The organism is Chthonomonas sp. (assembly GCF_035294505.1).
Taxonomy (GTDB): Bacteria; Armatimonadota; Chthonomonadetes; order Chthonomonadales; family Chthonomonadaceae; genus Chthonomonas.
The window spans coordinates 57,672-106,228 of the sequence record NZ_DATGKU010000038.1; the positions used below are offsets into that span (position 1 = coordinate 57,672).

The 48,557-nt window shown below is 55.3% G+C and carries 42 protein-coding genes, 2 pseudogenes and 1 CRISPR repeat array (1 of these 45 only partly in view); of the genes and pseudogenes, 25 read left to right on the forward strand and 19 right to left on the reverse strand.

The window, feature by feature from the left end; all coding sequences use genetic code 11:
- On the forward strand, positions 1 to 1,205 hold the 3' portion of the coding sequence (locus VKV18_RS01605; RefSeq protein WP_324202478.1) for a hypothetical protein. It extends 691 nt beyond the left edge of the window; the window shows 1,205 of its 1,896 coding nt (coding positions 692-1,896); its start codon lies off the left edge, out of view; the stop codon is at positions 1,203 to 1,205.
- 10 nt (positions 1,206 to 1,215) lie between these two features.
- Here the strand turns inward: VKV18_RS01605 and VKV18_RS01610 are convergent, their stop codons facing one another.
- The 4 genes and pseudogenes from VKV18_RS01610 to VKV18_RS01625 all read right to left on the reverse strand — a co-directional run bounded on the left by VKV18_RS01610 (position 1,216) and on the right by VKV18_RS01625 (position 4,974).
- Positions 1,216 to 1,743: a TlpA disulfide reductase family protein gene (locus VKV18_RS01610; protein WP_324202522.1), complete on the reverse strand. Its 528-nt coding sequence runs from the start codon at positions 1,741 to 1,743 to the stop codon at positions 1,216 to 1,218.
- Positions 1,741 to 2,529, reverse strand: a pseudogene (locus VKV18_RS01615) (LolA family protein); the annotation flags it as partial. The gene VKV18_RS01610 and the pseudogene VKV18_RS01615, both read right to left, overlap by 3 nt.
- A 94-nt stretch (positions 2,530 to 2,623) precedes the next feature.
- Positions 2,624 to 3,298, reverse strand: coding sequence for a hypothetical protein (locus VKV18_RS01620; RefSeq protein WP_324202479.1), 675 nt, complete (start codon positions 3,296 to 3,298; stop codon positions 2,624 to 2,626).
- 278 nt (positions 3,299 to 3,576) lie between these two features.
- A complete protein-coding gene (locus VKV18_RS01625; RefSeq protein ID WP_324202480.1) occupies positions 3,577 to 4,974 on the reverse strand; it encodes a selenium-binding family protein in 1,398 nt (465 codons plus the stop codon).
- Positions 4,975 to 5,140: 166 nt separating this feature from the next.
- On the opposite strand from VKV18_RS01625, the gene queF reads away from it, so the two are divergent.
- Positions 5,141 to 5,563 carry a preQ(1) synthase gene (queF, locus tag VKV18_RS01630; protein WP_324202481.1) on the forward strand — a complete coding sequence of 141 codons (423 nt, stop codon included), beginning with the start codon at positions 5,141 to 5,143 and terminating at the stop codon, positions 5,561 to 5,563.
- Between the two features lie 477 nt (positions 5,564 to 6,040).
- On the opposite strand, the gene VKV18_RS01635 is transcribed toward queF, so the two are convergent.
- Entirely contained in the window at positions 6,041 to 7,498 is a 1,458-nt protein-coding gene (locus VKV18_RS01635; RefSeq protein ID WP_324202482.1) for a DUF3592 domain-containing protein, read from the reverse strand.
- Between the two features lie 266 nt (positions 7,499 to 7,764).
- Between VKV18_RS01635 and cas6 the strand changes: the two genes are divergently transcribed.
- The 13 genes from cas6 to VKV18_RS01700 all read left to right on the forward strand — a co-directional run bounded on the left by cas6 (position 7,765) and on the right by VKV18_RS01700 (position 23,672).
- Positions 7,765 to 8,751 (forward strand): CRISPR system precrRNA processing endoribonuclease RAMP protein Cas6, encoded by a 987-nt coding sequence (gene cas6 / locus VKV18_RS01640; protein ID WP_324202483.1) that lies wholly within the window; start codon positions 7,765 to 7,767, stop codon positions 8,749 to 8,751.
- Between the two features lie 63 nt (positions 8,752 to 8,814).
- Positions 8,815 to 9,798, forward strand: coding sequence for a WYL domain-containing transcriptional regulator (locus tag VKV18_RS01645; protein ID WP_324202484.1), 984 nt, complete (start codon positions 8,815 to 8,817; stop codon positions 9,796 to 9,798).
- A gap of 11 nt (positions 9,799 to 9,809) precedes the next feature.
- Entirely contained in the window at positions 9,810 to 12,314 is a 2,505-nt protein-coding gene (gene cas3 / locus VKV18_RS01650; protein WP_324202485.1) for a CRISPR-associated helicase Cas3', read from the forward strand.
- 54 nt (positions 12,315 to 12,368) lie between these two features.
- Positions 12,369 to 14,063, forward strand: coding sequence for a hypothetical protein (locus VKV18_RS01655; protein ID WP_324202486.1), 1,695 nt, complete (start codon positions 12,369 to 12,371; stop codon positions 14,061 to 14,063).
- 36 nt (positions 14,064 to 14,099) lie between these two features.
- Positions 14,100 to 15,071: a DevR family CRISPR-associated autoregulator gene (locus tag VKV18_RS01660; RefSeq protein ID WP_324202487.1), complete on the forward strand. Its 972-nt coding sequence runs from the start codon at positions 14,100 to 14,102 to the stop codon at positions 15,069 to 15,071.
- Positions 15,072 to 15,081: 10 nt separating this feature from the next.
- On the forward strand, positions 15,082 to 15,921 hold the full coding sequence (locus VKV18_RS01665) for a hypothetical protein (protein WP_324202488.1): 840 nt from the start codon (positions 15,082 to 15,084) through the stop codon (positions 15,919 to 15,921).
- A gap of 213 nt (positions 15,922 to 16,134) precedes the next feature.
- Complete coding sequence (locus tag VKV18_RS01670; protein WP_324202489.1) at positions 16,135 to 16,533, forward strand: hypothetical protein; 399 nt, start codon at positions 16,135 to 16,137, stop codon at positions 16,531 to 16,533.
- A gap of 108 nt (positions 16,534 to 16,641) precedes the next feature.
- Positions 16,642 to 17,826 carry a CRISPR-associated endonuclease Cas1 gene (gene cas1 / locus VKV18_RS01675; protein ID WP_324202490.1) on the forward strand — a complete coding sequence of 395 codons (1,185 nt, stop codon included), beginning with the start codon at positions 16,642 to 16,644 and terminating at the stop codon, positions 17,824 to 17,826.
- Positions 17,827 to 17,850: 24 nt separating this feature from the next.
- Positions 17,851 to 18,108, forward strand: coding sequence for a CRISPR-associated endonuclease Cas2 (gene cas2, locus VKV18_RS01680; RefSeq protein WP_324202491.1), 258 nt, complete (start codon positions 17,851 to 17,853; stop codon positions 18,106 to 18,108).
- Positions 18,109 to 18,119: 11 nt separating this feature from the next.
- Positions 18,120 to 18,728 (forward strand): CRISPR-associated protein Cas4, encoded by a 609-nt coding sequence (gene cas4 / locus VKV18_RS01685; protein ID WP_324202492.1) that lies wholly within the window; start codon positions 18,120 to 18,122, stop codon positions 18,726 to 18,728.
- A gap of 320 nt (positions 18,729 to 19,048) precedes the next feature.
- Positions 19,049 to 19,969: direct repeats of the CRISPR family, unit length 37 nt; unit sequence GTTGCAACCTAATCCTGGCGGAGAACAGGACTGAAAC.
- A 315-nt stretch (positions 19,970 to 20,284) separates the two neighbouring features.
- Positions 20,285 to 20,773 carry a GNAT family N-acetyltransferase gene (locus VKV18_RS01690; protein WP_324202493.1) on the forward strand — a complete coding sequence of 163 codons (489 nt, stop codon included), beginning with the start codon at positions 20,285 to 20,287 and terminating at the stop codon, positions 20,771 to 20,773.
- A gap of 18 nt (positions 20,774 to 20,791) precedes the next feature.
- Complete coding sequence (locus VKV18_RS01695) at positions 20,792 to 21,697, forward strand: alpha/beta hydrolase (RefSeq protein WP_324202494.1); 906 nt, start codon at positions 20,792 to 20,794, stop codon at positions 21,695 to 21,697.
- 1 nt (position 21,698) lies between these two features.
- The gene (locus tag VKV18_RS01700) at positions 21,699 to 23,672 is read left to right on the forward strand and encodes a DUF6785 family protein (protein ID WP_324202495.1); all 1,974 of its coding nucleotides are present in this window, start codon (positions 21,699 to 21,701) and stop codon (positions 23,670 to 23,672) included.
- On the opposite strand, the gene VKV18_RS01705 is transcribed toward VKV18_RS01700, so the two are convergent.
- Both VKV18_RS01705 and VKV18_RS01710 read right to left on the reverse strand, forming a co-directional pair.
- Positions 23,673 to 23,966, reverse strand: coding sequence for a hypothetical protein (locus tag VKV18_RS01705; protein ID WP_324202496.1), 294 nt, complete (start codon positions 23,964 to 23,966; stop codon positions 23,673 to 23,675).
- A gap of 3 nt (positions 23,967 to 23,969) precedes the next feature.
- Entirely contained in the window at positions 23,970 to 24,824 is an 855-nt protein-coding gene (locus VKV18_RS01710) for a hypothetical protein (RefSeq protein ID WP_324202497.1), read from the reverse strand.
- 170 nt (positions 24,825 to 24,994) lie between these two features.
- On the opposite strand from VKV18_RS01710, the gene VKV18_RS01715 reads away from it, so the two are divergent.
- On the forward strand, positions 24,995 to 25,612 hold the full coding sequence (locus tag VKV18_RS01715; protein WP_324202498.1) for a DUF1992 domain-containing protein: 618 nt from the start codon (positions 24,995 to 24,997) through the stop codon (positions 25,610 to 25,612).
- Positions 25,613 to 26,070: 458 nt separating this feature from the next.
- On the opposite strand, the gene VKV18_RS01720 is transcribed toward VKV18_RS01715, so the two are convergent.
- The 7 genes from VKV18_RS01720 to VKV18_RS01750 all read right to left on the reverse strand — a co-directional run bounded on the left by VKV18_RS01720 (position 26,071) and on the right by VKV18_RS01750 (position 34,784).
- A complete protein-coding gene (locus VKV18_RS01720; protein WP_324202499.1) occupies positions 26,071 to 28,227 on the reverse strand; it encodes a S9 family peptidase in 2,157 nt (718 codons plus the stop codon).
- Between the two features lie 631 nt (positions 28,228 to 28,858).
- The gene (locus tag VKV18_RS01725) at positions 28,859 to 30,046 is read right to left on the reverse strand and encodes a hypothetical protein (RefSeq protein WP_324202500.1); all 1,188 of its coding nucleotides are present in this window, start codon (positions 30,044 to 30,046) and stop codon (positions 28,859 to 28,861) included.
- A gap of 5 nt (positions 30,047 to 30,051) precedes the next feature.
- A complete protein-coding gene (locus VKV18_RS01730) occupies positions 30,052 to 30,624 on the reverse strand; it encodes a zf-HC2 domain-containing protein (protein ID WP_324202501.1) in 573 nt (190 codons plus the stop codon).
- A 45-nt stretch (positions 30,625 to 30,669) separates the two neighbouring features.
- On the reverse strand, positions 30,670 to 31,254 hold the full coding sequence (locus tag VKV18_RS01735; protein WP_324202502.1) for a sigma-70 family RNA polymerase sigma factor: 585 nt from the start codon (positions 31,252 to 31,254) through the stop codon (positions 30,670 to 30,672).
- A 93-nt stretch (positions 31,255 to 31,347) separates the two neighbouring features.
- On the reverse strand, positions 31,348 to 32,277 hold the full coding sequence (hpnK, locus tag VKV18_RS01740) for a hopanoid biosynthesis-associated protein HpnK (RefSeq protein ID WP_324202503.1): 930 nt from the start codon (positions 32,275 to 32,277) through the stop codon (positions 31,348 to 31,350).
- Between the two features lie 23 nt (positions 32,278 to 32,300).
- On the reverse strand, positions 32,301 to 33,773 hold the full coding sequence (hpnJ, locus tag VKV18_RS01745) for a hopanoid biosynthesis associated radical SAM protein HpnJ (RefSeq protein ID WP_324202504.1): 1,473 nt from the start codon (positions 33,771 to 33,773) through the stop codon (positions 32,301 to 32,303).
- A gap of 273 nt (positions 33,774 to 34,046) precedes the next feature.
- Complete coding sequence (locus VKV18_RS01750; protein ID WP_324202505.1) at positions 34,047 to 34,784, reverse strand: hypothetical protein; 738 nt, start codon at positions 34,782 to 34,784, stop codon at positions 34,047 to 34,049.
- Positions 34,785 to 34,995: 211 nt separating this feature from the next.
- On the opposite strand from VKV18_RS01750, the gene VKV18_RS01755 reads away from it, so the two are divergent.
- The 8 genes from VKV18_RS01755 (at position 34,996) to VKV18_RS01790 (ending at position 43,364) form a co-directional block, all read left to right on the forward strand.
- Entirely contained in the window at positions 34,996 to 36,201 is a 1,206-nt protein-coding gene (locus tag VKV18_RS01755; RefSeq protein WP_324202506.1) for a dihydrolipoamide acetyltransferase family protein, read from the forward strand.
- Entirely contained in the window at positions 36,198 to 37,562 is a 1,365-nt protein-coding gene (locus VKV18_RS01760) for an MmgE/PrpD family protein (RefSeq protein WP_324202507.1), read from the forward strand. Before VKV18_RS01755 ends, VKV18_RS01760 begins: the two co-directional genes overlap by 4 nt.
- Positions 37,559 to 38,431: a methylisocitrate lyase gene (prpB, locus tag VKV18_RS01765; RefSeq protein ID WP_324202508.1), complete on the forward strand. Its 873-nt coding sequence runs from the start codon at positions 37,559 to 37,561 to the stop codon at positions 38,429 to 38,431. Before VKV18_RS01760 ends, prpB begins: the two co-directional genes overlap by 4 nt.
- A gap of 168 nt (positions 38,432 to 38,599) precedes the next feature.
- Complete coding sequence (locus tag VKV18_RS01770) at positions 38,600 to 39,571, forward strand: cation diffusion facilitator family transporter (RefSeq protein ID WP_324202509.1); 972 nt, start codon at positions 38,600 to 38,602, stop codon at positions 39,569 to 39,571.
- A gap of 5 nt (positions 39,572 to 39,576) precedes the next feature.
- Positions 39,577 to 40,794 carry a glycosyltransferase gene (locus VKV18_RS01775; RefSeq protein WP_324202510.1) on the forward strand — a complete coding sequence of 406 codons (1,218 nt, stop codon included), beginning with the start codon at positions 39,577 to 39,579 and terminating at the stop codon, positions 40,792 to 40,794.
- A gap of 23 nt (positions 40,795 to 40,817) precedes the next feature.
- Positions 40,818 to 41,714, forward strand: coding sequence for an N-acetylmuramic acid 6-phosphate etherase (murQ, locus tag VKV18_RS01780; protein WP_324202511.1), 897 nt, complete (start codon positions 40,818 to 40,820; stop codon positions 41,712 to 41,714).
- A gap of 130 nt (positions 41,715 to 41,844) precedes the next feature.
- A complete protein-coding gene (locus VKV18_RS01785) occupies positions 41,845 to 42,513 on the forward strand; it encodes a DNA-3-methyladenine glycosylase (protein ID WP_324202512.1) in 669 nt (222 codons plus the stop codon).
- Entirely contained in the window at positions 42,507 to 43,364 is an 858-nt protein-coding gene (locus VKV18_RS01790) for a DUF92 domain-containing protein (RefSeq protein ID WP_324202513.1), read from the forward strand. The genes VKV18_RS01785 and VKV18_RS01790 overlap by 7 nt, the downstream gene beginning before the upstream one ends.
- Positions 43,365 to 43,620: 256 nt before the next feature.
- On the opposite strand, the gene VKV18_RS01795 is transcribed toward VKV18_RS01790, so the two are convergent.
- The 5 genes from VKV18_RS01795 to VKV18_RS01815 form a co-directional block, all read right to left on the reverse strand.
- Complete coding sequence (locus tag VKV18_RS01795) at positions 43,621 to 44,151, reverse strand: HNH endonuclease (RefSeq protein ID WP_324202514.1); 531 nt, start codon at positions 44,149 to 44,151, stop codon at positions 43,621 to 43,623.
- Positions 44,152 to 44,264: 113 nt separating this feature from the next.
- The gene (locus VKV18_RS01800) at positions 44,265 to 44,417 is read right to left on the reverse strand and encodes a hypothetical protein (protein ID WP_324202515.1); all 153 of its coding nucleotides are present in this window, start codon (positions 44,415 to 44,417) and stop codon (positions 44,265 to 44,267) included.
- 337 nt (positions 44,418 to 44,754) lie between these two features.
- Positions 44,755 to 45,897, reverse strand: coding sequence for a hypothetical protein (locus VKV18_RS01805; RefSeq protein WP_324202516.1), 1,143 nt, complete (start codon positions 45,895 to 45,897; stop codon positions 44,755 to 44,757).
- A 15-nt stretch (positions 45,898 to 45,912) separates the two neighbouring features.
- A complete protein-coding gene (locus VKV18_RS01810; RefSeq protein WP_324202517.1) occupies positions 45,913 to 46,899 on the reverse strand; it encodes a sugar phosphate isomerase/epimerase in 987 nt (328 codons plus the stop codon).
- A 108-nt stretch (positions 46,900 to 47,007) separates the two neighbouring features.
- Positions 47,008 to 47,760 (reverse strand): sugar transferase, encoded by a 753-nt coding sequence (locus tag VKV18_RS01815; RefSeq protein ID WP_324202518.1) that lies wholly within the window; start codon positions 47,758 to 47,760, stop codon positions 47,008 to 47,010.
- Positions 47,761 to 48,296: 536 nt separating this feature from the next.
- Between VKV18_RS01815 and VKV18_RS01820 the strand changes: the two are divergent.
- A pseudogene (locus VKV18_RS01820) lies at positions 48,297 to 48,557 on the forward strand (RNA-guided endonuclease TnpB family protein); the annotation flags it as partial.

A 48,557-nucleotide genomic window follows, 5' to 3' on the forward strand; every position in this document is an offset into this window, starting at 1 on the left:
CGCGAACGGCCGACTGCCAAAACGGCGTGGAATTTACCCTATTTGGCCTACACGAAACCCCCAACATCGTGCGCTCGGATAGCGCCTTTTGGGCGCTGAACGATCAGACTCTGCGCTTTCCCAACAGGGTTACGGGCACTTGGCAGGGCATTCAATTTGCATCGCGAAATATAGCGGTAGATATCAAACACCAACTGCTAACGGGGCTTAACGGCGGAACGATAAATGCCGATCTGCAAACCCTGCTTTCCAACGCCGCCTCTCCGCTTTCCAAAACAAAAACAGATATTGAGAGAGTCGGCCTTGAGGTAAAACCGATGCCTATTCAAATACTGCGCCCTAGCCCTGGCAAAACGGCCATTGCTCTGCTCGCTCTGGCCTCTACGGCTGCAGCCCCTCCAACGGCCAAGCCCTCGCAAAACACCACCAAAGTTCCCTTCACGCTGACCTGGACAGGCCCCTGGAGCGATTCGGCAAAAACCTCCACGCGCATCGTGCATAACTTTGTCTATAAAGAGAAGGACTTCACTCTCTCCGGAGACGACCTTGTCTGGAACTACAAAACCGATCAGATTGATGCCACAGGGCACCTTACCTATGACAGCCCTCAGTACTTCGGCTCGTGCAATCGAGCGCACCTCGATGATAAAGCCCATCAAGATGTCTTTGAAGGCAACGTGGTGCTAAAGCTGAAGCCGAAGCCAAGCGCATCAACCACCAAAAAGAGCGTAACCGGCGCGAGCCACACACCGGAAAACACCGCTCAAGCTTCCGATACCTCCGCAAACGACATTCGTTCGCATGGGGTTACCCTCTATTGTGATCGGGTAGTAGAAGATACCCAGACCAAGATATTCACCCTTACCGGTAACCTGCACGCCGTCCAAAGCTTCACCGACACCGAGGGCAAGCCGATAGAGCGCAACCTTACCGCTGCCTACGCCAAGTACAACGACACCACACAGCAGCTCACCCTCTATCCGCCCATAGATTATAAGGACAACCAGGGCACAACAGCGCACTTCGATAGCCCCATTGTCATCGGAACGAAAGAAGGAGAAGAGACCATAAGCGGCGTTGGAGGGACCATTGAGGGGACCCGCGAAGAGGAGGCGACCTCTACGTCTTCGCAATCTGGCTCTTCTCCCTCAAACCCAATGCCCCCTTCCCCCACGCAGGGGGGCAACAAACCGCAGACCAAATAGAGGCTTGTGGCTATTTCAGTTCGATCCCGAGCTGCTTAAGAGCTTGCTTAAGCGCGTCGGGGTTAAAGCCTTCGGCCCAGTAACGCACAATGCCCTCTTTGTCAATCACAACGTTGGTGGGAATGGCTTCGATCAGGTAGGCGTCATCCACTTTGTTGTTTGCATCGTTGAGGATAGGGAACGTGATTTTGTGTCTCTTTTTAAAGTCTCGAATGGGTTGCAATTTCTCACCTCCGTCAATAAGAAGAAGCACGGCGCCCTGCTGCTTTAGTTGAGGCCAAATCTCGTTTTGTAAATGCGGAGCCTCCGCATTACAGGCGGGTCACCAAGAGGTTGAGAAGTCGAGCAAGATGATCTTGCCGCGCAGGTCATGCAGAGAGACGGTCTTACCGTCTATCGTTTTTAGGGTAAAGTCTGGGGCGGGTTTGCCGATCAGTTTGGCTGCACGTTTCTGAGCGGAGTCGTTGGTGGCCACTTGGGGGGTACTGCCTTGGGCTGGAAGATTGAACAGCTCCGCAATGGTTTCCACCTTCTGCACATCTTTTGGAGGCTGATAGGTAAACAGCGAAGGGGGCAGAGGGGTATTTATGGCGGTCGGCCGGATATCCTCCGCCATCTGCATGGTGGTGCCTTGAAGACTTGTATGGGTGACTATGCGCCGAATGAGGTGTGTGGCGGCATCCACCCAAATTTGAACGATCATCTTTGTGCCGGCAGGTCTGGAAGGGGGCACCGGAAGGAGTTCCGTGTACTGAAGGACGTAGGCCGGTTTTCCGTTGAGCGGCTTGTAGGCGACGAGACGGATATCTTTGGGCACTTGGCCTGCCGCGATATTAGAGGCGATAAACTGAAGAGGAGAGTTGATCTGGTCGGGTTGTGCTGTAAGGCTATTTGGTAACCCCATGGTCAGAAGCCCTGAATTTACCTCGCCGATAGGTTTCTGCAGGTACTTCTTCCCCATCACGATCCACACCTGTTTGCCATCGCAGATCGTCTTCATGTCCTCTAGTAGGAATCTGTTGGGACCAAACAACTGCATGTGCACCGCGAACTGGTTTGGGCGGTTGAAGGCAAACTGCCCATTCATGACGACGTGGACCGTCTGCTGTTGAAACTTCGTGGCGGTGTCATGCGTGACGCGTGCCTGAAACGTTTTTAATTGGGCGTAGGCCTCTTGCACCTTCTGCACGACGTCCGCCGCTTCGGCCTTCTGTTTGGCCACTGCGGTGTGCGCTGTTTTCGGTTGGTTTGGCAGGGCGGCCCCGCGCACGGCCAGGCCGAGCCATGCAGAACCGAGCAGTAGGAAGTTGACTATTCGGGACATTTTGATCCTCCGGGAGGGTCGCTAACACGCTTTCTGCCGGCCCTCGTTGGCAATTGTATCATGCAATGCTTGCCATGTCAAGCGACAGAAACTTTTACCAAAAGAGCGTAAGCACGCCGATGGCTATAAGCATCCAGCCCCACAGATAGTCGAAGTTCAGCCAAGCGCGTCGCAAAATGGCCAGCCCTACTTTATGATAGACCACCAGGGCCAGAGCGCTTGTTACGATCAGATAGCCAAGAGTGTGGAAGCCGACGCCGAGCCAGCCCTCAAGAGGGTGGAAAGAGGGGGGTGGCTGTGGCATGGCATGATGCATATGGGGCATCGGGGGCATTGGCTTGGGATGGCCTTGTGGCAGGAGAAAAGGAACGAGCATAAGCCCGGCCCCATGCGCCGAGGCCATAATAAAAGACCAAAGGGTGAGGTCTCGGAAATTGACTTTCATTCCTACCCAGCGCGGATGCCGAACGCGTAGGAGGCGATAAAGCCCAAAGCCGATGAGCACGACGGCGCTTGCCCCACGCAAAATGGGTAATGGCAGGCTGAAGCTAAGCAACTGCAAAAGCCCTACAACGATGCCAATCGAAAGCAGATGTCCTAACCCTAAAGGAACAAGAGCACGCCACACCGCTCGGGCGTTTTGCTCTTGCAACCCAAGCGCCACCGCAAAAAGCCACCCCATGCCGGGGTTTAGGCCGTGGTAAGCTCCCATAAGAAACAGAGTAAGCCAAATAGAAAAAGGACTCATGGCAGGGTTGGCGCGCGGCAACCGCTCCCTCTACAGAGGCGGTTTGACGACGTTTTTCTTTTTTCCTCTTCTTAGCACTTCAAACAAAACGTAGGTAGTCTTTCTGAATCAGGAGCCTGCCTATACGGCGAACCTCGATGTCGCCGGTCGGTCGCATGGAGCATGGCCGATGCCCACCGCAAAAGCGCTGTCGGCGCATCCCATGCGGCCTCACTCTCTGTAAAGGGTTGTATGCGACTCGGATACCGACGGTTTGGTGGCGCCGGAGCGAAGCCGCTGTACGCCAGGCTGGCAGTCGTTCACGGAAAGCAGTAGGAGTCGGAGGAGGCATCACCGCCTTCGAGACGAATTTGATGGGCACGCAGCGTTTCATCGAACTCGAGGAAAAAGTTGGGATCGAGCCTCATGCCGCCTCCTGGCAACACATCCACTTTAGCCATCCAGCTGCGAACCCCATCGGGGTAAAACTGCTCGTCCCAGGTGCGATAGAGCGAGTTCGTAAAGTAGACCCGTTGTCCGTCACGACTCGCCTCCACCATTTGAGGGCCGCCGTTCAGAGGCTTGTCGGGGTTTTGGGGGTGTGCCGCTCGGCGCACGATCCCACCTAAGTGGATGGAGCCGGTGAGTTTTGGGTGTAGGGGGTCTGAAACATCGTATTGGCGCAACTCGCCGGTTCCCCAGCAGGAGGCATAGAGGAAGCGATCGTCCAGCGAGAGAACGATGTCGGTAAGAAGGGGCGGTACCGCTTTAAAGCCCTGCAGCAGCGGTGGCAGCAGACCGGCATCCTCCACCGGCTCGGCCGGAATCTCAATGACTTTCTGTACCGTCCAGCCCTCTTTTGTGAGTTGCCAAAGCCAGATGGAGGCCGAGAGGTCTTTTAAGGAGACCACCACACCGGCAAAACCGTAGGGCTTGGTGGGGTCGTGGGCGGGGCGTAGTTCTAGCACCATTTGATGTTCCTTGCCGAGGTCGAGTGCCTGCTGATGCCGACGTTTTCTCAAATCCCAGAGATGCAACGAATGGCCGTATTGCGCGTTAAGAAGTAGCTCTGGGTTTACACCGTCCTCGATCATTTTGGGCGTGCCCCACTCGCTGGTGATCATGGTGTCGTAGCCAAGATGCCACCAGAAGTCATAGGCCAGATACTGAGGGCCTCTATCCACCTCCCAACGCCCCAGCACGTCAAACGTTTCATGATCCAACACAAAAACACCGCCAGGGCCTTCCCCATCGGGGTTGCCCAACGCGCTCACATAGAGGCCATCCGGCCCGCAGTGCACGGTATGGGGACGCGAGTAGCCTGCCCGTTGAAACACCTCTTGTGGCTCGATGGTCTTGACGATTTGCGGGTTACGGGGGTCGGGCTTCGTGTCGAGAATATAGATGCGCGAAGAGCGCAGTCCTGGCACCACCAGGTAGCGGCGCTCCACATGGGGGTGAGGGGCGTAGGGGCAAAGGGCGGAGCTGCAGGCATTCCAGCCGAAATGGTGCAACTCATCGCCCTTGTTGGGCATAGTTACTTGCCCTACAATGCGCCCGTAGGAGGTGGATTGGGGGTCTACATCCACCACGAAGAGGGCGTCTGGGTGTTCGTTTGGGTGTACACTCAACCCCGCAACGAAGGCCACACGCTCTTTGGGAGCTTGCATGGCCATGCGAGGTGAGGGATAGAACGTCGGATCGGGCTGTAAGCGCATTCTGGCACCTCTTAGACGAGACTTAGGCAGCAGATTAAGTGACAAACTAGATTGATCTCATTGTACCTCGAGTTTTGGACGTAGTGCGAAATCTAGGATACAGAGTTCTACAGGGTAAAATTTTTTCTTTGTCAGTGAAGCGTAAAGAAAAAGAGGGGAAGTAGGAATGGATTTAACACGGCTATTGCGTGGAGAGTTAAGCCGGGAGGAGCAGGTGGCTCTTTTAGAGACCTTCGAGAACCCGCGTCCGGAAAGAGACTATCTTATCGTGCACACCTGTCCGGAGTTCACTTCGGTATGTCCTAAGACAGGCCAACCCGACTTTGCTACCATCACCATCGAGTATGTGCCGGATCGGAAATGCTTGGAGTTGAAAGCGCTAAAGCTCTACTTTTTCTCCTACCGTAATCAAGGCATCTACTACGAGGCGGTAGTGAATCGCATTTTAGACGATCTGGTTTCGGTGTGCCATCCGCGCCGCATGACGGTGCGTGGAGAGTTCAACGTGCGCGGAGGCTTTTCCTCGGTCGTTACGGCCGAGTATCGGCAAGAGGAGATGACAAATCGGTGTCCTCATGAGGTGTCTTAGGGTCAACTGGCGCCAGTTGACCCTCCCCTACAGGGGGAGGGAAGACTAGTAAGGTTACTCTCAGTATACTCTGATAACCTTTCCCTTGAAAACTAAGCACAACCGCCCCCTTTTTCCAATGAGACACAACAACCGCCTCAGCGGCCTACGACACTTCCTTAACCCCCTATCTTTCTAGCCGCTGCACTGCTGTCTGCAAGACGGAAAGGATGGGATAGAGGGCGAACGAAGCCGACCTTCTCTACAAACTGCCTCTAGAGCCGGGAAATTGGCAGTCTCTACAGCCCTACCTCCTACCCCTCAGAACTGCTGGGAATGGAAACTTAGGATTTCTCGCCTTCGGCTCGAAATAACAGCCGTATCACCGGCTCTTCAAGGCCGATACAGGAGGCCCCAGGAAATTCTGGGATTTTCTGGGGAAGGGCATCCTCTCCCTCAATAAGGATCGAAACTGTATCCAACGAATAGGCTCTCTTGTTAGGACGACTTAGGACTCTGTGGCAACATAAGCTCTGCCTCTAACTTTTGTAGGCGTTGATCCATGCGTTTGCGAAACAGAAATAGAAACATAAAAGTAAAAGATATAGGAAATAATAATGATGGAACAACAAAAACAAGGATACTCTGAAGGTAAACGTGCATGGCAATGGACTGCTTCAGGTGGCTGAGAACGGGCCGTTGAGCTACATAGAGGACGTCGGCAGGGGAGCCGTCTTGTGCCTTTCGCCAATAGGAAGGGGGCACGGAACTGCGCCCCTGATACGTTTTACCGTCCATCACAAAGCGGTAGACCAACACGTAGCGGAGGCCTAAAGGGGTTGCTCTTCGCTCGTGCTTCACAATCGTTCCGGTGATGGGCATGCCTTCCGTAGCTACCTTGTGAAATTGCACCATACGCAGGCCGATGAGCAGAATGGGAACCGCAGCCATTCCCCAACTTATAAGCATAAAGAAAAGAGTAAAGAGACGCACCCGACGCAAGCTGGCGACCTCCGCCAGCCGCTTGCTGATGACCTCTAGGTTTTCCGGATCATCTAGCGCCACAAAGCGTTCAGACGGTACGCGCCTACGTAACCAAGCCAACGCAACAGCTCCTGCAGGGGTCGTGGTGCTAAAGGTTAGCTCTTCGCCCATGCCAACGATCTGAAAGGTGTTTCGGTCGGTTTGCCGTACCGATTCTATCCGGTCGAAGGGCAGGGAGAGTGCTTTCTTCCCGTTCGTGCGAATAAGCCCTTGCGAACCGATGAGAAGCTTTTGCCGGCCAGCTTGCCAGAGCGATTTGAACATACTGTGGAGACAGAAGATGAACAAAAAGGTCCAAAGTCCCAGTCGCTCAAGCCGGATTTGTAAGGAGCTATGCGAAGATTCAAACCAGTAGAGGCCGAGCACGCAAAGCATCAAACTGCACAGAGCAAACATGAGAAGACCAGACGTGATCCGCGTAAAAAGGCTGGTCTGTTTTTGTGACACATTCCATGTCTCTCCGTTAACTTCCAGCCGATCAACTAAATGCTCCAAAACAGGCAGAAGGTGCGCTTGGAGTTGATCAAAGAAGTCATCGCTCCCTTCGTCTCTGGTGGGGCATCTTACCTTAAGTTGACGCCCCGCACTATCTTCCAACACCCAGGCGTCGTCCAGAGAAGAAACCGCCTTCACATCGGCCCATCGCATTCGTTCGGTGTGCTTTCCCCTTCGCACCGCAACGCCTTCGGCATCGAAAACGACCATCCCGTTGAATATGCCCCAACTGTATCTAAGCAGCAAAAGCATCAACATAGCGAATAGCAAAACGAGGAAGATTTCCACAATAGCCCCTGGCCAACGGAGGTGCTGGTGCAGACATAGTAGGGTTAAGATCACGCTGGATAGGAGCAATGGGAGCACCATGATATAAGACTGTAGGCGCTCGCGTTTTGACGCTTGATAGGTTTTCATAGTCGTCCTCTTTCGATGATTTTAAATGGTTACGGCAATATATAAGTAAATTCATCCTTGTGCCACCAACATCCTTCTTTTTCTAGCGCTTTCTTTCCCTTTGTTGCGCTACAAACGGGAGAGTTGGGATAAGAAGCCGCTTCGGTCTTCCTCCCCTAGAGGGTGCCGATAGAAAAAAAGCGGCTTCCCCTTGCCTCTGTAGGAGTCCGAGAGAGAATTCGCGAATGTAATAAGCAAAGACAAGATACGAAAGGGCGTTTTGTGAGATGTTAAATAACCTTCTGCCCAAGGGGTTTCGCATCGCGCGTTACACTTTTGTCTTCGAGGTGACCGAGAAACTCCTCCTTCCCCGTTATAAAGGGGCCACCCTGCGCGGATGTTTTGGCAGCAGCTTTCAACGCATCGCCTGCCCTTGGCCGGAACGTTGTCTCTCTCAGCCGAACGACAGTTGTGAGTGTCCTTATGGGCAACTCTTTGCTCCACGACGTAAGTGCGAACAGGCCTCTTTTCGTGCTGGCGAGGAGGTGGCGCGGCCTTTTGCCATTAGCCCACCTCTCGAAATGCGCCAGGAGTATCTCCCCGGCGACACGCTGCGCTTTACCCTCACCCTCTTCTGTCGAGCCTGCCAAGACCTGCCCTGGTTTTTAGTTACTTTTCGCGAGCTACCGCCCATCGGTATTCCTCCCCATCGAGGGCGGATGCGGCTTAAGGAGGTATGGGCGCAGAACGATGTGGAGGGTCAGCAAAAGCGGATATATGCCTCCGAAAACCCGGTGGTGCTAAACGCCGATCTCAGCATAACGGCGGAGAGCATTGCAGCCGTCTGCACCCCAACACAGCGCCTACGGCTCCGTTTTGAAAGTCCCGTCTATCTGCGCTATATGGGCATCGAGGGTCTGCGTCGGGTCGAATTTGCGGCGCTTATCAGTCGGCTGTTACAACGCATCGAGACCATCGCTGACCTTTATGGCGAATCGGATTGGCGTCCAGAGGGCTGGTCGGAAGAAGTGCGCGCGCTGATACAGGCTGCCAAAGCCATCTCCATTGCCGAGGAGCAGGTAAGCTGGTTCTCCTGGAAGCGTTACTCCACGCGGCAGGAGCGCAGGGTTCCTTTGGAGGGGGTGCTTGGAGAAACGGTGTACGTGGGGCACCTAACTCCGTTTTTGCCCCTTCTGTTTCTAGGGCAGTACACTCAGGTCGGTAAGGGCTGTGCATTCGGCCAGGGCGTCTACCGGATCGTAAGCACCGAATAAAAAAATTTTGGAGGTTTGCCTCACTGACAATATATGTCACCCATGAAGGTGTAGAATAAAGCTATGAGCCGCTATGGACCTACGGCGCGCCCACCTATAGAGCGCATTCTGTGGATAGATGACCGTTTGCGAAAGGGCGGAAAGCTCCGGCTGCAAGACATCTGCGAGAAGTTCGAGATAAATAAGCGTACGGCCTATCGCGACATCGCATTCTTGCGCGACCGACTGCAGGCGCCTATCGCGCATGATCGCGAACGGGGCTACTACTACACCGATCCGAACTTCCGAATCGGCTCCATTCTGCTGACAGAGGGGGAGCTGTTCGCTCTACTGCTTGCAAAGCAGGTGCTCGACCAATACATCGGGCGCCCCTATGAGGCCGAGTTGCGGCGGGCATTCGCTCGAATCTGTGAGGCTTTGCCGGAGGCCATCACGCTGGACGCCGAGCAGCTAGAGGCGATAATCTCGTTTTGTGCAGAACCTGCACGCTTGGTAGATCCAGAGATGCTGTTACAGGTTCAGGAGGCGGTTCGGTTACGACGGCGGCTCAAAATGCGCTACTACGTTGCCAGCCGTGACGAGGAGACGGAGCGTGTGGTAGACCCCCTACACCTGCATAACTATCAGGGCGACTGGTACTTAGTCGCTTTCGATTTGGGGCGGCAAGCCTTGCGTGACTTCGCTATCAGCCGTATTCTAGAGGTACACCTCACCGGCGAATCGGCGACGGAGCACCCTGAATTCGATAGAAACACCTATATAGCCGCCCACTTTGGCGGTTTTCGGGGGGATCGGGAGATTGAAGTTGTCATAGGCTTCGATAGCTACCAGGCCCGCTGGATTCGTGAGAAAGCTTGGCCGGGTCAGATCGCCCAAGAGGAGCAGGAGGATGGCAGCCTGCTGCTGCATTTACGGGTAACGAGTTTGGAGGGCCTACAGCGTTGGGTTTTGCAATATGGCAGCCATGCCCAGGTGCTGGCCCCGCCTGAACTGCGAGAACGCATTCGTCACGAGGCCGAGAGGATGGTTAAACTCTACCAAGACTAGGAAGACTCGACATGGTAAACGATAACTACAGAGCATTTTTTGAATCCCTTGTTGGGAAGGCCCCCTATCCTTACCAAGAGCGCGTGGCCGAACATCTTTTAAGGGGCAACTCAATTGTTTTGCGTGCTCCCACAGGGGCCGGTAAAACATGGAGCACCATCATACCCTTTCTGTACAGCCTGAACATCGGACATCCTATAGCCGATAGGCTTATCTACGCCCTCCCGCTGCGCTCGCTGGCAGCTGGCATTCATCAAAGCACACTAGGTCTGTTGCAGAAAAATCGAGGCCTGTTGCACTTTGGAGACCGTGTGGAAACAGTTGGGAAAGACCGTGACTACACTCAATCAGCCCTCTACTGCAGCTTACAAATGGGAACGGAGCCAAACGATCCTTTCTTTGAATCGGACCTCCTCTTTACCACAATAGACCAGGTTTTATCTAACTATCTCTGCATCCCGGTTTCATTACCGGATAGAGTGGCCAATGTAAATGCCGGAGCGCTCATTGGGGCGTTTCTCGTTTTTGATGAGGTTCATCTTTTGGAGCCATCTACAGCTCTAGGCACCGTCGTAGAGATGCTCGATCGGCTTAGAGACCTCTCCCAGTTTGTTTTAATGACGGCGACCCTTCCCGATTCCTGTATGGAGTGGTTTAGCAAGAAACTCGGTGCGGAGGTGATCGCTCTCGAACCCGACGAGATCCGGCATATTCCCTCTCAAGTCGGGCAGCAGCGCCAATTCTTTTGGAGTTCAAAACCGCTCACAGCGGAGGCTGTATGGCAGATGCACCATGGTGGTAGAACCATTGTACTAGTTAATACCGTCCCTAAGGCACAGCAGATTTTCGCAGAGCTAGAACAGTTTGTGCAGGGTAAAGAAACGCCACCCCATCTTCTACTTCTGCACTCGCGCTTCTTTCCAGAAGATAGGAAAGCCGTAGAGGGTCAGCTTCATGACTACTTTGGTCCGGATGCTGCTAAAACCAATGTTATCCTGGTAACAACACAAGTTATTGAGGCGGGAATGGACCTTTCTGCCGATGACCTCCATACCGAGCTGGCTCCCATGAATACCCTTATCCAGCGGGCGGGACGGGTGGCACGCTATGTGCACCGTAATCGAGGGCGTGTGATAGTTTACGAGTTGGAAGCAGTGGACGGCCGAGCCAAGTTAGGCCCCTATAAAGACCAGAAAGAGTTTGTGGATGCAGGCCGTGAAATTTTGTGTGCCTTACCACCAGAGGGGGCACGAGTGGATTATCTGAAAGAGCTGGAATGGTTAAATAGAGTCCATGAAGAGAGCGAATATCGGCAGCTAGGTAAGCGGTATGATAATCTCAATCCGCGTCGTGAACGGGTTGATAAGGCGATCGAGTTTGGGGATCGAGGACTGCTTACTGAATTAGTGCGGGACGCTACCGGGGTCAACGTTTTGGTCTGTGCAAGTCCAGAGCAGGCTTTCGGAGACCCCAATGGCCGCATGAAGTGGCCTCAGTTGCTTAGTGTTCCGCCTGAATCGCTTATTGCCGAGCTTGACGATTATTTTCGTATGCCTCTAGAACCGAACAGCTGGATCGCCAAAGCAGCTCAAGTGGTGGAGCCGGGAGAGGGGGCACAAGGATTTGAGTTGGTGTGGAATTCAATCTCTCATAGCAAAGAATTTTGTATTCACTGGTTGATTGCCCTTCATCCGAACTACGCAAGCTACGATCCACGCTACGGGCTGCGTTTAGGGCAGGAAGGTCCTGAAACACCTCTTCGCTATGGAACTCCGGAGCCGCTGCCTCGCGCGCAATATCTTCGAGAGGAGTGGGGTAAACATGCTGAGCGCATTCGGATGCAGGCAAGACATATGGCTCCCTACTATCGGGTGGCTGCAAAACGGCTGGCGAAAAAATTTCAGTTCCCCTCGCCTGAACTTGTTGAGCAGTTTGTAGAAAGCGTGTGTCTGTTGCATGATACCGGCAAGCTGGCGGTGGATTGGCAAGAAAAGGCCTGGAAATGGCAGCGGTATAAGGAGGGGCGAAGCGCCCAACAAAATGAGATGCAGGAAAATGCCTTAGCCCACACGCTTTTCAATCCTGCAACCGATGGACACATTATGCGTAATCTTGTTGGCGAGTTTCCCCCTCATGCGGCTGAGGGCGCCTATGCATCGGGGGAGCTATTGTATTCCCAAGTGCTCGGGAGCGTGCCGGACGAAGAGCAGGCGGCCTCTATTACCTGTTGTCTGGTTACCGCTATAGCACGCCATCATGGCGCGCGAACCTCACAGCTATGCTGCTTTCGTCTAATACCGAATGCGGCAAAAGAGATCAGGGCGGTTTTCCCATGGCAAGGCGAAGAGGGTTTACTAGAATGTCAAGAGCAAACAGAAGCCAAGTCCTTTAGAGATGAACTTCTCTCTATAACGAAGAATCCGAGCTATTGGCCTTTTTATTGTGTTCTTGTTCGACGCCTTCGTTTGGCAGATCAGGGGGCGGTTCGAGAGCATCATCATAATAGCACGACTTGAGGCAAGGTTCTATAGCCGATTTCTAGAGACCCGAAACATGGATGGAGAGAGACCATGCAGATAACAGTTGAAAAACGAACCGGTACCTATGCCGATGCCTTAGAAGCGATCGGTTGGGCGTCTCTGCTTGCCGAGCTGGGGTTCGAAGCACACGGGGTTCGTATAGTGGATAAAGGCCCTTACTTCATGATAGAGACCAAAACCGATATCCCGCCGGACAAATGGCAGGCACCCGACGTAGGGTACCCCTACATTTGGGAGTGTGGTAAAGAACCCAAGCCACCGTGCAACTGGATACTCGACTATCAAAAAGAAAAAGACAAGCGACAGGCTTATCAGAAGGCTCGGGAACGGTCGGGCCGCAAGAGTGTGGTAGCGCAGCAACTGGGGGGTGAGGACCCCAGTAAACCCGTGCCGGAGCTCGAGCTCGCAATCTTCTTAGCCAACATGCGCAAAGGATGGAAAAGTGATAAGGAACTGGCAAAGTGGATTTCGCAAGATCGTCAGCGTGCTTTGGAGTGGGTGAAGGTAAATCTCAAAATTCCCGGGGCGTCGGTTCCAAACGAATTGCCTAAGATCACTAACTCACAGATGCTCAACCCGATATCGGGCAAAGGAATTCATGTGGCAAAAACTCAATGGAAGGCTCCTGCAGCCATTAACGAGACGCTCATAGATGGCTTTGCCGAGTGGATGAAACTTCGTGGCCTGTTTCGCGCGATGCTGCCGTTTCGAAACAGGAATGACTTCAAGTTCTTTGTGATCGAGCCGGCGGATATCTCCATCGCAGACTTGGAGAGCGTGAGAGCAGAACTTAGCAACATGAATTTATGGGGTGGAATCCGCCTTGATATTCATGCGACGCTGCGTTGTGCCGAAGTGCTCATTATGCATCTCGATAGGTTGCAGAGTTCGATACCACGGCAGCGATGGATGCAACGTATGACACCGCGAAGCATCATTACCGGCCTTCGACAGGCCTACTTCATGAGTTTAGGGCAGGCTGCGGCGCTCATGAATGAGGCGCTCTTTCCCTTGCCCGATTGGTTTAACATTAAAGAAAAATCGGATGCCGATGCCTATTTAGAGATTATCGGTGAAGCGATCGGTAGGCCGGGGGACCCTAACTCTAAAGGCTGTCTTTCCTCTCTCAAGGAGGACAACTCGGATGAGGGAAGGATTCTTCAACAGTATCGGCAATGGCTGTTAACGGGGGACCTTTTTGAACTGCTCGAATTTCACTATCAATTTGCCGTGCATGGTATGCAGAAGGAGGCTGTCAAAAAATTTTCTACTCAAAACCTCACCATGCTGATCACAAAGTCCTATTCGGAGGAATATCCTATGTTAAAAGAGATCGTTGAGAATTCGGGTTTTCAAAGCGTTGCCCGGGCAATTCGTAACTGCACCATCTACGCGCGAAGCTTAGATAATCGCGAAGTGCGCTTTGGTCTTGCCCAACAGTTGAAACAGAAAATAAAGGGAGGGAACAACGAGTTTGCCGCTGCCCTTTCAGAGTTTGTGCAAGATCAGAACTGGGAAGTGCAGCACAAGCTGAACGGCAAGGGGCACATGGTAAGCGTAGCAGATCTCAACGCAGTGCTTTCGCTTATAGATAAGCACGGGGCAGAACTGGTAGGCTCTTTACTGCTTGCGTATGGCTACGCCCAAGCAGAGAAGGTTAGCGGGAGAGACGAAAAAGACGAAGGAAGCGGCGCGGCATCGGCCACCGAAAACGGAAATGAGTAGAACAGGTTTAAAAATCTAACTCAAGGAGAAAAAGGGATGTATCGTTCCATCAGCATTTCAGGCATTCTCACACTAGACCTTCACGCGCTCAACAACGAGGGAACGGAAGGTAACACCATGATGACTCGGATGGTGGATATCGTTGACAAAGAAGGGAAGAGGGCTACGGTCAATGCGATATCCGGTGATATGTTCAAACACATTCAAGCCGAGCACCTTTTCCACGAAGCGGAGACTATGCAGTTGCCTTTATGCGCAGGGTGTAGGCTGTTCGATGCCAATCGTATCGGAGCCGACAACGAGTTTAAGGAGGGGTTCAGGGCGGGGGCTACGAACGAGGAGATCCTCGAAAAGTTGGTGAACCGCTGTGTTTTAGACGACTGTGAGGGCATTCTGCTTACTGGGAATATCGGTGGAAACCCACGTTCTCTCGCAAGAAAAAGTTGTGTCGAGTTTGGGTGGGTTGTTGGCCTACCCGAGAGCACCACCACCGATTCCTATTTCCACGCCAAGTATGTTCCCGAACGTGGTAAAGGCTCGGGCCAAGAAGAGAACCTTGGGCAGAACATCTTTCATCGTCCGGCCTCCTCAGGACAGTACGCCGCTGTGGTGTGTGTTGACTTATATCGGGTAGGCCGAAACGATATCTCTCTCAAGTATGTTCTCAACGAGGACGAAAGAAAAAAGCGAATCGGTGCCCTTCTACGGAGCATCCTTCATACGTTTATTAGGCCCACCGGCGCTCAGCGCAACACCCAAAATCCTCATGTCGTGGATTTTCGGGGTGTGATTACAGCCTCGCGCTCCGCAATGCCTGCTCCCTGTATAAGTGGGTTGAACTCCGACTTTGAGAACGAGATAGAACAACTCTGCCAGACGCTTAATAAGCTCAGCGAAGCCTCTTCAGAGCAGCAAAAACCGATCGATCTCTTCGCTTTCAAAAGCCTGAGTGAGTTCGGCAAAAGTATGGAGACTCTAATACAGAGCCTATCAAATGGGGGTGTGTGAGGTGAAGAGCATGAACCCACCTACCGAAATGGGTTCCTTGTTCGGCCAGGAACCTGAGAAATCTGAGGAAGAGCGAACATGGCTGCTTGTTACCTATTATCCGGTAAGCCTCTTCTCGCTGCGCACTACCTATGCCACAAGCAAAGGGGGTAAAACGCTTTTGGTCCCAACCCCTTATGCTGTTAAAATGGCTCTGCTCGATGCCTGTTTTCGCTGTTTTGATCCTCCTAGTGCTGCGACGCAGGCGGTGCGAGTTTTTGATCTCATTAAGCAGCGAGATTTTCGCTTTCGCCCTCCAAAGCATTGCCTTGTTCAGCACACCTTTATCAAGATACTTGAACCGACAAGGGGGGAGGACGGCCAAGCTAAGGAGGAAGACGGCCAATCCACTGCAAGCCCCTTTAAAAGTACTGTAGCCTACCGTGAATTCGCCTATTTCGATGGTGAACTTACCATCGCGATAGATGCAAGCGATTGGAGTGATGAGGAGACAGCTCTCATCCAGAAGCTAGCGGCTTGCGTAAACTCCTTCGGTAAGCGCGGCAGTTTCTGGCAATATGCATCATTCAAAACTTGTAAAGGTCCGTTGCCTTTCGGCTTTACGTGTCCGCACGACAAGATTAATGAGAATGCGACGTCCCATCTGGCGTTTCTAATGACTCAGGCTCTAGACGACTTTGGCGAAGAGCTTTGTAAAGATAAGCAGGGTTTTCAGAGGGTGAACACCTATGCGGAGAAATCCATCGAGCTTGGAAAACATCGCGTGCTGAAGCTAACAGCGGTTCCCTATCGAAGAGTTGCAGCTGGACGCCACTTCACATGGTACAGGCGAGAGGACAATCCAATATAGGCTCACTCGGTATGTCGTGAACGTAAAAGGAGAAATGAGGAACAACGTATGAATCAGTACAAGGGCCTCTCACGAAGACTAGAGAGGGCGAGGCGTCTGGCCCGAAGCGCTGCTCCTGAGCACAGCGAGGGAACAAGCGGAAACTCCGGCGCTGAAGGCAGGCGGCCTCTCTCTTGGACGCTCCTTGAGACTTGGCTTTACGAGGTACTAAAGATGGAGAAAGAACGTATCGAAACCATTCGTGTTGTTGCCGATCGCATTGCCGGGGAGATCCTTAGTCAGAACGACAAAAAGCTCCTTCAGAACCTGTGGTGGAGTTCCCGATATGACCACCTACGCGCACTGCTTATTCGTGCCGGAGTGCGCCGTGCAGAAAGAGGTCAACAGCCTCTTATTGGATTTGAGGAGTTCGTTACCGTGTTCGAGCACGAAGAGGATGTCGAGCGGCCTGATTGGCGTCTAGCCCGCGATCTGGTGTTAATACGCATTATCGAACAACTGCACCAGAAGGGATGGTTCCAGCAACATCCCGATGCTTTGCCAAAAGAAGCCACACAGCTGCCCATTCTGGATGAGAGCGATATAAGAGTCAAGGAAGAGTTGGTCGGGTAGCGCTTATCCGTTGAGGGCCGACTCCGGAAAGTGGGGGGAGGGCTTCTTTTGTGATAATTAGATATTTTAAAACTATATTATCTAGATAAAACTTTTAAGAGTACGCTAATGACAGAAAATTTCTCACAAGAGTTTCCACACTGCCTTGTTTTTACGGAGTTTGGGCTGTTTTTGGGCAAGCACTCGGAACGGCTGATTGTAAAAAAAGCCAAAGAGACAATCGCGGAGTATCCCCTGCTTGACCTTGAACAGGTGATCATCGCCGCTCCCGGCATCTCCCTCTCCTCCGACCTCGTGGCCGCTTGCATGAGGCGTGGCATTGCCATCGTTATGACGGACTATGCCGGTCGCCCCTACGCCCACATCACAAGCCCGGCCCTCCACGCCACCGTGCGCACCCGCCGCGCACAGCTCATGGCCTACAACGAGCCTCGCGGCGTGGAGATCGCCCGACGGTTTGCAATGGGAAAAATCCAAAATCAAATCAATCTCCTGCGCTACTTCGGAAAGTACCGTAAACGGCGCGGTCACGAATCCTACGCCCACATCGAGGGCCTGATAACACAGCTCGAAGCGCTGCTGCAGACCCTGCCCCATATAGAGGGAGCCGGCATTGAAGCGGTTCGTGATGCCTTTCTTAACGTGGAGGGGCGTGCCGCATCGCTCTATTGGCAAGGAGTCTGCCTCCTGCTGCCTCCACAACTCTTTCCTGGTCGCGTGCATCAGGGGGCAGCCGACCCGGTCAACGCCCTGCTCAACTACGGTTACGGCATCCTCTACAGCCAAGTTTGGAATGTGCTTCTTCTGGCCGGCCTCGAACCGTTTGCGGGATTTCTCCACGCCGATCGGCCCGGAAAGCCCAGCCTCGTGCTCGATTTTATAGAGGAGTTTCGTCAGCCCATTGTGGATCGAACGGTCATCGCCTTGTTCAACAAAGGCTTTGTGGTGGAGTGGGAAACACCCGACGCCGAACAGCGGGCGGAAAAACACGTCAAGGCCGATACAGGGGGCCCCAGAAAATCGCCAGAATTTCTGGGGCAGGGCACCCCTTCCCCTCTCGAGGAGGAGGGCGCCAGCCCTGAGAACACCGACGAGACCCCCTCCCAACAGATGCGTCTATCAGCGGATACACGCCGTGCTTTGGCTGCCAAAATTTTTGAGCGACTTGAGGATACGGAGCCTTTTGAGGGGAAACGACGCAAGCTAAGACACATTCTACAGATACAGGCACGGCATTTGGCAACCTTTTTACGGGGAGAAGGCGACTATAAACCCTACATCGCACGGTGGTAGCCGCCCGCCCGCAGAGGAAAAGAGATGCAGGTTTTTGTGGTTTACGATATTGTGGACGACAAGCTGCGCACGAAGATCGCCGATATCTGCTTGGACTATGGCCTGAAGCGCGTTCAATACTCGACTTTCATGGGCGAACTCAGCACAAATCGGCGGCAAGAGTTGGTTCTAAAGTTGCGTAGCCGCTTCAAAACGGCGGAGGGCTGTGTCTATGTTCTGGCGTTATGCGAACGAGATGCCGCTTTGGTTGTAAAGATGGGAAAGACACTTATTGAGCGTTAGGAGGAGAGGCGATGCCACCCCTTTTTGAGCTACGTATTGGCGATCTCAAGCAGTACGCCTACTGTCCTCGAGTGGTCTATTGGAGCTACTACCTGCCCATTGAGAAAGAGAGGACATTTAAGATGGAGTATGGAGCCGAGCAGCACGAGGTGCTCTCGGTGTTGGAGAGTCGGCGTTGTTTGGAGGCCTACGGCATTAAGGAGGGCAAGCGCTTCTTTCATGTGCCGCTGCGTTCGGAGCGGCTGGGTATGAGCGGGCTGCTGGATATGTTGGTGGTGGATGCAGAAGGGGTTTACTACCCGGTCGAGTTCAAGCACACGTCGGGGCCTATCTATGCAAATCATCTCTTGCAGCTGGCAGGGTATGCCCTTTTGGTGGAGGAGCGCTTCGGCACTGAAGTGAAGAAGGGGTTTATCTATCGCATTTCGCCGGAGAAGAGGGAGGGCGTCGGCCTTGAGGTAACGCCGGTGCGGATAACCGCGAAGTTACGACAGGAGGTTTTGGCCTGTATAGAGCAGATTCGGGAGATGGTCGTTCAGGAGCGTATGCCGGAGCCGACTTCTCGGCGAGGGCGTTGTGTAGACTGTGAATTCCGCCGATTTTGCGGAGATGTGGTATAGGGTGGTTGCCCTCTTGATTGGATTGGGTATTAGTTTTAGGAAAGTTGACCGGCTTTGCCTCTCATCGCGGGATTGTGAAGGAAGCTTAACTGTTCCCTCGAAAATCGGCTTTTTGCGGAGGTCGGCGTCCCATTTGCGAACGTGAGACAAGTAAGTTTCTCTCATTTTTCCTTCTGCCTTAGTGCAAAATCGTCTCGATGAGAGTAGCGATTTGCGATGACCTTGCAGGATGGAGGGGACGTGAAAAATTTTTGGGTATTGAGGCTAGGATGAGAAGGAATCAAGCTGATGGTTGGGTAATATAAAAGTATCCGGTCGGGGTTGCAACCTAATCCTGGCGGAGAACAGGACTGAAACTTATCCTGCGGATCGCCACTTCCACCAAACCACGAAAGTTGCAACCTAATCCTGGCGGAGAACAGGACTGAAACCCAACACAACGGATCGGGTAAGGCCTCGAACAAGCGGGTTGCAACCTAATCCTGGCGGAGAACAGGACTGAAACAGTATTCCAGCCTGCTGCAACTGCGCGTTACAGAAGTTGCAACCTAATCCTGGCGGAGAACAGGACTGAAACTTGTTTTTTACCAAACGTTTGGTCAATGGGCTAAAAAACAAGTTGCAACCTAATCCTGGCGGAGAACAGGACTGAAACCCTAATCATCAGCAGATATTTAACTGCTGTTTCTGATGTTGCAACCTAATCCTGGCGGAGAACAGGACTGAAACTGAAACGCAAACGACCCACCTCTGCCGATATATTTCGTTGCAACCTAATCCTGGCGGAGAACAGGACTGAAACAACAACATAAATGCACTCTGAGCGCTTACGTACGCTAGTTGCAACCTAATCCTGGCGGAGAACAGGACTGAAACTTAATATAGCCGTAGAAGGGTTTGAAGAGATATGAAAGTTGCAACCTAATCCTGGCGGAGAACAGGACTGAAACAATTCGGGTTTTGAGACGACGCGCTCAAACGCATTATGTTGCAACCTAATCCTGGCGGAGAACAGGACTGAAACTTGATCGACAGGGTCTTTCAGCGTGGCTAGGCTAGCGTTGCAACCTAATCCTGGCTGAGAACAGGACTGAAACCTGCGGATAACTCAAAACCCGTGCCTGCCCATAAAGTTGCAACCTAATCCTGGCTGAGAACAGGACTGAAACTGCAGTTGCTGGGGGTTATTATTCAGAAACGTTTTGTTGCAACCTAATCCTGGCTGAGAACAGGACTGAAACAACAAAGAACGCTTCCGTGTCAAGGAAGCGCCTCGTGCCGCATCGGAATTTATAGACTCCTCAATCAAAGCGCCCCCTAAGACCGCGCCCACCACAACTCGGCCAAAAACTCCTCAGCCTAGAACAGCCCACCGGCAAACGATAGTGGCGACCCACTCCAAAAATCCGCTCTCCCCTGTCGCCATGCTCCTGCTCTTACCCTCCTTCTTAAAACGCATAGAGGGTGCATCCGTGCTAAAATCGTGCAGGAAACGGCAACGCAATGTTGAAATAATAAAAAATGTCGAAACGCTTCTACCTCAGGAGAAGACACCTATGCCCGATATGTTCGTCAACCTGTTGAAACTCCCGCCCGTGGAGCCGCTCATCCAAAAACTACGCGAAGAGGGCGTGGTCATCCGACGAGCGCATCCCTTTGAAATAACACCCATCCGCAAGTTCATCGAAACCCACTTCTCCACCGGATGGGCCGACGAAGTGACCCCCTGCTACGCCCGACAACCCGTTACCCTATTCATCGCCCTGCGCGAAGGAAAAGTGATCGGCTTCGCCGCCTATGAGGCCACGCGACGAAACTTCTTCGGGCCTACAGGGGTGGCCGAAGCGGAACGGGGGAAACAGATCGGCAAAGCCTTGCTTCTGGCATGCCTTCATGGGATGCGGGAAATGGGCTATGCCTACGGCATTATCGGCGGAGTAGGCCCCGCAGACTTCTATGCCCGCGTGGCCGGAGCCACCCTCATCCCCGATAGCAGCCCCGGCATCTACACCGATATGATTAAAGACGACGAGGACAACTGCTAAACACGAAGGAGAACTGCCATGTATACAAGCGCTCTGAAAGAGTGGGCGGCAGCCGGCAAACACCCCCTTTGGCCAACCTCCGAACCTGCACAACAAACGGAGCCTGCACCCACCCTCCGCGCCCTTTTGCCCTACCCCAGCAAATCGTGCGGGGCCGCCATCATCGTCTTCCCCGGCGGAGGCTATGTTACCCTCGCACCCCACGAGTCAGACCCCGTGGCCGAATGGCTTACCACCCTCGGAATCGTGGGCTTCGTGCTCGATTACCGCCTCGCCTCCCTCAAGGCCGATACCGGAGGGGCCGCTAAATCGCAAGATTCTCTGGGGCAAGGCGCCCTCCCTCCAACCAAACGACCTCCTATGCTCGAAGATGCCGCCCGCGCCGTGCGCACTGTGAGGGCTAACGCCTCCAAATGGGGCATCGCTCCGGATCGCATCGGGGTGCTGGGCTTTTCGGCCGGCGGCCACCTGGCAACCACCCTTGCCACCCACTTCGATGCCGGAAACCCCCACCATGCCGATCCCATCGAACAGGTCTCCTCACGCCCCGATCTCGTCATCGCCATCTATCCGGTGGTGAGCCTTGTGGAGCCTTACGCCCATGCCTGGTGCCGCAAGTGCCTCCTCGGCGATGACCCTCCGCAAGAGCTTCTCGAAGAACTCTCCCCGGAGCGGCGCGTCACCGCTAACACACCGCCTATGTTCCTGGTGCATAGCGTAGATGACGACGGCGTTCCTCCGGCAAATAGCCTGAAGCTGGCCCTGGCTTTAAGTGAGGCGAGCGTGCCCTACGAACTGCATATCTACCAAGGCGGCGGACATGGATACGGCCTTGCACGCCAAACGCCCTACGCGCAAGATTGGCCACGGCGCTGCGCGCACTGGCTGCAAGAGACCGGCTTTATGGAATTGCGGAGAAAATAGCGTGAACGTTGAAGCCTCCTCTTCGCCATCCCGCCGCTCCTCCTGGCGTGCCAGCGGCCTTACCCCGCGCGCCCTCGTTTTAGGGCTGGGGTTCACCGTCCTCTGTGACCTTTGGATCCACTGGGCCGAACTGGTTCTGGGAGAAAGGGGCCATACCGCCCTCGCCAACACCAGCATTCCGGTAGGGGCCTTTAACATTCTGTTCTTCTTGGTGGTCTGCAACCTCGTGCTCTCCAAACTCTGTCGCCCTCTGGCCCTCTCGAAAGCGGAATTGCTGGTCATCTACGTTATGCTCATCGTCTCCACCGTGGTCTCTTCATCCGGAGGCATCCATTTCATCATTCCCACCGTTACCGCCGCGTTTTGGTATGCCGACAGCAGTAACCAATGGGCCTCCAAATTCCTTCGCTACATCCCCGGCTGGATCGCGCAAAAGAACCAGATAGCCCTTAAAGGCTTTTATATCGGCAATGCCCACGTGCCTTGGGCCTTGTGGCGCGCGCAACTGTTCTCTTGGTGGCTTTTTCTGGTGCTCTTCACCATGGCGACCCTCTGCCTCATGGCGCTTCTGCGGCGGCAATGGGTAGACCGCGAGCGCCTCGCGTTCCCCACAGTGGCCGTGCCGTTAGCCGTTATTCGAGAGCCGGCCAACCTGCTGCGCAACGGGGTCTTTTGGATAGGCTTTTTCATTCCCTTCTCCATAGATGTCATGAACACCCTGCACCTTAACCTGCCCGCCTTTCCCTACTTTCCCACACGCACCACCGATCAACCCGACCTCCATAACTACTTCACCTCGCCCCCATGGAACGCCATCGGCTATACCCCGCTCTCCATCTACCCCTTCGTCATCGGGATCGCTTTTCTGCTCTCCACCGATATGACCTTTAGCTGCTGGTTTTTCTGGCTGGTGGGCAAGCTGGAGCTGGTCTTCGGGGCGGCGACGGGCATCAATGCGGGCGCCACCGGCAGCGCCCAAAGCACGTGGCCCTACACCGGCCATCAGGGGGCCGGAGCCTTCATCGCGCTTACACTGGTTGGGCTGTGGTTTGCACGGGGCTATCTAAAAGATGTGCTGCAAATTGCGCTACACGGCGGCCCCGACGCGGAGGAGCCTCTGCCCTACCGGTGGGCCTTTTTAGGCTTCGTGGCGTGTTTGGCAGGAATGATCGCCTGGAGCGTGCACGCCGGCATGCATCTGCTACCGGCCACCCTCATTGTGACTCTAGCACTTGTCTACATTCTTGCCGCCACGCGCATTCGCGCGGAGACCGGCGATGCATGGCTGTTCGGGCCTACGATCACCGCCTACGATGTCATGACCACCACCTTCGGCACCACCTTCTACCAACCGGTAGACCTTACCATTATGGCCTTTCTGCGCAGCGCCATCGCCAGCAACGACCTGCGGTGCATGGCCATGCCCATCCAACTCGACGCCTTTAAAATGGCGGATGTGGTGGGGGTAGACAAACGGCGGATCACGGTGGCGATCGTGATCTCCACCCTACTGGGCATCTTTATCTCTATGGCCATTGCCCTCATGGTGTGGTACGCCTTTGGGGCCGGAGCAAAAACCGACCCGTGGCGCACCTACATGGGGCGTATGCCCTTTGACCAGCTCGCCAACGTGCTGGGCACGCCGCTGAGGCCGGATACGCGAGGAACTATCGCCATAGGAGCCGGCTTTCTCATCACCACCGCACTTATGCTTTTGCGCATGCGCTATACCTGGTGGGCCTTCCACCCGGTGGGCTATGCCATCGCCAACACGCCCACCATGAACCAAATCTGGTTTCCTTTTCTCATCGCCTGGCTCTGTAAGGTGCTTATCCTCCGCTACGGCGGCATCGAACGCTACCGACGCGCCCTCCCCTTTTTCTATGGAGTCATCATCGGCGATTTCCTCGCCGGCGGCCTTACCACCCTCGTGGGGTGCCTTACCGGCATTAACGTCTACCCCATTAACTGGTGATCAATCTGCGTACTCCAAAACCCCGTTTTTGTCGCGCAGAAGCACGGAGGAGGTGGCTTCGGCCGTCTTTAGGGTCAGGGTACTGCCGTCCTCCATATCCAGTTGCAGGGTAGTGCCGGATTGGCGCACGGCCTTCACCGTGCCCCCCGTCGGCAGGTTTTTCGGCACCTCAGAAACCCGAACGGTCATTTTCGAGCCGTCGGTAAACGTTATCTGCAGTTGAACGTCCTGCGGCTGCAGAGAAGCAATGGTTCGGCCCTGAATCACGCTGGTCAACTTTTGATTACGTGCCATTTTCTACTCTCCTCCTGCCTTTACATAGCCTTGTCGAATGGCCTGGTCTTCCGTCATATACTCGCCGCTTTTGGTATTTCCATAATAGCGCGAACCGGGCAGAAAGTACTTTCCCGATCGCGTGTTCACCCACACGCGCACGGCCCCGTTTGGGGTGCTGCCTGAGGTGGCGTCGTTTGTTGTATTCGATGTGCTATCGGGTACCGGGGTTGTGGCCACCGGCGCCGTAGGCCCGCCTCCGGCCCCCGCTCTTCTTGAGGCGGTCTCCGTGAATTGACGGTACTCTTGAGGGCTTAAAGGCCGGTCGGTATGAAAAACCTGCTTGTAGGTGGCGATCCAGTCGGTAGCGATGTCGTGCTGTGCTATGGCCAAATCCATCTCACCGCCACACACCTCTCGATGCAACTCGTTTTCGAGTTGGTCTTTAATATGGGCGTTCCAGGGGTGCGTGATGTAGGACTGAGGCCACAGGTTTTTGATGCTGTTGGAACCGCCAAGCTCCAGACTGATCAGGTGGTCTATCTCGTACTCACCGGGGCGATGATGATAGATGCCGTACTCCTGGTAAACTTGCCGCTTCACCTCAATAGGCACGTTTCTTACCTTGCGCGCATACCCCGGCACGCAGATGTCCTGCACCGTGACGGGCAGTGTATCGCCCGGCGTTAGCTGAGGGTTAGGCAAAAACGACGCATACTGACTTCGGTCAGCCTGCACCACCGAATCGGGCAGACTTCCTAGGCTGGAGAGAGGCGCTTTAGGGTGTCCTCCGCACCCGGCCAGCAAAAACGCGAAAGCCAGGCCACATGCCGTCCACGTCTCGAAACGGCGGGCAAAGTTTAGAAAACCTGTTCTCATTTCCATGGAAACCCTACGTCGAAAACGCCTTCGTTTACAGCAAGAATACCCTAAATCTGTCTGCTTTCCTCCTATCCCGTCTTAACGGCGGTGCTGCGTGGGAAATCGAGCCGGTATGCCTTATGAGGTAACATGTCTCTATTAAACCCATCTTTCTTTAGAGTGTTTTTATGTTCGACCCCGATGTCATCGCGCTCATTGCGGAAAGAAAGATACAAGAGGCCATCGAGCAGGGCAAGTTCGATAATCTGCCGGGAAAAGGCAAGCCGTTGGTGCTGGAGGAGGAGGCGGTGATTCCCCCGCATTTGCGTGTAGCCAATCACGCGCTGCGCAGTGTGGGTGCGCTGCCGGAGTGGGTTCAACTGTTGAAAGAGATCGCAACCCTCAAGAGAGAGATAGCCCAGCTTCGTGTGCAACTGATCGCACAAAGCCGACGACGGCGTTTTGTCTTGAATTCGGCACGCGTGCGGCCGGCCACGCGCGAGGCTTACTTGCAATGGTGTGTTCAGATGCGGGCGCTTTACCGGCAACGCCTCTGTGAGGTGAACCTGTTGGTGCTTCGCTTCTCTCTCGTAGCGCCCTCGTCGCAGGTAGATAAAGCCCTTCCCTATCGCGTTGTTGTGGAGATGGAGGCGTTCGATACCGAGTTCCTTCCGTGTCCTCTTGCGGCCCTCCCCGAGCTGTCTTCGGCAACGCCCTATGAGGAGGCTAAGGCTAACGCTAAGGAGGGCCTGTTGCGCCGCCTTATGCGAATGCGCTACCGCAATCTGCAGAAACCCTCTAAATAGGCAAAAGAGAGCTTAGCATAGAGACCGAGTGCTCGCTTATTGGTTTCCCCTTTCCCTGCAGAGGGAGGGCTTGAAGAGTCGGTAAGAGAGACGCCTGTCATTTCTCGTGAGATAAACACCTGTCATTTCGAGCCGAAGGCGAGAAATCTTGCGTTTCACTTCCCACCAGTTCTGAGGACAAGTACGTGTGCTTTGAAGGGGAAGGGGGTGGGGCTGCAGAAACTGACAATCTCACGGTTCTAGAGCCAATTGACAAAGCAAGCCTGCCTTGCTCGCCCCTATCCCGTCCTTTCGTCTTGTAGACAGCCATGCAGCGGCCAGAGAAAGAGACTATTAAGAGAATAAAACAGGCCGCAAGGGCGCCGTCCGCTAGGATGCTCACCGCTAGGTGCCCTCTCCCCATTGGGGAGAGGGCAGGGTGAGGGGCTGTAAAAGCAAATAGAGAATGTCCGCCTCGGTTAGGAGAGGGTCTCTGTAAAAAAGTCTATCATGGTGTTGTAAAGATGCTCTGCCATACCCTCGAGGCCATGATGCTTGTCTGGATAGACCATCATACGAAACGTTTTCCCGGCCTGCTGTATGGCTGCCGCCAGGCGCATGCTGTTTTGAAAGTGCACATTGTCGTCCGCCGTGCCGTGTATCAACAAAAAATGCCCCTCTAAACGGTCGGCATAGGTTATCGGACTTGAGTGCACATAGCCGTCGGGGTTATCGGCAGGGCGTCGCATATATCGTTCGGTGTAGATGCTGTCATAAAGTTCCCAGTGAGTTACCGGGGCCACCGCAATGGCCGATCGAAATACAGAAGCACCACGCAGAATGCAGAGACTGGCCATATAGCCCCCATAGCTCCAGCCCCAAATACCGATGCGCTTTGAGTTTACATAGGGCAGGCTTCCAAGCCATTTCGCCCCTGCAATCTGATCTTCGACCTCGTAGTGCCCGAGGTTTTGGTAGACGATCTTTTCGAAGTCCCGCCCACGCATGCCCGTGCCTCTTCCATCTACCATCGCGCAGAGGTAGCCCTTCGAGGCAAAAAGCTGTTCAAAGCCGTTGCCACTTCCATAGGCGTCGCGCACCGTCTGTGAACCGGGCCCTCCATACACCGACATCACCACCGGATAGCGTTTGTTGGGGTCGAAATCGGCCGGTTTAAGGAGAGCAGCGTAAAGCTCTAAACCATCAGAGGTTCGAAAGGTATGAAACTCCCAGCTTCCAAGTGGAATGTTTTTCAGTTGCGACATAGGGTTTTCGTGCACGGTGGAGATCGGGCGCCCACTGGCTTGGTGTAGGGTTATTTTGGGTGCAGAAGCGATGCTGGAAAAGGTATCGAGGTAGTGTTGACCATCCGGAGAGAAGAGAGGGGAGTGGGTGCCGGCCTCGTCGCTCAACTGCATCATCTCGCCGCCGCCGTCTAACAGCACGCTGTAGATGTGTCGTTGGGTGGGGTTGGGGCGCGCCGCCGTGAAAAAGGCGATGCGATGCAGGGAATCTAGGCCCACCACGCGGTCTACATCCCAATTGCCGGAGGTGAGCTGGCGCAGAAGAGTGCCCTTGGTGTCGTAAAGATAGAGATGTTGATAGCCGTTGCGGTCGGACGGCCAAAGGAACTGATCGGAGTTCTCAACGAAAAAGACATCGCCGGGCGATTCGACCCATGTAGAGGAGACCTCGCTAAAAAGGGTTTTCGTCTCGCCGGTAGCCGGGTCGCCCAAAAGCAGATCGATTCGATTTTGATGGCGTGGTATTCGCTGCAGAAGCAGTTGGTTTTGGGGCGTCCACTGCATTCGTGCAATGTAGATGTCGGGGTCTGAACCGATAGAAACCCAGCGCGTGGGGGGCACAACGGAGCCATCTAGTCCCTCAAGGGCAATAACCCCTATCTTAACCAGAGGATTTGGGTCACCTGCCTTGGGGTAACGTATGCGCACAGGCTCCATGTGCAGGCGGGAATACTGCGGCAGGTCTATTTCCGGCACCTGGGTCTCATCTATTTGATAGTAGGCTATATGACGGCCATCCGGTGAGAAAGCCCAGCCATCCACAAGGCTCAGCTCTTCTTCATAGACCCATCCAAACCGCCCATTGTAGATAAAGGGCGCAGCGGTATTGGTTAGGCGAAACTCTTTGCCGGATGCGCACTCCAAAAGGTAGATGTCGCCCTGGCGCACATAGCCGATGTGCTTGCCGTCGGGGGCCCACTTCACTCCGTAGTGCTCTTCGGAAGAGGCCAGTACCCGTTCCATTTTGCCGGACGAGATGTCGTAGATAAAGACCTCTTTGTCGCCACGATCCGAGCGCCAATGGGGAATGCGTGCAAAGAGCAACCGGCTTTCATCTGGCGACCATTGATAGCCCATAATTGCCAGCGTGCGCGCCTCGTTCTCTCCGGGAATCGAGACTTTGAGGGCTTCTGGAGGCACCACCATCTTTCGTTCTCCGGTGGTGATGTCGTAGAGCCACACGGTGGTAGTGGTAGAATCGGGCGCATTATCTAAAAAACTAAAACGGCGGCCATCTCGCAGCCAGTGGGGCTGGCGCAGCACGCTGGCCTCGAAGATTCGTTCGCGCGTTATGGCCTCTAACGTGAGTACGGGTACGTTCGTCTCTGCCACAAAATCTCCTCCCTCTGTTACCCGTTATATTGTGCTTATGCATCTATCTTTCCTGCAGGCATCCAAACTCTCCAGCTGCCGAAAGAGCCATTAGAGAAGTCTGCCGATTTCTGCAATACCCCACGTCCGCTCAAGGGTACCCCCTACAGCCCCTCACCCTCACGCTCTCAATGCCCCCACCCCTCTGCCCCTCCCCCTCTTAGGGAGAGGGGCACCTCGCGGTGGGCGTCCTCGCGGACGGCGCCTTTGCGGCCTGTTTGATTTTCTGAATCGTCTATTTGGCTGGCCGCTGCATCGCCGTGCGCTAGCACCTCCCGAATCGGGGGAAAGGACGGGATAGGGGGCGAGCAAGGGAGGCTTGCTTTAAGAATTGGCTCTAGAACCGCGAGACTGTCATTTTCTGCAGCCCCTCACCCTAACCCTCTCCCCAATGGGGAGAGAGGCACCTAGCGGTGGCCGCCTCAGCGGCCTGTGTCGTTTCCTTTATCGCTCATCTCGCTGGCCGCTGCATGGCTGTCTGCAAGACGAAAGGACGGGATAGGGGGCGAGCAAGATAAGCTCATTTTGCTAACCGGCTCTAGAACCGCGAGACTGACAGTCTCTACTGCAGGCCTGACTTGCTAGCTTGGGCTTACTGCAGAGAGTCGGCAACAATGGCGAACTCACCGGGGGTCAGATGACCGATATAGATGATCGCAATGGTGCTGCCGTCGGAAGCACGCTGAAGCCATCGCGCCCCAACACCATGCAGCACGGGAGGTGGGCCGTAACGCGCCCGTGGATTGGGGCGCAGCACACGACGCTCGGTGAGGCTAAAATAGTTAAGGCCCCGACTGTAGCGCAGTACCACACTTGGATTATTCGGAGTGTCGGAAAGCCAAATGCCGCTTAGCACGTAGCCTTCCGGCAGTTGGGTGGGCCTCAGTATAGGGAAGGGCACATGGGGTTGGGCCTCCTCAATGCTGCGAAACTGTGGGCGCTCGGAGGGAAAGAGCGGCTTCACGTCCGCTGCGCGCGGTAAACTCGCCGGAGAGAACATTTGTGGGGTTACACCCGCCTCCGGCCCAATAGCTATATTCACCATATAGGTGGCCGAGATCATCCCACGGGCGTTCCAAACCTCCTTGCGCAACACAATGCCCGTTTGGCGGTCAATCCAGAATTTGCGTTGTGGAATGCCCATCGGTTGTCCGGGCACATTTTCCAAGATGGTTACGATGGCGCAATCGCGTCCGGCAACGTTCTCCTCTCCGGTCACCACGGCCTGCAGACGGCCGCTGCGAATGCCCTGCACCAGTTGGCGTATCTCATTTTGTTCCTGGTTGGTGGGCAAAGTCGCCACATCGAGTCGGTGTGCACGGGCGTGATAGTCAAAAAAGTGTCCGGGTAGAATCAGCATAATGTCGCCGGCGAACTGTGGTGGGGCGAGGTACTGTATGCGAATACGCCCGTGGGTATCGGCCCAAATCTGCTGTTCGGAGTATCTATCGCCGATCTGGGTACGTTGCAAGCCGGAATAGTCGCTGCTTGGATGAAACATCTGCTTTAGAAGCGCGATGGCTTGCCGGTCTACCTGGCTCGACGGCTTGCCTACCGGCCGAAATCGGGGTTGGGTGCCTTTTAGGTGTCGGGGGTGGGGCGCACGATAAGGCTTTTGCGCTGTGGCCGGTCCGTAGAAAAGCAGGAGGCCGCCCAAAAGGGCTAGTATGGCCGGCGCAATTCCACCGCGACAGAGCCAAGAGGCGCCCTTTATTGAAGAGAGCGGACCCAACGGCCCGCTCCCCAGACGGTTCTGTGATTGTGTATGGAGGATGGCCATCGCTGCTACTCCGAACCGTTCCCTTCGCTATCCAGGCTTAGTGGGGCTGCAAGGCGCTCCGCGGTGGGGTCATCTAGCGGGTCGCCGGCTGCGGTAGCCACATGGCGTTCCAAAGCCTGCTGCAGATGCGCGGCCGTGTTGGTGGTATTTGTAGTGTTAGGCGAGGATGTAGAGGTGGGGCGTCCCACCATGAAGAACACCAAAAGCCCCACGGCGGCCAACCCGGCCCCTACAAGCGAGACTCGGCGCAGACTCAAGACGTTCCGTAGCGCCAGCCACTCGTCGCGCCAACGTGCCGAAAAGGAACGCTGTGCTTGGGGCACGGGGCCAAGCGCATCGAGCTGGGCGTGCAGTTTCCGCATAAAATCGTCGGGCGTGCTGTGGCGTTCTACCGAGCGCAACGCACCTACCAAAACCTTCATCTGTTGCGCCTGCGCCGCACATTCACGACAATCGGCGAGATGGCGCTCTACCTCCCATGTTTGGCGGGCCGAGAGGGAACCATCGGTGTAATCCGATAGAAGCCCCTGAATCCGTTCACAGTCTCGATTATCCCAACTGGCAAAAGGTCTATTCATTTTGTTACGATCCCCCATCCTTTACCCAAATCGATCTTACCCAACCTATAGCATTACGTTCAAATAAGGCTCTAGCTTTCGCCGAAGCACCGCACGGGCGTTGAAAAGACGAGACTTTACCGTGCCCAACGGACAGCCGGCAATGGCGGCGATCTCTTCATAGGAAAGCCCTTCCACATCGTAGAGCAGCACCACCATGCGCAGCTTTTCGGGCAGCTCTTGCAGGGCTTTCTCCAGCTTTTCGCCTAGCTCTTTGTTAAGCAAAAGCCGTTGCGGGTCGAAGGTGGCATCGGGAATGTCACGTTGAAGGCCCTCTTCTTCCTCTTCGTTGTCCGGCGAAAGCGAGGTAACCAATCCCTGAGTGCGTTTCGCGCGACGGCTATGATCGATGCAGAGATTGGTGGCAATGCGAAAAAGCCAGGTGTTGAGGCTGGCACGGCTCTGGAAGGAGTGCAGACTCAGATAGGCGCGCACAAAGGTCTCCTGAGTAAGGTCTTCCGCATCTGTTGCATTACGCACCATGCGATAGATGTAGTTGTAGACCTTATCCTTATAGCGCAAGACGATCTCGTTGAAGGCGGCCCGGTCGTTGGCCTTTGCGCGCTGTACCAGCGCCGTATCTGCGTGCATAACACTCCCCGCTGCCGTCATTGCCGGTTCACTCCCGTTTCCAATTCCTGTGCGTTGTTTCTATAGCTTTAGACGTGAGGGGTGCCGGATTGTTCAGCTTTTTATCGTTATGTTGGCGATGGCGTTTTGGGTAGCAAACCGCTCGGCCTCGATATAGGTGCCGGTTTGGAGGCCCAACGTTGTGATCTGCTCGCGCACGCCGGGGTGCAGCAGTGCGTGCAGCTCCACATCCTCCACAGCAGGTGATTGCAACCCCTTGGGCAGCTTTTTGGCGTAGTGGGTGCCCGGATGAAAGTAGATTTCGTTGGTGGCACCGCCTAATCGTTGCAACAGCCTCACCACATAGTCGAGATGCATATTGCCGCTTTGCAGTTGGCCGTAGACGCGATCGCAGTAGAAGAAGGACGGCTGACGATCATTATCGGCAAAAACGGAATGAAGAATGCGGAGGGCACGGCGCCGCAAGAGCCTGAGAAAGAGAGCCGCTCCGATGTTGAGATTCAATCGGTCACCACCGCTGCACCAATGGGTGAGGAACTCCTCGAAGGGGAGGCGAATGCGGTAGACACCGTGAGCGCGACACAGGGAGAGAAAAGAGGTAAGAACGGCAGGGTGGAGGTGCATATGCTGGTGACCATCCGCATGGGACCAAGGCAGCCCGGTGTCGGCGAAGCGGGCGAACTGCGCCTCCATTTCCCTGTAAAGCTCCTTCTGGGCAGCTTTCGAGAGGGCGTATCGCAGACCGACGCGAAAAGGGTCAGCTCCGAAACGTCCGTTCGAGTTAACGAGATGCGGGATAGACTTGGGGGGCAGCAACGCGTGATCGCAAGAGACCACCACATGCAACCCTACGCCCAACGTGGGGTGGTTTTGGGCTATTTGAACCGCCTCATGGAAACCCGGCTCGGCCACCATGAGGCTGGCACTGGTAAGAACCCCCTGCGTGTGGGCGCGCAGCACAGCGGCGTTCACACGGGGGCTTAGGCCGAAATCGTCGGCATTAAGAACGAGAAAACGTTGCACCAACAGCCCTCGGTGGGCGGCATTTAGGCCTGAGAGGCGGAGGGTGTGGACTTCGTTTCACGCTCGCGCTGCCGCACCTGTTCCTTGCGCTCTTTTAGATAGTTGAAGAACTCGCGCCCCTCCCGGAGGCGACGCACAAACATCTGCCGATCGGTAAGCATCTCGGCCACGATACGTGCGATAGGGCCGGGGCGGAAGTAGAACTGGCGATACATGCGCTCCACGGCATCCTCGATCTCGGCGGCGGACATGGTCTCATACTGAAGGGTGGCCACCTGGATGCCGGAGCCGGCCACCAGGCTATCCCGTGCGATCCAGCCGTTGGCGATGGCCTGGTCGTAAAGCTCGGTGCCCGGGTAGGGCGCGGCAATAGAGACCTGAATGGTGTGTGGATCAAGCTCTTTGGCGAAACGAATGGTCTCCTCCACGGTCTCTTTGGTCTCGATGGGCAGCCCGATAATGAAGGTGCCGTGCACCTTAATGCCCAACTTTTTGCAGTTCTTCATAAATTCGCGGGCCATCTCCAGCTTGATGCCCTTTTTAATGCGATTGAGAATCTGTTGGTTACCGCTTTCAAAACCCACCAGCAGCAGGCGCAACCCGTTATCCCGAAGCTGTTTGAGGGTATCGTAGTCCACATGGGCGCGGGCATTGCAACTCCATGTTAGCTTAAGCCGCTTCATGTGCTTGCTGATCTCCACGGCACGGGCGCGGTCTATGGTAAAGGTGTCGTCGTCGAACATGTATTCGCGCACCTTGCTGCCCCAAATGGCTTTGGCCATCTCCATCTCACGCCCCACAACCTCCGGGCTTTTCGCACGGTATTTGTGGCCCCCAATGGTTTGAGGCCAAAGGCAGAAGGTGCATTTTGCGGGGCAGCCGCGGCCGGTATAGAATGAGATATAGGGATGGAGGAGGTAACCGATAAAGTATTTGGTGATGTCGAGGTTTTCTGCGTAGACGGGGAAGACGGAGGGCATCTTATCCCAATCCTCTATTAGCTCGCGATCGGGCGTGCGTCGAAGCGTGCCGTCCGGCTCGCGCCAAGACAGCCCTTTTATCTCCTCCCAGGGTTTACCCTGCGCGAGTTCGAGGCAGGTATAGTCGAACTCATGCCGACATACGAAATCAATCACGGGGTTTTCGCGGAGGGTCTGTTCTGGCAGCACGGCCACATGGGCGCCGATAAAGCCGACTTTGAGGTCGGGGTTCTGCTCTTTCATGCGGCGGGCGCATTCCACATCGTTGGGTAGGGAGGGCGTGCTGGTGTGCATGATAACGAGTTCATAGTCCTTAGCGATCTTCAACACATCCTCCACGGTGATGCCGTGTGGGGGAGCATCTATGAGCTTGCTGCCGGGAACAAGGGCGGCCGGTTGGGCTAGCCAGGTTGGGTACCAAAACGAGGTGATCTCGCGTTTGGCCTGGTATCGCGATCCGGCACCACCATCGAACCCCTCAAAAGAGGGTGGGCTAAGGAACAATGTCTTCTTCACGATAGTCGCTCTCTCCTCTTCATCCCGAAATAGAAACCTTCACTCTAATTAGGATACCCTCAAGAGCGGTCGAAGCGCAACCAAATCGGTCTATTTACTTTTAAAAGTATCTAGGAAGCCGATTGCGGCGAAGCTCTCCATTCCCCGGGAAATGGCTGTTCAAGAAGAAAAAAGAAAGTCAGGCTATAGGCCTGCTTCTGCTTATTCATCACACGATAGCATCTTGCTGCAGAAGAAAGCTTATCTTCTCCAACACAGATGCCGGCGCCCGTCTTATTTGGCGTTAGGATCGATTTTTTCTATTTGTCGGTGTTGTACTATCCACGGTTCAAGCGCTTTCGCAATGGCCAGTTCTACGGCACGCTGCTCGTGCGGCGTTTTGGGGCCACCGCTCACCACCGTGAAGAGCGAGCTGATAAACAACGTCCCGAGTGCCTTCAGCACGTCCTCTTTTGCCGTATCATCCATGGCCAGGTCGTGAACGTCCAAGGCAACCACACGATTTTTCACATCTACAATACGGAAGCTCACCGTACAGGTGGACTTGGTTTTCGGCCCCAAACCCACCCAAATGCTTCGTGAATGCCAAGAGGCCATAGGTACCATTACCCAGTCCGCACCTAAGGCCATGCCTACACGAAGCATGGAGGCCGGAGAGGGGATAAAGTCAAACTTCGGATCGTACTCCTCTGCATTTACCTGTAGCCAAGCTGCCGTGACACGCGCCTCCGGTATCTCCTCGATACCCATTTTATCCAGCAGCTTGTGAAGAAAGTTTTGGGCTGTCTCATGGGAGGTTTTGGTGCCCCACTGAAACGTCCACGGCAATACCGCGATTTTTTCCACTTGAACCGGTTTGACGTCGGTGTCGCCGGTAATTGGGATGGGAGTTCCCGGTGCGGTTGTTGGGTTCTCCGAAGGAGGGTTTGCCAAAGATACGGCAGCGATAAAGAGGAAGCTGGTAACGCCAATGGCCGTTCTTAGTCTCTTAAAAACTTGAAAACGTTTCATCCTAATCTCCTCCTTAAAGTAGGCTATGTGGATGAGGTCATCGAGTGACCTCTATAGTTACAATGCGCTCGGCGCCAAAAAAAGAGGAAAATCAAGGCCTAAGGTGCTAAATTGTTAGAAAGAGGTTGCGAAGCCGCCGTAAAGAAGGTAAGACTCTTTGGGTCTCACGCAGTGAGGCCTTGCTAGCCGGTAAAGGAGCCTTTGGAGAAAGATGCCGATAGAAGAGGTGTATATCCCTCAGATGGGTGAGGGATTGCAAGAGGTTGTTATCGTTAAGTTGCATAAGCAGCCGGGCGATGTTGTGAAGCGAGACGAGCCTTTTTATACGATGGAGACCGATAAAGCCTCCCTCGAAGTGGAGTCGCCCTACGATGGCGTGTTGCGCGAGTGGCTGGCGGAAGAGGGGGCCGTGCTGCCTATCGGTGCTCCTATTGCCCGCATCGAGGTGCTCGCTACGATGGCAACATCCTCGCTGCCAGCTAAGCTCTCTGTAGACGTTGAGGGGGAGGGCGTCGGCCTTGAGGGGGAGGGCGTCGGCCTTGAAAAACAACAATTGCCCTCCGTAACGATTCCACCTCGCACGCGCGCCTATTGCAAAGAGCATGGCATCTCTGAAGAGGAGATGCGCCGTATCCCCACACCCACCGGCAAGCTGTTGCCGGAGCATGTGGATGCCTACCTGCAAGCAAAGCGGTTGCAGCCGTCGGCTCCAGCGCACAATATCTCTACAGAAGGCGACTACGCCGATCGCCCGCTTAGCGTGCGCCAACGCACCTTCATTCACCGCCTGCTGCGTAGCCAACAGACGGTGGTGCCCGCTTCGGCGAGGCGCATTGTGGAGTGGGGGCGCATTCGACGTTTCGTAGACCGCCTGCGGGCGGAAGAGGAGCTGAGCGACGACCCTGCCGAGAAGGCGCTGAAGCCTACCGCCTTTCAAACGTTTGCCTACTGCGTTGCCCAGGCACTCAAAGAGCATCCACGGTTCCGCTCCACCCTCGTCGGCGAGGCCACCGTGCGTGAGTACCGGCACGTCAATCTCGGTATTGCGGTGGCCTTACCGGAGGGCGAACTGGTGACGGCAGTGGTGCCCAACGCGGATACCCTCTCTTTCACCGACTTCCTACGAGTGGCCCAGGAGCGCATCGAAAGGGCGCGCGGTGGAGAAGACCAGGCTGCCGAGACAACGCAGTTTCTCCTAAGCTACCTAGGCCCTTACGATATTCTCGATGCCACGCCCGTTTTGGTGGCCCCGGCGGTTGGGGTGCTGTTCATCGGCTCGGCCTACACGCTGGAAGGAAAACAGGTGGCCAATATCTCACTTACCTTTGACCATCGCGTTGTTCAAGGGATGGATGCCGCGCTGTTCCTACAAACCATCGCCCGCAACGTCGAGGCCGTTGAGGAGATTGTGCTATGAACCTTGCTCAAAAGCTTAGCCGCTATACCGACCAATTGACCTACGAACTTTTGCCGCCGGAGACGGTTCATGCGGTGAAGCGCCATCTCATAGATACGTTGGGTTGCGCTCTGGGCGCCTACGACAGCGAACCGGCCTCCATTGCGCGATCGGTGGCAGGCACCGTCAGCTGCGCCTTGCCGGCCACCGTAATCGGTGCCGGCCTCAGCAGTTCGCCGGAGATGGCCGCCTTTGCCAACGGGGTCGCCTTTCGTTACCTAGACTACAACGATACCTATCTCTCTAAAGAGCCGGCGCACCCCAGCGATAACTTCGCCGCCGTGCTTGCCATCGCCGAACCGATGGGGCGCACCGGCAAGGAGCTGATAGTCGCCACCGTTTTGGCCTACGAAATTCAATGCCGTCTGTGCGACGCTGCCTCTATTCGGGCACGCGGCTGGGACCATGTGACCTACGGCTCGTTCTCAACGAGTTTGGCCGCCGGGAAGCTTCTGCATCTCGATCAGGAACAATTGACCCATGCGCAGGCCATCGCCGCCGTCTCTCATAATGCGCTGCGCCAAACCCGTGTAGGAACCCTCTCGCACTGGAAGGGGTGTGCCTTTGCCAACGTAAGCCGCAATGGGGTTTTTGCTGCCTTGTTGGCACGCCATGGCATGACCGGCCCCTCCGACATCTTTGAAGGTGAGATGGGGTTTTGGAAGCAGATATCCGGGCCTTTTACCCTGCCGTTGCCCGATCCGCCCGCCCCTCCCTTCAAAATTCAAGAGGCCTGCATCAAGTTCTACCCTGCAGAATACCACGCGCAGAGCGCCATAGATGCCGCCCTGGCGTTGCGACCGCAGATCGGCTCGATGGAAGCCATCGAAAACATCACCATCTCCACCTTTCGGGCCGCCGCCGAGATCATCGGCAGTGAGCCGGCAAAGTGGCACCCTACCACTCGCGAAACCGCCGACCACAGCTTGCCCTACTGTGTGGCCGTGGCCTTAAAGGAAGGCCGCGTAACGCTCGACTCGTTCGATGCAGCCCATCTCAATGATCCTGTGCTGCACGAACTGACCCAAAAGATCAGTGTCGAGGTGGATTCCGCCCTCGATGCCCGCTATCCGGAGGGCATTCCGAACCGATTGCGGGTTCGGCTGCGGGATGGGCGTGTGCTGGAAGAGGAGGTGACTTTCCCCAAAGGGCATGCGCGTAATCCCTTAACGGACGAGGAGGTCGAGGCGAAGTTCCGACACTTGGCCTCTCCCATTCTTTCAGAGGAGCGTATCGAGATGGTGCTGAAACGATGTTGGAATCTCGAAAACGAGACCGATCTCAGCGGCCTTCTGGCCCTATTGACGGTTGAGAACCTATGACGCTCTCGCCTGGTGCGCGGCTACGTGCGCGACTAAAGCAGGGTCTGCTGGTTTTGCCCGGTGTTTTCAATGCAATTACGGCGTTGCTGGCCGAGCAGGTCGGCTTTGAGGCGCTTTACCTCAGCGGGGCCGGGGTAACCAACAGCCTTCTCGGCATGCCCGACATCGCTCTCATCACCCTCACGGAGATGGCACAACAAGCGCGCTATGTGGCCCGTGCGGTAAGGCTGCCCGTTGTGGCCGACGCGGATACGGGCTACGGTGAGACGCTGAATGTCGTCCGTACGGTAGAGGAGTTCGAGCAGGCCGGTTTGGCCGGGCTGCACTTGGAAGACCAGGTGGCGCCGAAGCGGTGCGGCCATCTCGATGGAAAACAGGTGATTCCGGCGGAAGAGATGGTGAAAAAGATTCGCGCGGCCGTTCGTGCGCGCTCCGACCCCAACTTTTTCCTTATTGCCCGCACCGATGCCCGCTCCATAAACGGCCTTGAGGATGCCATCGCGCGGGCACAACGCTATCTGGATGCGGGAGCCGATGCCATCTTCCCCGAATCGTTGGAGAGCCGAGAGGAGTTCGAAGCGTTTGCTAAGGCGGTTTCAGCTCCCCTCATGGCCAACATGACGGAGTTCGGCAAAACGCCCTATCTGCGCGCACAGGAGTTTGCCGAGATGGGCTATGCGATGGTGATCTTCCCCATGACGGCCTTTCGCGTGATGATGCACGCGGCTCGCGAGGCGTTGCATACGTTGAAGGAGACCGGTACACAACAAGGCCTGCTCGACCGAATGCAGACCCGCAAAGAGCTTTATGAGTTGCTGCGCTATGCGGATTACGAGCGCCTCGATAAAGAGATTGCCGAAGGCGGATAAAGAGCGACAGCCTTTACTTGAACGGTAGACAAAAGTGAACGGTAGACAAAAGGTAGAGCGCGTAGCGATGAGTAGGTATAATCTCCTGGCGCACTTTTAGGGCAGCCGTTGGCGTAAGAAAGAAGTAGGCAACTGTTGGGGATGCGGAGGCGATAGGGAGCGTAGATTATGTCGGAAACGACGCGGCACAAGCTGAAGGCGGCCCTGCTTTCGGTGCTCACAAGCGGAATTCTCACCGTGCTAAAGCTTTTTGTGGGGCTACAGAGCGGTTCTGTGGGTGTCCTCTCCGAATCGCTGCATTCCGGCACCGATCTGCTGGCCGGCTGCATCGCCCTTTTTTCTGTGGCCACCTCCGACCGTCCGCCCGATAAAGAGCATCCCTATGGGCATGGAAAACTAGAAAGTCTCGCCAGCCTCTTCGAGGGAGGCCTTATTCTTTTGGGGGCGTTTTGGGTAGGGCGCGAAGCTTGGCAACACCTCCTTCACCCGGCGACCCTCCATCCGGCAACGACCGACGCCTTAGCCGTGATGGTTCTTTCAACCCTCTCCGATTTTGGGGCGTCGGCCTACCTCAAACGTACGGCCCAAAAAACCGATTCGCCCGTGCTGGCCGCCGATGCCCTTCATCTGTTTTCGGACGCTCTTGCCTCCGCAGCCGTCCTCGTGGGTCTCGTGCTGGTGCGTCTTACCGGCTGGTATCGGCTTGACTCTCTCTTGGGGTTGGCCATCGTAAGTTGGATCGTCCTTACCGCCTTCAAACTCTGGTGGGAGGCCTTTCAACTGCTTATGGATACCCGCTTGCCAGAACAGGAAGAGGCGGCTATTCGCCGCATTCTAGAGGCAGACTCACGCGTCCTAGGGTATCATAAGCTTCGTACGCGAAAGATGGGCTCCCGACGCGACGCTGATGTGCATGTGCAGATAGAGGATGAATGTAGCCTGGTGGAGGCACACGCGCTTACGGAAGAGCTGGAGGACCGCATTCGGGCCGCCCTGCCCTCGATCCACATCAATATCCACATCGAGCCGTACCATATGGAGATAGCACACCAACGCAGTGCCCATCAGCAGGATGAAGAGCGGGCCTCACAACAACAGTATCTGCGCCTTGAGGCAGAGACCAATCGAACAAAAGAATAGACTTTATGCGACACGGGTTCCTTTTTATACATCATCTGTTTCTGCTACTTCGCTTGCTTCCATGGCGCCTCATTCATCTAGCGTTCTCGCTCGGTGCTCTCGTGATATGGGCGGTGGCCTTGGGGCTGCTGGTTTGGGGCCGAAAGTTCTATCGCCAACTCTCCTCCATTTTTTTTACCAAAGAGGAGATGGAGCATCTCCCCACGCTCTCTATCCTCGTCCCCGCCTGCAACGAGGAGGCCACCATCGAGCGCGCCATGCGAAGCCTGCTGGCTTTAGACTATCCTTGTTTCGAGATCGTGGCGGTGAACGACCGCTCTACCGATGCCACCGGCTTTATCCTGGAACAGCTGGCCAAGGAGGACCCTCGGCTGCGTGTGTTCCATGTGGATCGTTTGCCGATGGGATGGCTTGGCAAAAACCATGCCCTTCATGTGGCCAGCGCCCAAGCGAAAGGAGAGTGGCTGCTCTTTACCGATGCCGATGTTGTGTATGCCCCTCAAACGCTTCGTAAAGCGGTGGCCTACGCCCGCCGCCGCCAGATTGACCACCTCGTTTTGGCCCCACGATGTGAAACACATGACTTCTGGGAGCGGCTTTTTGTAAGCTATTTTAGCCTCATGTTCAGTTTTCGCACACGCCCTTGGGCGTTAGCCGATGCACGTAGCAGCGCCTATGTGGGGTTGGGAGCTTTTAATTTAGTGCGAGCGGAGGCCTATCGCCGCTTTGGTGGCCATAAGGCCCTTGCCATGGAGGTTATTGACGATGTGAAGCTCGGTAAAATGATTCGCGCCTACGGCTTCCGAAGCGCCCTCATGCAAGGCAGCGATCTCATCTCCGTGCGCTGGGTGGTTGGGCTGCGCGGTATTGTGGATGGGCTTACGAAAAACGCCTTTGCCGGCTTCGATTTCAATTTGCCACTCACCTTCGGCTCTAGTCTGCTTCTTATCTACATTGCGCTCTATCCGCTTCTGGCGCTGATGCTGCCAGGCCATCTCACCCATCTGCTTGGACTGGGCAGCCTCATCGCGATGATGCTGGGGGCGCGAACCACCAGCGCCGTTTCCGGTGCCGGGCCCGAATACGGACTTGGCTATCCCCTGGCAGCGCTTTTGCTGGTCTACGTCATCCTACGCTCCACCTGGTGGACTTACCGCCAAAATGGCGTGGTTTGGCGCGGCACACTCTACCCGCTTGATGAGTTGCGACGTGGCGTGGTGTAACGAAGGCAGGGAGTTTTAGGCGCATGTCGGAACTGGCAAAACTTGAAACCGAAGCCCGAAACCCCGCCACCTTTGACCTCGATAGGCTTGAGCCTCTTGCCCTTGTGGAGGTTTTGCATCGCGAAAACTACAAAGTGGCCGAGGCGGTTGAGCCGCTGCTACCGCACATCGCCCAACTGGTGGAGATCGTCGCCCAGCGTCTTGCAAACGGGGGACGGCTGTTCTATGTGGGTGCCGGCACGAGTGGAAGGCTGGGCGTGCTCGATGCCAGCGAGTGCCATCCCACCTTTGGAGTGCCGCCGGAGATGGTTCAAGGCATTATTGCCGGCGGCCCAAAAGCCCTTACCACACCGGTTGAAGGAGCGGAGGACGATAGGGAGGCGGGGGCCGCCGAAATACGTGCACGTGGTGTAGGGCCGAAGGATGTGGTGGTGGGCATTGCCGCCAGCGGCCGCACCCCCTTTGTTCTCGGTGCGCTCGAAGCAGCCCAGGCAAGCGGAGCCGTTACCGCCGCCGTTGTGAACGTGCGCGAGGCCACCATGAGCCGCTATGCCCACTTCACCTTGGCGGCCATCACCGGCCCCGAAGCGCTTACCGGCTCCACGCGCCTGAAGGCCGGCACGGCGCAGAAGATGATTCTCAACCTCATCACCACCGGTGCTATGGTGCGCATGGGCAAAGTCTATCAGAACCTCATGGTAGACCTTAGGGCCACCAATACGAAGCTACGCGATCGGGCTATTCGCATCGTTGTTGAGGCCGCCGGCACCGATAGAAAGCAGGCGGAGCAGGCGCTGGAGGCGTGTGACTGGGAATGTAAAACGGCCATCGTCATGCTTCTTGGCCATATGGATGCTGCCACTGCAAGGGCGCGCCTTCAAGCTGCCGGCGGGCGTGTACGTGAGGCGTTGGGCGAGTGATACCGCACCGTATGGAACGGCAAGGTCCTTTTAAGAGGCACCGGTAGGCAACTATTGGGTATCATGAGCACAGAAGAGGGGCTTTTTGCACTTGTCTTCTAGGCAGTTGCCATAACGAAAGGAAGCAAAGGTGTCGGCCTGGGTGCCTGTGTCGAAAGAGCTATTCCACACGCCGACTTTAGAGGTTGCTAGGCGCCTCCTGGGGATGTTATTGATTCGGCGAGAGCCAGAAGCCCTGCTCATTGGGCGCATCTGTGAGGTGGAGGCCTATACGCAAGACGACCCTGCAAGCCACTCATATCGTGGCCTAACGAGTCGTAACCGCTGGATGTTTGGGCCGGCAGGGCATGCCTATGTGTATCGAATCTACGGCGTTCATTACTGCTTCAACGTAGTTACGGGCGAGGAAGGGATAGGGGAGGCCGTGTTGATACGCGCCGTCGAGCCGCTTTGTGGGCAGGAACAGATGGCTCTTCGCAGGCGTCTAAGCGAGAAAGGCGTTGTTCTGTCGGAGCTGCTTACGCAAAAACGGTGGCTACGCGCGCTGTGCAGCGGCCCTGCACGCCTGTGTGAGGCCTTCGGAATAGACACCACCTTCAACGGAGTAGACTTGATGAACCCGCAAAGTCCGCTCTTTTTGGCTAAAGAGCGCGAGACAGAAGGGATACCCACACCCATTATTGCTACATGTCGGGTAGGGATCACGCAGGGACGTGAGCGGCAATGGCGTTTTCTGTGGGGCGACAGTCCGTTTATATCGCGCCCTCCAAAGCGGGAAGAGAGAGAAGCCCTATGTTAAATACGATGTTGGTTGCACCACCCTGGTGGGTTGCGTTTCTCTTGATGGCGCTCTGCGCCGGTTTGGCGTACTGGTGGCGGCTGCTGTCGTGGGATGGGGCGATCGCGGCCACCCTATGTGGCACCATCATCTACGGCGATGGGGGGGCGCGGGCGATTTGGCCTCTGCTTGCCTTTTTCCTCAGCGCTTCACTTCTCTCTAAATGGGCCAAGCCGAAAGCACGTCTCCACAGCGTCGCTGTGGGGGTAAAAGGAGAGCGACGCGATGCGGCCCAGGTGCTTGCAAACGGAGGCATTCCCACTCTCATAGCCCTCTATTTTCATTTCTATGCGCGCCATCATCTGCCGGCCTATCGGCTTGAGGCCGTCCAACTGCTTTTTCTTAGCAGCATCGCTGCGGTGAACGCGGACACGTGGGCTACGGAGATCGGCACTTTCTTTGGAGTAAAGCCGCGTTCTTTGCGCAATTGGCAGCCGGTGGCACCGGGGATTTCAGGCGCGATCTCCTGGCCGGGAACGCTTGGGGGCGTATTAGGGGCAGCATTTATTCCGTTGGTGTCGTGGCCGTTGTGGCACCTTAACGTGGCGGAGTTCGTTTTGGTGACGTGGGCGGGGTTCATGGGGTGCGGTATTGATAGCTTGCTAGGGGCGAGCCTACAGGCGCAATATCGTGATGCGATCACGGGGCGAGATACGGAGCGCCCTCGCTCGGCGGATGGCCAGCCCAACACGAAAGTTCGCGGATGGCGTTGGATGACCAACGATGTAGTGAATTTTTTGGCGGCGTGTGGCGCCGTGCTCTGTGCCCACTATCTCATTCGCGCAGCAGCCCCACTGTTTCCACCCTACTAAATCCAGTCGCTTGCCTCTGAAGGGAGGCAGGCTCTAGAGGCAAGTAAACGACCGCACGCCTAAAAGCCGAAGCTCCCTCTCGTTTTGCTTCGAGGCGACACACTTCAAGGCCGACGCCCTCCCCCTCAAGGCCGACGCCCTCCCCCTCAAGGCCGGCGCCCTTCCCCGCTGTCGAGATGACATGGCTTCCGCGCGCACATTTCTATGAAAAAACCCTCCCCGATAGACGGGGAGGGTCTATTTTTACCGACGGGTGTTAGCTTTCCGGAAAGTCGGCAAAGGTAGGCAGGTAGGTACGCCACACAGCGTTTTGCCGCCCCAAAATATACTTTGTAAGGCTTATGTAGGGCGTATAGCGCGGCCTGCGCGGTGGGCGAATAAGCCTCATGCCAACCTGGTGCGGCAACTTATCCGACTTGCGGATGTTGCATCGGCGACAGCAGGTTACCAAATTTTCCCATGTGGCCTGCCCTCCGGCGCGGCGCGGTATTACGTGGTCTATGGTAAGCTCTTTGGTTACCGTGCCGCAATATTGGCAGGTGTAGTTGTCTCTGGCGAAGATGGTACGTCGGGTGAGTTTCAGCTCGGGCAAGGGGCGACGCACATGGTGACGCAGTTTCACCACCGAGGGAACCGCGAAGGTGCGCTCGGCGCCCACAATGGTTTGTCCCTCTTCGGTATGCAGAATATCTGCCTTTCCTAAGAAGACGAGGGCGATGGCGCGCCGTACCGAACAGACGTTCAACGGCTCATAGTCACTGTTGAGAACGAGCACCTCTTGGTTCATCTCGGTGTTCCTAATTCCTTTCTAAGCAGTATTTTGGTTCATAGAGACGTTCACATAGAAAACTAAAAGACCCGCACCGTCGGGATTTACGGAGCGGGTCTTGTTGACACATTTTAAGGCGCATGGCGATGCAAGTGATGGCTAAGGTAGCGTAAATAGCGCAGACGATCCGCCCCGGCACGATATCGCGGTTTTTGAGAACCGGTATGTTCTTGCCGACGCTCAGAGAAACTGTCTAAAATTGTCGCTTTATAGGCCACCATCATGCTGTTTGCACCTAGTGCGTACGGTGTTTCCCTAAGGAGACATGCCGATAATATCTACGCTCTATTTTCGGCATCTATCTCACTTTTAGTATATCAGACTATAACGAACCTGTCAATAGTTCCCTCCGATTCGGATGAAGAAGAGATGTTTCGCAAAATTGGGTGGAGGAGCCTATAAGCCCTCGCTTCCGAAATGCGCGTGATGTGAATGACCTATCCCTAAGCGGGTTTCACTCTTCTCAGGAACGGCTTGAAGCTTTCTGGATACGGAAGTGTCAAAGGTATTCCGTGTCGGCCGATCGTTGGCAACGCCAGAACTGTTCGTTGGGGTGAGCAGTCACCGATTAGGAAGAGAGGAGATGGAAGGCAGGGGCCTAAGATAACCTTCGGAGGCGAGAAGTACCTGCCGGCCTTTCGGCAGTCGGTTCTCCAGTAGTCCAACGGTGAGGGCGGCGAGGGCTTCACCTAGGCCCACCGAAGGCGGAGCGACTAATCCCTCGCAGTGACCTGTTGCAAAAAGGAATCGCATGGTGGGGGTGTCGCCATAGCCTACAACCGGCCTGTTGCGTAGTCCAGGGGAGGCCGCTAAAGCTTGCTGCAACATGGGCATTTGTGCGGGATCCAGGCAGGTAAACCCCTGAAATGGTGCCAAAGAAGCAGTGGCCGTTGGGATTTGGGGCGAGGTCATCACATCAAGCTGACCGGTGGTGATAGAGACGAACCCTTCCATTAAGGGAAAGGGCGCACCGCCCCGGAAAATCGCAAGATTTTCTGCGGACCCCGATGTCGGCTTTGAAGGCAGAGGGGGGCCGATGGCCAATACTTTGCCCCCGTTGGGCAAAAGGTCCATCATGGCCAAGCCGCACATTCGTCCGGCGGAAAGGGCATCGGTTCCCACAAATCCGTCGAAGCCTGGGGTGTATGGTGCTTGATGAGGCTCTTGAGCGGCCGCCGAGGTAATGCGATCGTTGTTGGCGTCGCAGAAAACGCAGATCGCCCCTATTTTGTGGGCTTGGGCCGTGATGGCGTTCCAAGGCATGGAGGGGGCAACAACGCAAAGTGCATTCGGGCGAGAAGCCAAAGCGGCCGACAAACTGGGGCTGGTTATAGGGGTCACTTTCAAGGCACGGCATAGGGCTAAAAACCCACGTGTGAGCGCGGCGCGGTCGAGGGTGGAGCTTTGGGCGGGCAGTACAAGCGCAAGCCGCCACGGAGTGGGGGCTGCCGGCAACGATTCGAGGTCAGCCGGAGGAATCTGCGCCGATTCTAAAGGTGCTTTCTCCGCTACTGTGGAGCTGGACTGGGAGGAAGCCCAGGTAAGGTTAGGCACGACCGGAGGGTTCACATCGAGGCGACAGCCGGTTAACAGGCTAAAGAGGTAGGTGACGAACAACAGCCCGATCTTTTGCAGCCAAACACGAACGACATGCCTGCTTCGGGGTATTGCAAGTTTCCGGCAGCAGGCATGTCGGTGAAACATACGTTTTTCCTTATCCTATTCGCGTGCCCAGAACATCGCCCCCGGCTTTTCCTGAACCACAGCAACCTTCAGGGTCTGTAGAGCCTTGGTAAGCCCTTCCCGGGTGCTCATCATGCCATCCTCATGCTCGATGGAGAGCACATAGTCGTAACCCACCATGCGAAGGGTGGTAACGAAATCGTTCCACCACTGTTGGCTATGACCGTAGCCTACAGAGCGGAACACCCAACTGCGCTCTGCAATGGCGCCGTAGCTTTTAACGTCGAGATTGCCGTTAATGGCCGAGTTGATGGGGTCTATGCGCGTATCTTTGGCGTGAACATGGAAGATGGCGCCCTTGGGGCCTAGATAGCGTACGGCGTTGAGCGGCTCGATGCCTTGCCACCAGAAGTGAGAGGGGTCGAAGTTGCAGCCTATCTGCTCGCCGGCCGCTTCACGCAGTTTGATCACGGTCTCTGGGTTGTAGACGATGAAGCCGGGATGGGCCTCGATGGCGAACTTTACGTTATGTTGCTTTAGGAAGGCATTCTGTTCCTTCCAGTAGGGGATGGCCACCTTGTTCCACTGGTAGTCTAGAATATCGCGATACTCATCGGGCCAGGCGCAGGTTACCCAGTTGGGGTTCTTGTCGTCGGGGCCACCGGCGGGGCAACCGCTGAAGCCGTTCACCACGCCCACCCCCAGCTTCTCAGCCAGCAACACCGCATTGCGAAAAGCATTATGGTGGTCTTGGGCGATGGCTTTATCGGGGTGAAGCGGGTTGCCATGCACGGAGATGGCGGATATCTCTAAACCGCGGCTTTCGCACATCTTCAGCAGACGTTTGCGAGCACCTTCGTCTTCAATGAGGGTTTGAACGCCGCCAAGGTCATTGAGATGGCGCGAGCCGGGGTAGGCACCACCACCGAACTCCACCGTTTGAATGCCGGCCTCGGCAATATAATCAAGCGCCTGCTCGATGGGGCGATCGTGGAAAAGGGCCGTAAAAATGCCAATTTTCATTCGGTTTCTCCTCCCTGCAAAAGAATATTGGGCAAAACCCTATTTCGGCATATGTATGGAAATATCCTTCATTCGGCGACCAAGAAAGAGACAAGGGCACGCGCGATGCTATTTCCAGCCGATGAGATTGGCGTCGCCGGTTTCGTCCCTTGGGGTAATTCGCTGTTGCGTGATGGCTAGGGAGGGAAACGGCTCTTCGACAAGGGAACCGCCTATGAGCACCTTCGCGGTGTCCCAAAGCACTTTCGCATCGTGCAGGAGAGAGCGCTGAGTTACATAGTTGACGTCCATCTGACACTTGATGGGCAGCAGTTCTTCGATATAGAACTGTTCGCGCTCCTCCACGTTCACCAACAACTCTTCCTCGTTGCGAAACATCAGCTGGGTGGGGCCGGTGATGCCCGGGCGGACGGCTAAGACAAGGTCGCGTTGATCGGGCGGGAACTTCTCCACGAACCGAGGAACCTGGGGGCGGGGGCCGACCAAACTCATATCTCCCTTTACCACATTGATGAGTTGAGGCAGTTCGTCGAGTTTCGTGCGACGTAAGAAGCGACCGAGAGGGGTAATGCGCGAATCGTTGGCAGCGGTACAAAGAGGCCCGTTCTGATCGGCGCCGGCGTACATCGTGCGGAACTTATAAAGCTCGAAGATGCGGTTGTGCCGTCCAACACGTTTTTGCCGATAGAAAACGCCTCCGGGAGAGGAGACATAGACGGCGATGGCGATGCAGAGAAGGGGGATAGCCAACAGAACCAACAGGGTCAAACCAACGGTAACGTCGAGAAGACGCTTAACGAACTCATACTCGGGCTTGGGGGGAAGCGGATTTTGATTGTTACTTCTTTCTAACCCGTCCATGCCTGAAGTTCTCCTCTCTCGACCTACTAGGTTCTGCCCCCGTATTTTTGCGGGGTTTGTGGGCACAAATAGCACCTACCTAGGTTGACTTTCGCCACATGGGTATTGCTTATACAGATCGCGGTGCAGAGCCTTAGGGAGGATGCACCACGAGAGGTTCGTTAGATTCTGTCGTTTCTGGACTACATCCTTAGATTATGCCATTTTCACCGTACAATTATAGACTTTTCTAGGGCTAGGCGTCAACCTCCTTGCGAATTTAACTTGTGGAGCAAAGCGGCTAGGGGGCGGATAGGGCTTATTTTTGCGCCTTATGGGCAGCTTTTCGGTAAAATATCTTTTCATAAAAACATAGCACGGAGACCCCCTGCGTTTACGCGGGGGAGGAATTGCTATCCGCATTCGCCCGATTGTCGAGAGCAATCGTGGCGTCACAATAACTCCTCGCACTCCTTTCCGCTTTCACTGGTAAGTAGAGAGTATTTGTGGTATAATACTCTCGATAAACAAAGATTATCCAAAAGAAGGGCAAGGTGGTGAAAGTCACGTTGCGTCTGAAGCTGTATAGAAACCCTGCCACCGAAGCGGCCCTATGGGAAACGCTCTTGCAGTTTACCGACTGCTTCAACGCCGTATGTACTTACGGTTGGGAGCAGAACGAGCGCAACGGAACCCGACTGCACCGGGCAACCTACAAGTCCCTTCGGAAAGCGCACCCTGACCTGCCTGCCCAGTTGGTCGTAGCGGCGAGAAGGAAGGCAGGGGAAGCTCTCAAGTCGGTACAGGAGCGCAAGAAG

Excerpts from the sequence above, each read along its gene's own strand:
- VKV18_RS01625 (WP_324202480.1), bottom strand. The coding sequence starts at position 4,974 with ATGCGCTTACAGCCCGATCCGACGTTCTATCCCTCACCTCGCATGGCC.
- queF (WP_324202481.1), top strand. The coding sequence starts at position 5,141 with ATGGATTTAACACGGCTATTGCGTGGAGAGTTAAGCCGGGAGGAGCAG.
- VKV18_RS01635 (WP_324202482.1), bottom strand. The coding sequence starts at position 7,498 with ATGAAAACCTATCAAGCGTCAAAACGCGAGCGCCTACAGTCTTATATC.
- cas6 (WP_324202483.1), top strand. The coding sequence starts at position 7,765 with ATGTTAAATAACCTTCTGCCCAAGGGGTTTCGCATCGCGCGTTACACT.
- VKV18_RS01645 (WP_324202484.1), top strand. The coding sequence starts at position 8,815 with ATGAGCCGCTATGGACCTACGGCGCGCCCACCTATAGAGCGCATTCTG.
- cas3 (WP_324202485.1), top strand. The coding sequence starts at position 9,810 with ATGGTAAACGATAACTACAGAGCATTTTTTGAATCCCTTGTTGGGAAG.
- VKV18_RS01655 (WP_324202486.1), top strand. The coding sequence starts at position 12,369 with ATGCAGATAACAGTTGAAAAACGAACCGGTACCTATGCCGATGCCTTA.
- VKV18_RS01660 (WP_324202487.1), top strand. The coding sequence starts at position 14,100 with ATGTATCGTTCCATCAGCATTTCAGGCATTCTCACACTAGACCTTCAC.
- VKV18_RS01665 (WP_324202488.1), top strand. The coding sequence starts at position 15,082 with ATGAACCCACCTACCGAAATGGGTTCCTTGTTCGGCCAGGAACCTGAG.
- VKV18_RS01670 (WP_324202489.1), top strand. The coding sequence starts at position 16,135 with ATGGAGAAAGAACGTATCGAAACCATTCGTGTTGTTGCCGATCGCATT.
- cas1 (WP_324202490.1), top strand. The coding sequence starts at position 16,642 with ATGACAGAAAATTTCTCACAAGAGTTTCCACACTGCCTTGTTTTTACG.
- cas2 (WP_324202491.1), top strand. The coding sequence starts at position 17,851 with ATGCAGGTTTTTGTGGTTTACGATATTGTGGACGACAAGCTGCGCACG.
- cas4 (WP_324202492.1), top strand. The coding sequence starts at position 18,120 with ATGCCACCCCTTTTTGAGCTACGTATTGGCGATCTCAAGCAGTACGCC.
- VKV18_RS01690 (WP_324202493.1), top strand. The coding sequence starts at position 20,285 with ATGCCCGATATGTTCGTCAACCTGTTGAAACTCCCGCCCGTGGAGCCG.
- VKV18_RS01695 (WP_324202494.1), top strand. The coding sequence starts at position 20,792 with ATGTATACAAGCGCTCTGAAAGAGTGGGCGGCAGCCGGCAAACACCCC.
- VKV18_RS01705 (WP_324202496.1), bottom strand. The coding sequence starts at position 23,966 with ATGGCACGTAATCAAAAGTTGACCAGCGTGATTCAGGGCCGAACCATT.
- VKV18_RS01710 (WP_324202497.1), bottom strand. The coding sequence starts at position 24,824 with ATGAGAACAGGTTTTCTAAACTTTGCCCGCCGTTTCGAGACGTGGACG.
- VKV18_RS01715 (WP_324202498.1), top strand. The coding sequence starts at position 24,995 with ATGTTCGACCCCGATGTCATCGCGCTCATTGCGGAAAGAAAGATACAA.
- VKV18_RS01725 (WP_324202500.1), bottom strand. The coding sequence starts at position 30,046 with ATGGCCATCCTCCATACACAATCACAGAACCGTCTGGGGAGCGGGCCG.
- VKV18_RS01730 (WP_324202501.1), bottom strand. The coding sequence starts at position 30,624 with ATGAATAGACCTTTTGCCAGTTGGGATAATCGAGACTGTGAACGGATT.
- VKV18_RS01735 (WP_324202502.1), bottom strand. The coding sequence starts at position 31,254 with ATGCACGCAGATACGGCGCTGGTACAGCGCGCAAAGGCCAACGACCGG.
- VKV18_RS01750 (WP_324202505.1), bottom strand. The coding sequence starts at position 34,784 with ATGAAACGTTTTCAAGTTTTTAAGAGACTAAGAACGGCCATTGGCGTT.
- VKV18_RS01755 (WP_324202506.1), top strand. The coding sequence starts at position 34,996 with ATGCCGATAGAAGAGGTGTATATCCCTCAGATGGGTGAGGGATTGCAA.
- VKV18_RS01760 (WP_324202507.1), top strand. The coding sequence starts at position 36,198 with ATGAACCTTGCTCAAAAGCTTAGCCGCTATACCGACCAATTGACCTAC.
- prpB (WP_324202508.1), top strand. The coding sequence starts at position 37,559 with ATGACGCTCTCGCCTGGTGCGCGGCTACGTGCGCGACTAAAGCAGGGT.
- VKV18_RS01770 (WP_324202509.1), top strand. The coding sequence starts at position 38,600 with ATGTCGGAAACGACGCGGCACAAGCTGAAGGCGGCCCTGCTTTCGGTG.
- VKV18_RS01775 (WP_324202510.1), top strand. The coding sequence starts at position 39,577 with ATGCGACACGGGTTCCTTTTTATACATCATCTGTTTCTGCTACTTCGC.
- murQ (WP_324202511.1), top strand. The coding sequence starts at position 40,818 with ATGTCGGAACTGGCAAAACTTGAAACCGAAGCCCGAAACCCCGCCACC.
- VKV18_RS01790 (WP_324202513.1), top strand. The coding sequence starts at position 42,507 with ATGTTAAATACGATGTTGGTTGCACCACCCTGGTGGGTTGCGTTTCTC.
- VKV18_RS01795 (WP_324202514.1), bottom strand. The coding sequence starts at position 44,151 with ATGAACCAAGAGGTGCTCGTTCTCAACAGTGACTATGAGCCGTTGAAC.
- VKV18_RS01800 (WP_324202515.1), bottom strand. The coding sequence starts at position 44,417 with ATGATGGTGGCCTATAAAGCGACAATTTTAGACAGTTTCTCTGAGCGT.
- VKV18_RS01805 (WP_324202516.1), bottom strand. The coding sequence starts at position 45,897 with ATGTTTCACCGACATGCCTGCTGCCGGAAACTTGCAATACCCCGAAGC.
- VKV18_RS01810 (WP_324202517.1), bottom strand. The coding sequence starts at position 46,899 with ATGAAAATTGGCATTTTTACGGCCCTTTTCCACGATCGCCCCATCGAG.
- VKV18_RS01815 (WP_324202518.1), bottom strand. The coding sequence starts at position 47,760 with ATGGACGGGTTAGAAAGAAGTAACAATCAAAATCCGCTTCCCCCCAAG.